This is a genomic window from Ruegeria sp. CDSA020, assembly GCF_059612345.1.
In genome coordinates this window covers 280934-338091 of the sequence record NZ_JBXWQK010000001.1, presented here as the reverse complement: position 1 = coordinate 338091, position 57158 = coordinate 280934, and the positions used below count along the sequence as shown (strand labels likewise).

Annotated in this window: 55 protein-coding genes and 2 pseudogenes (2 of these 57 running past the window's edge); 31 read left to right on the top strand and 26 right to left on the bottom strand. The window is 56.7% G+C overall.

The window, feature by feature from the left end:
• Positions 1-434, bottom strand: the beginning of a protein-coding gene (locus AC2FJW_RS01740; protein ID WP_496700846.1) for a LysR family transcriptional regulator. The gene continues 445 nt to the left of window position 1, outside the view; the window shows 434 of its 879 coding nt (coding positions 1-434); the start codon lies at positions 432-434; its stop codon lies off the left edge, out of view.
• Between the two features lie 211 nt (positions 435-645).
• Between AC2FJW_RS01740 and AC2FJW_RS01735 the strand changes: the two genes are divergently transcribed.
• Both AC2FJW_RS01735 and AC2FJW_RS01730 read left to right on the top strand, forming a co-directional pair.
• Positions 646-894, top strand: a complete 249-nt coding sequence (locus AC2FJW_RS01735) for a hypothetical protein (protein WP_496749053.1) — start codon at positions 646-648, stop codon at positions 892-894.
• A gap of 43 nt (positions 895-937) precedes the next feature.
• Positions 938-1942 (top strand): GlxA family transcriptional regulator, encoded by a 1005-nt coding sequence (locus AC2FJW_RS01730; RefSeq protein WP_496693249.1) that lies wholly within the window; start codon positions 938-940, stop codon positions 1940-1942.
• A gap of 7 nt (positions 1943-1949) precedes the next feature.
• Here the strand turns inward: AC2FJW_RS01730 and AC2FJW_RS01725 are convergent, their stop codons facing one another.
• The 6 genes and pseudogenes from AC2FJW_RS01725 to AC2FJW_RS01700 all read right to left on the bottom strand — a co-directional run.
• Positions 1950-2510 carry a sarcosine oxidase subunit gamma gene (locus tag AC2FJW_RS01725; protein WP_496749052.1) on the bottom strand — a complete coding sequence of 187 codons (561 nt, stop codon included), beginning with the start codon at positions 2508-2510 and terminating at the stop codon, positions 1950-1952.
• Positions 2503-5448 carry a sarcosine oxidase subunit alpha family protein gene (locus AC2FJW_RS01720; RefSeq protein ID WP_496749051.1) on the bottom strand — a complete coding sequence of 982 codons (2946 nt, stop codon included), beginning with the start codon at positions 5446-5448 and terminating at the stop codon, positions 2503-2505. The genes AC2FJW_RS01725 and AC2FJW_RS01720 overlap by 8 nt, the downstream gene beginning before the upstream one ends.
• Positions 5445-5732, bottom strand: a complete 288-nt coding sequence (locus AC2FJW_RS01715; RefSeq protein WP_496690657.1) for a sarcosine oxidase subunit delta — start codon at positions 5730-5732, stop codon at positions 5445-5447. The genes AC2FJW_RS01720 and AC2FJW_RS01715 overlap by 4 nt, the downstream gene beginning before the upstream one ends.
• 14 nt (positions 5733-5746) lie before the next feature.
• Entirely contained in the window at positions 5747-6997 is a 1251-nt protein-coding gene (locus AC2FJW_RS01710; RefSeq protein WP_496749050.1) for a sarcosine oxidase subunit beta family protein, read from the bottom strand.
• Positions 6998-7082: 85 nt separating this feature from the next.
• Complete coding sequence (locus AC2FJW_RS01705) at positions 7083-7670, bottom strand: LysR substrate-binding domain-containing protein (RefSeq protein WP_496749175.1); 588 nt, start codon at positions 7668-7670, stop codon at positions 7083-7085.
• Positions 7671-7790: 120 nt separating this feature from the next.
• A pseudogene (locus AC2FJW_RS01700) lies at positions 7791-7931 on the bottom strand (LysR family transcriptional regulator); the annotation flags it as partial.
• A gap of 108 nt (positions 7932-8039) precedes the next feature.
• On the opposite strand from AC2FJW_RS01700, the gene AC2FJW_RS01695 reads away from it, so the two are divergent.
• From AC2FJW_RS01695 to AC2FJW_RS01670, 6 genes are read left to right on the top strand one after another with little or no spacing between them, the layout of a single operon-like run.
• Positions 8040-8639: an amino acid synthesis family protein gene (locus tag AC2FJW_RS01695; protein WP_496749049.1), complete on the top strand. Its 600-nt coding sequence runs from the start codon at positions 8040-8042 to the stop codon at positions 8637-8639.
• On the top strand, positions 8611-9390 hold the full coding sequence (locus AC2FJW_RS01690; protein WP_496749048.1) for an alpha/beta fold hydrolase: 780 nt from the start codon (positions 8611-8613) through the stop codon (positions 9388-9390). Before AC2FJW_RS01695 ends, AC2FJW_RS01690 begins: the two co-directional genes overlap by 29 nt.
• Entirely contained in the window at positions 9387-10295 is a 909-nt protein-coding gene (locus AC2FJW_RS01685; RefSeq protein ID WP_496749047.1) for a flavin reductase family protein, read from the top strand. Before AC2FJW_RS01690 ends, AC2FJW_RS01685 begins: the two co-directional genes overlap by 4 nt.
• A gap of 12 nt (positions 10296-10307) precedes the next feature.
• The gene (locus AC2FJW_RS01680) at positions 10308-11342 is read left to right on the top strand and encodes an LLM class flavin-dependent oxidoreductase (RefSeq protein WP_496709349.1); all 1035 of its coding nucleotides are present in this window, start codon (positions 10308-10310) and stop codon (positions 11340-11342) included.
• An 8-nt stretch (positions 11343-11350) separates the two neighbouring features.
• Positions 11351-12829, top strand: a complete 1479-nt coding sequence (locus AC2FJW_RS01675) for an aldehyde dehydrogenase (RefSeq protein WP_496749046.1) — start codon at positions 11351-11353, stop codon at positions 12827-12829.
• A gap of 32 nt (positions 12830-12861) precedes the next feature.
• Positions 12862-13728, top strand: coding sequence for an urea carboxylase-associated family protein (locus tag AC2FJW_RS01670; protein ID WP_496749045.1), 867 nt, complete (start codon positions 12862-12864; stop codon positions 13726-13728).
• Here AC2FJW_RS01670 and argE read toward each other — a convergent pair.
• From argE to AC2FJW_RS01655, 3 genes and pseudogenes are all read right to left on the bottom strand, one after another.
• The gene (argE, locus tag AC2FJW_RS01665) at positions 13725-14882 is read right to left on the bottom strand and encodes an acetylornithine deacetylase (RefSeq protein ID WP_496749044.1); all 1158 of its coding nucleotides are present in this window, start codon (positions 14880-14882) and stop codon (positions 13725-13727) included. The genes AC2FJW_RS01670 and argE overlap by 4 nt on opposite strands.
• A pseudogene (locus tag AC2FJW_RS01660) lies at positions 14879-15112 on the bottom strand (M24 family metallopeptidase); the annotation flags it as partial. The gene argE and the pseudogene AC2FJW_RS01660, both read right to left, overlap by 4 nt.
• An 82-nt stretch (positions 15113-15194) precedes the next feature.
• Positions 15195-15395, bottom strand: coding sequence for an aminopeptidase P family N-terminal domain-containing protein (locus AC2FJW_RS01655; protein ID WP_496749043.1), 201 nt, complete (start codon positions 15393-15395; stop codon positions 15195-15197).
• A gap of 86 nt (positions 15396-15481) precedes the next feature.
• Between AC2FJW_RS01655 and AC2FJW_RS01650 the strand changes: the two genes are divergently transcribed.
• The 6 genes from AC2FJW_RS01650 to AC2FJW_RS01625 all read left to right on the top strand — a co-directional run bounded on the left by AC2FJW_RS01650 (position 15482) and on the right by AC2FJW_RS01625 (position 23326).
• Positions 15482-16525 (top strand): pyridoxal-phosphate dependent enzyme, encoded by a 1044-nt coding sequence (locus AC2FJW_RS01650; protein WP_496749042.1) that lies wholly within the window; start codon positions 15482-15484, stop codon positions 16523-16525.
• A gap of 576 nt (positions 16526-17101) precedes the next feature.
• A complete protein-coding gene (locus AC2FJW_RS01645; RefSeq protein ID WP_496749041.1) occupies positions 17102-18193 on the top strand; it encodes an ABC transporter ATP-binding protein in 1092 nt (363 codons plus the stop codon).
• A gap of 100 nt (positions 18194-18293) precedes the next feature.
• Entirely contained in the window at positions 18294-19382 is a 1089-nt protein-coding gene (locus AC2FJW_RS01640; protein WP_142634172.1) for an extracellular solute-binding protein, read from the top strand.
• A 70-nt stretch (positions 19383-19452) separates the two neighbouring features.
• Positions 19453-20727 carry an ABC transporter permease gene (locus AC2FJW_RS01635; RefSeq protein ID WP_271946783.1) on the top strand — a complete coding sequence of 425 codons (1275 nt, stop codon included), beginning with the start codon at positions 19453-19455 and terminating at the stop codon, positions 20725-20727.
• 5 nt (positions 20728-20732) lie between these two features.
• Positions 20733-21944 carry an ABC transporter permease gene (locus tag AC2FJW_RS01630; RefSeq protein WP_281972192.1) on the top strand — a complete coding sequence of 404 codons (1212 nt, stop codon included), beginning with the start codon at positions 20733-20735 and terminating at the stop codon, positions 21942-21944.
• A gap of 161 nt (positions 21945-22105) precedes the next feature.
• A complete protein-coding gene (locus AC2FJW_RS01625) occupies positions 22106-23326 on the top strand; it encodes an aminopeptidase P family protein (RefSeq protein WP_496749040.1) in 1221 nt (406 codons plus the stop codon).
• A 21-nt stretch (positions 23327-23347) separates the two neighbouring features.
• On the opposite strand, the gene speB is transcribed toward AC2FJW_RS01625, so the two are convergent.
• On the bottom strand, positions 23348-24322 hold the full coding sequence (gene speB, locus AC2FJW_RS01620) for an agmatinase (RefSeq protein ID WP_496749039.1): 975 nt from the start codon (positions 24320-24322) through the stop codon (positions 23348-23350).
• 132 nt (positions 24323-24454) lie between these two features.
• On the opposite strand from speB, the gene AC2FJW_RS01615 reads away from it, so the two are divergent.
• From AC2FJW_RS01615 to AC2FJW_RS01605, 3 genes are all read left to right on the top strand, one after another.
• A complete protein-coding gene (locus tag AC2FJW_RS01615) occupies positions 24455-25297 on the top strand; it encodes a glycosyltransferase family 25 protein (protein ID WP_496749038.1) in 843 nt (280 codons plus the stop codon).
• A gap of 103 nt (positions 25298-25400) precedes the next feature.
• Positions 25401-25793 (top strand): group I truncated hemoglobin, encoded by a 393-nt coding sequence (locus tag AC2FJW_RS01610; protein WP_496677803.1) that lies wholly within the window; start codon positions 25401-25403, stop codon positions 25791-25793.
• The gene (locus AC2FJW_RS01605) at positions 25790-26848 is read left to right on the top strand and encodes an adenylate/guanylate cyclase domain-containing protein (protein ID WP_496695256.1); all 1059 of its coding nucleotides are present in this window, start codon (positions 25790-25792) and stop codon (positions 26846-26848) included. Before AC2FJW_RS01610 ends, AC2FJW_RS01605 begins: the two co-directional genes overlap by 4 nt.
• Before the next feature lie 5 nt (positions 26849-26853).
• Here AC2FJW_RS01605 and AC2FJW_RS01600 read toward each other — a convergent pair whose 3' ends face one another.
• The 8 genes from AC2FJW_RS01600 to guaA form a co-directional block, all read right to left on the bottom strand.
• On the bottom strand, positions 26854-27468 hold the full coding sequence (locus AC2FJW_RS01600) for a TetR/AcrR family transcriptional regulator (RefSeq protein ID WP_496749037.1): 615 nt from the start codon (positions 27466-27468) through the stop codon (positions 26854-26856).
• 104 nt (positions 27469-27572) lie between these two features.
• On the bottom strand, positions 27573-28442 hold the full coding sequence (ppk2, locus tag AC2FJW_RS01595; RefSeq protein WP_496749036.1) for a polyphosphate kinase 2: 870 nt from the start codon (positions 28440-28442) through the stop codon (positions 27573-27575).
• Between the two features lie 49 nt (positions 28443-28491).
• The gene (locus tag AC2FJW_RS01590; protein ID WP_496749174.1) at positions 28492-29451 is read right to left on the bottom strand and encodes an alpha/beta fold hydrolase; all 960 of its coding nucleotides are present in this window, start codon (positions 29449-29451) and stop codon (positions 28492-28494) included.
• Positions 29435-30352 carry a homoserine O-acetyltransferase MetA gene (gene metA / locus AC2FJW_RS01585; RefSeq protein ID WP_496749035.1) on the bottom strand — a complete coding sequence of 306 codons (918 nt, stop codon included), beginning with the start codon at positions 30350-30352 and terminating at the stop codon, positions 29435-29437. The genes AC2FJW_RS01590 and metA overlap by 17 nt, the downstream gene beginning before the upstream one ends.
• 39 nt (positions 30353-30391) lie before the next feature.
• Positions 30392-31264, bottom strand: coding sequence for an ATPase (locus AC2FJW_RS01580; RefSeq protein WP_496749034.1), 873 nt, complete (start codon positions 31262-31264; stop codon positions 30392-30394).
• Between the two features lie 233 nt (positions 31265-31497).
• The gene (locus tag AC2FJW_RS01575) at positions 31498-32622 is read right to left on the bottom strand and encodes an OmpP1/FadL family transporter (RefSeq protein WP_142634147.1); all 1125 of its coding nucleotides are present in this window, start codon (positions 32620-32622) and stop codon (positions 31498-31500) included.
• Between the two features lie 125 nt (positions 32623-32747).
• Positions 32748-33647, bottom strand: a complete 900-nt coding sequence (locus AC2FJW_RS01570; protein WP_496749033.1) for a DMT family transporter — start codon at positions 33645-33647, stop codon at positions 32748-32750.
• A 96-nt stretch (positions 33648-33743) separates the two neighbouring features.
• Positions 33744-35303, bottom strand: a complete 1560-nt coding sequence (gene guaA, locus AC2FJW_RS01565; RefSeq protein WP_496695267.1) for a glutamine-hydrolyzing GMP synthase — start codon at positions 35301-35303, stop codon at positions 33744-33746.
• A 276-nt stretch (positions 35304-35579) separates the two neighbouring features.
• Between guaA and AC2FJW_RS01560 the strand changes: the two genes are divergently transcribed.
• Positions 35580-37124, top strand: coding sequence for a trimethylamine methyltransferase family protein (locus tag AC2FJW_RS01560; protein ID WP_496749032.1), 1545 nt, complete (start codon positions 35580-35582; stop codon positions 37122-37124).
• On the opposite strand, the gene AC2FJW_RS01555 is transcribed toward AC2FJW_RS01560, so the two are convergent.
• Positions 37117-37425, bottom strand: coding sequence for a DUF6477 family protein (locus AC2FJW_RS01555; RefSeq protein ID WP_142634139.1), 309 nt, complete (start codon positions 37423-37425; stop codon positions 37117-37119). The genes AC2FJW_RS01560 and AC2FJW_RS01555 overlap by 8 nt on opposite strands.
• Positions 37426-37666: 241 nt before the next feature.
• Between AC2FJW_RS01555 and AC2FJW_RS01550 the strand changes: the two genes are divergently transcribed.
• Positions 37667-38770: a DUF6456 domain-containing protein gene (locus AC2FJW_RS01550; protein WP_496749031.1), complete on the top strand. Its 1104-nt coding sequence runs from the start codon at positions 37667-37669 to the stop codon at positions 38768-38770.
• 52 nt (positions 38771-38822) lie between these two features.
• Entirely contained in the window at positions 38823-39743 is a 921-nt protein-coding gene (locus AC2FJW_RS01545; RefSeq protein ID WP_496695274.1) for a hydrogen peroxide-inducible genes activator, read from the top strand.
• Positions 39744-39789: 46 nt separating this feature from the next.
• On the opposite strand, the gene AC2FJW_RS01540 is transcribed toward AC2FJW_RS01545, so the two are convergent.
• Positions 39790-40338 (bottom strand): peroxiredoxin, encoded by a 549-nt coding sequence (locus AC2FJW_RS01540; RefSeq protein WP_496687851.1) that lies wholly within the window; start codon positions 40336-40338, stop codon positions 39790-39792.
• A gap of 265 nt (positions 40339-40603) precedes the next feature.
• Between AC2FJW_RS01540 and lipA the strand changes: the two genes are divergently transcribed.
• A complete protein-coding gene (gene lipA / locus AC2FJW_RS01535) occupies positions 40604-41554 on the top strand; it encodes a lipoyl synthase (RefSeq protein ID WP_496696084.1) in 951 nt (316 codons plus the stop codon).
• Positions 41551-42696, top strand: coding sequence for an amidohydrolase (locus AC2FJW_RS01530; RefSeq protein ID WP_496749030.1), 1146 nt, complete (start codon positions 41551-41553; stop codon positions 42694-42696). Before lipA ends, AC2FJW_RS01530 begins: the two co-directional genes overlap by 4 nt.
• A 51-nt stretch (positions 42697-42747) precedes the next feature.
• Here the strand turns inward: AC2FJW_RS01530 and AC2FJW_RS01525 are convergent, their stop codons facing one another.
• Both AC2FJW_RS01525 and hpt read right to left on the bottom strand, forming a co-directional pair.
• Positions 42748-43752 (bottom strand): alpha/beta hydrolase, encoded by a 1005-nt coding sequence (locus tag AC2FJW_RS01525; protein WP_496749029.1) that lies wholly within the window; start codon positions 43750-43752, stop codon positions 42748-42750.
• A 191-nt stretch (positions 43753-43943) separates the two neighbouring features.
• On the bottom strand, positions 43944-44483 hold the full coding sequence (hpt, locus tag AC2FJW_RS01520; protein WP_496695281.1) for a hypoxanthine phosphoribosyltransferase: 540 nt from the start codon (positions 44481-44483) through the stop codon (positions 43944-43946).
• A 72-nt stretch (positions 44484-44555) separates the two neighbouring features.
• On the opposite strand from hpt, the gene AC2FJW_RS01515 reads away from it, so the two are divergent.
• Both AC2FJW_RS01515 and AC2FJW_RS01510 read left to right on the top strand, forming a co-directional pair.
• Positions 44556-45002 carry a type II toxin-antitoxin system RatA family toxin gene (locus tag AC2FJW_RS01515; protein ID WP_496749028.1) on the top strand — a complete coding sequence of 149 codons (447 nt, stop codon included), beginning with the start codon at positions 44556-44558 and terminating at the stop codon, positions 45000-45002.
• 38 nt (positions 45003-45040) lie between these two features.
• Positions 45041-46336, top strand: coding sequence for an MmgE/PrpD family protein (locus AC2FJW_RS01510; protein ID WP_496749027.1), 1296 nt, complete (start codon positions 45041-45043; stop codon positions 46334-46336).
• Here AC2FJW_RS01510 and pyrC read toward each other — a convergent pair.
• Positions 46333-47370 carry a dihydroorotase gene (gene pyrC, locus AC2FJW_RS01505; protein ID WP_496749026.1) on the bottom strand — a complete coding sequence of 346 codons (1038 nt, stop codon included), beginning with the start codon at positions 47368-47370 and terminating at the stop codon, positions 46333-46335. The two genes, AC2FJW_RS01510 and pyrC, sit on opposite strands and share 4 nt — an antisense overlap.
• 161 nt (positions 47371-47531) lie before the next feature.
• Here pyrC and AC2FJW_RS01500 point away from each other — a divergent pair, with 161 nt between their 5' ends.
• Positions 47532-48440, top strand: coding sequence for an AAA family ATPase (locus AC2FJW_RS01500; protein ID WP_271946832.1), 909 nt, complete (start codon positions 47532-47534; stop codon positions 48438-48440).
• Entirely contained in the window at positions 48440-49696 is a 1257-nt protein-coding gene (locus AC2FJW_RS01495; protein WP_496749025.1) for a vWA domain-containing protein, read from the top strand. Before AC2FJW_RS01500 ends, AC2FJW_RS01495 begins: the two co-directional genes overlap by 1 nt.
• 3 nt (positions 49697-49699) lie before the next feature.
• Here AC2FJW_RS01495 and AC2FJW_RS01490 read toward each other — a convergent pair whose 3' ends face one another.
• Positions 49700-50200: a hypothetical protein gene (locus tag AC2FJW_RS01490; RefSeq protein WP_496749024.1), complete on the bottom strand. Its 501-nt coding sequence runs from the start codon at positions 50198-50200 to the stop codon at positions 49700-49702.
• 225 nt (positions 50201-50425) lie between these two features.
• Here AC2FJW_RS01490 and AC2FJW_RS01485 point away from each other — a divergent pair, with 225 nt between their 5' ends.
• The 5 genes from AC2FJW_RS01485 to AC2FJW_RS01465 all read left to right on the top strand — a co-directional run bounded on the left by AC2FJW_RS01485 (position 50426) and on the right by AC2FJW_RS01465 (position 56326).
• Positions 50426-51394, top strand: coding sequence for an XdhC family protein (locus AC2FJW_RS01485; protein ID WP_496749023.1), 969 nt, complete (start codon positions 50426-50428; stop codon positions 51392-51394).
• A complete protein-coding gene (locus AC2FJW_RS01480; RefSeq protein WP_496749022.1) occupies positions 51391-52392 on the top strand; it encodes a molybdopterin-binding protein in 1002 nt (333 codons plus the stop codon). Before AC2FJW_RS01485 ends, AC2FJW_RS01480 begins: the two co-directional genes overlap by 4 nt.
• Before the next feature lie 147 nt (positions 52393-52539).
• Positions 52540-53025 carry a (2Fe-2S)-binding protein gene (locus AC2FJW_RS01475; protein WP_142634109.1) on the top strand — a complete coding sequence of 162 codons (486 nt, stop codon included), beginning with the start codon at positions 52540-52542 and terminating at the stop codon, positions 53023-53025.
• Between the two features lie 54 nt (positions 53026-53079).
• On the top strand, positions 53080-55440 hold the full coding sequence (locus tag AC2FJW_RS01470; RefSeq protein ID WP_496749021.1) for a xanthine dehydrogenase family protein molybdopterin-binding subunit: 2361 nt from the start codon (positions 53080-53082) through the stop codon (positions 55438-55440).
• A gap of 94 nt (positions 55441-55534) precedes the next feature.
• A complete protein-coding gene (locus tag AC2FJW_RS01465) occupies positions 55535-56326 on the top strand; it encodes an FAD binding domain-containing protein (protein WP_496749020.1) in 792 nt (263 codons plus the stop codon).
• Positions 56327-56378: 52 nt separating this feature from the next.
• Here the strand turns inward: AC2FJW_RS01465 and AC2FJW_RS01460 are convergent, their stop codons facing one another.
• Positions 56379-57158 carry the 3' portion of a MurR/RpiR family transcriptional regulator gene (locus tag AC2FJW_RS01460; RefSeq protein WP_496749019.1) on the bottom strand. 120 nt of this gene lie beyond the right edge of the window, so 780 of the gene's 900 nt are visible here — the last part of the coding sequence; the start codon falls outside the window, past its right edge; its stop codon occupies positions 56379-56381.

Here is a 57158-nt window from a genome sequence, read left to right as displayed (position 1 = left end):
AAGTCTAATTCACCGGCCTTCAACCAATCCTGAACATTCAGGCTTTGACCAGTGCGGGTTCGTACGCGAACATCGGGGTACAGCCGCGTGAAACGTCCAAGAATTTGGGCGATCCCGCTGGTTGTCGCATCCTCGGTCATGCCAAGCCGCAAGTGGCCGGTGAGCGGCCTGTTACCAAGTGAGGCCACCGCTTCGTCATGCAGAGTGGTAATTCGACGGGCGTATTCACAAAGACGCAGCCCGTCTTCTGTGAACAGGGGGGCACCTTTGCGACGAGTCAGCAGTTTGCAATTCAGTGCGCGCTCTAAACGGCCGATCTTATGGCTGACTGCCGATTGCGAAAGCGCCAGATGTCGGGCCGCACGGGTTACACCACCATAGGTCGCGATTGCGAGCAGCGCGCGCAAGGCGTCTATTTCCAAACGTTCGTTCATGATTTCCCATGACAGATTTTGATCATTGAATGATAATCATTCATTTGCGGCAAAGGCAAATGTCAGATTAGGTATCGCGAACACAATGTACGCGGAGCTTCGAAATGAACAATCTATACCCGGAGGATATCACAGACTTCGAACATCAATCGGCATGCAAATCTGGTCCGCTGACGCTGTCTTCTTCTTTCGGCAAAGGAAAGTGTAACTGATGACGAAAGACAGAACAGCTAACCGCCGCCTGACAACACTGTTTGAGATCACCGGATCGGTTCTGGCCATGGCTTATGCCTTGCTGATTGCTTCGAATATTGGCGCTGAGATTCTTGGATTCTCTCTACTGTTGGTGTCGTCTGCACTGTTTGCCGCATGGGCATTGATTGATCGGCGCTGGACGTTTTTGCTGTTGCAGGCGTTCTATGCGACCTCTGCCATTATTGGACTGATCCGTTGGGCATAAACTTGGTGTAGGGTTGCCGCCAGGAACTTGTTAGGACGGATCTATGACGGATCAGGACAGAATCGATATCGGCTTTCTGCTGTTTGATGGCTTTCCGATGGCTTGTTTGACATCGGTGATCGAACCCCTGCGGGCGGCCAATGAAATCGCAGGTCATCAAGCGTTTAGATGGTCGCTGGTTTCTGAACGTGGTCAAAAGGTTCAGTCAAGCGCAGGGGTTGGGTTCGAAGCAGATCGCGCGTTGGCGGACTGCAGGAATATCGACATTCTATTCCTGCTCAGCAGCCCGTCTTCGGTCTTTGACAACGCTGTTAGCGGCAATGCCTTGCTGCGTGGTCTTGGGAGGCACGGAACAGTTCTGGGCGGGATCAGCGGTGGCGTATTCCCTCTTGTGCGATCCGGTGCAATGGCAGGTCAGCCGGTCTCGGTCCACTGGTGCTATGAGGCGGCATTTGAGGCCGAGTTTCCCGATATGGACGCCCGGAGCGAAGTGATCGTGCGCACCGTGACGCGCTATACCGCCGCCGGTGCAGCAGCAGGGTTCGACCTGGCACTGCATTTGGTTCACGATCGCTTGGGCGGTGACATTGCGCATGAGGTTGCGTGCTGGTTTCAACATCCGATGATGCGCGGTGCGGCAGTGCGTCAGCAGGTGCCCAATGCGACAGCGCCGAAAACGGGAGACCGCCTTCCACCGCTTGTTTCACGCAGCGTTGAAATGTTTGCCGCCAATTTAGGTCAAGCGATCTCGATTGCTGAAGTTGCGAAACAAATGGGCGTCACGCCTCGTCAGATCGAGCGGGCATTCAAACAGGCAACCGGACACAGCCCCAGCCATTATTACCGCGCAATGCGGATGAAGGCGGCGCGTCAGATGGTGGTTTATACCAAAGACCCCATTTCCCAGATCGCGGCCGCTGTCGGCTATGGATCTGTCGCGCCCTTGGTGACGCATTACCGGTCGGCTTTTGGCCTGAGCCCCAGCGAGGACAGGCGCCGCATCAACCGTTTCCGGGTTGAGGATAACGCCCCTTTGCCCTCGGTCTAGGCGCTGGCTAAAGCGCCGATCGCATCGCCGTCAGGATCGCATGGTGCAGAGATTTGGCGGACGAGCGCGGACCATACAGGCTGTAGTGATCCGAACTACGACACAGCACGAAACAGCCAATATGGTGGATCGAGCTGCGCGCCGCCGTTCCCTTAGTCAATATGCGCAGATCCAACTGGCACAAAAGCTCCAGCACTGCTTGAATGTTCGCACCAGCCAGGTCGAAACGCACCCAGGCATCGGTCTGTTCCGTGACTGAGGCCGCAGACCCAACCGCAGATTTCACCTGCGTAGCAAGGTCCTCGTGCGTGTCATGCGGTGCTTCAACCATCCATTGCTCTGGCCCCGCCCAAAAGGCGGTGATTGCGGTTCCTTCAAACCTCTGGACCTTTGGTGCCTCAGCGCAAATCAGTTTCTTCAATGCGGCTTTGGCCGCTGTTTCCTGACCGAGCCGCGCCGCGACTGATGCCAACGCCACGCCCGGTATCTCGGAACAGGTGACAGGCCCAACCGTGTCTACCCGAGGGTCAGCCGCGCCGAGGGCGGTTATCGCAACCAGATTATCCACGCAGACGTTCTCCTTCCGGGTCAACGAAATGGGCCGAGACAATTTCCACCTCGACCGTCAGGTCCGTCAGCGGCGAGACAAGGCGCATTTTCTCGCCCAGCCTGTCGCCGCCGTTTTTCAACAATCCCAGCCCGATGCTACTGTTCAGAATGGGCGAGTAGACGGCTGAGGTGACATAGCCCTGATCATGGGCCGCATCGACCGGGCCATCGTTCTTCATCAGGTGGCCACCAGCTGTCACTTTGTTTTCGGGTTCCAACGGCTTGATCCCGACCAGCATCAGAGCGTCCGGTTGATTCAGTGCCTCGCGTTCCGACAGGGTTGATCCGATACTGTCCTTCTTTTTGGACACCATGCGGCCCATTCCCAGGTTCAGGGCGGTTGTGGTGCCGTTCAACTCGCTGCCAGCAGCGTGCCCCTTTTCAACCCGCATCACGCCCAGTGCCTCGGTGCCATATGGGACAACGTCGAACTCTTCGCCCTCGGCCATCAGCTTGCGCATCAATGCGTCGCCATAGCGAGAGGGAACCGCGATTTCGAATGCCAGCTCGCCTGAAAAGGAAATCCGGAACAGCCGCGCCCGAAGACCGCCGCACACGGTGATGGTTCCACAGGCCATAAAGGGAAAGGCCTCATTCGAGATGTCGAATTCCGGGTCGATGATTTTTCGCAGCAGCTTACGGGAATTGGGCCCGGCAACTGCATATTGCGCCCATCCTTCTGTGGTGGATATCAGCTGCACATCCATGTCCGGGCACAGGCACTGGCGCACGAATTCCATGTGGCGATAGACGACTACGGCATTTGCGGTCGTGGTAGTGACGACGAAATGATCCTCGGCCAGCCTTGCCGCTGTGCCATCATCCATCGCCATGCCATCTTCGCGCAGCATCAGGCCATACCGGGTTTTGCCGACCGCAAGCTTGGCGAAACCATTGGCATAGACCCGGTTCAGGAACGCTGCCGCATCGGTACCCTGCACGTCGATTTTGCCCAATGTCGTGCAGTCGCACACCCCGACCGAGGCACGCGTCTGACGCACTTCACGGTCCACGCTCTCGCGCCAATGGGTCTCGCCGGGCAGGGGGAACCACTGCGCGCGCAGCCAGTTGCCAACCTCGACAAACACCGCGCCGCGTTCTTCGGCCCAGTGATGTGAGGGCGTCAGGCGGGTAGGGTGGAACTCTTTGCCCTTCATCCGGCCTGCGAAAGTAGCAATCGGGACGGGGGTATAGGGCGGGCGGAAGATGGTGGTACCGGTCTCGGGGATCGACTTACCGGCCAGCTCGGCCATGATCGCCAGCCCGCCGATATTCGAGGTCTTGCCCTGGTCCGTGGCCATGCCCAGCGTGGTATAGCGTTTCAGATGCTCGACCGAACGGAAGCCCTCCTGATAGCTGAGACGGACATCCTTGACCGTCACATCGTTCTGTTGGTCAAGCCAGGCGCGTTTGCAGCCCTGGACGTACCAGAATGGTGTCTGCGCGATGGGCGCGTCCTCGGCCTCGGGCAGATCGGGTTTGGCACTGGTAAGGTCCAAAGCGGCGATTGCGGCCTCGGCGCCAGAGCGCAGCGCGCCGTGGGTCGACATATCGCCGTTTGCCGCGCCGGCAACGGACATGCCCACCGGCAGGTCCGCGCCGGGAACAAAGGCGGCCAGCGTCTCATCCCAGGTGGGGCGGCCCCGCTGATGACAGGTCATGTGGACATTCGGGTTCCACCCACCAGAAACGCCCAAGGCACCACATTCCAATGTCCGGGTTGAGCCATCGGGCAGGGCGACTTCGACAAAACTCAGCCCCAGACGGCCCTTGGTATTTGTGACCTGAGCGCCCTGTAGAACTTCGTATTCGTGGCTGATTGGCGCGTCCTTGCGTACATCGATCACCGCGGTGATTTTCACACCTTTGGCGTGCAGATCAGCTGCGGTGCGGTGACCGTCATCGTTGTTGGTAAAGACCGCGACGCGCTGCGATACCGCTGCTCCAAACCGGTTGGCATAGGTCCGCAGGGCGCTGGCTGTCATGATGCCGGGGCGATCATTGTTCTCGAATGCGATTGGCCGCTCGGTCGCGCCTGCGCACAGCAGCGCCTTTTGGGTATAGATACGCCACAGGATTTGCCGGGGTTTGCCTGCGGGCAGACTGGGCAGGTGATCGCCCGTACGCTCGACCGCGCCATAAATTCCGTGGTCAAACGCGCCGATGACCGTGGTGCGCGGCATCAGGCGCACATTGGGAAGCGCGGACAGCTCGGCCACAGCCTGCGCCGCCCAGTCAGACGCCGCAGCATCGTCAATGATGAGTGTTTCGCTGTTCAGGCGACCGCCAAGGGCGAAATCCTCATCCGCCAGAATGACGTCCGAGCCCGCACGACCAGCGGTCAAAGCGGCCATAAGCCCGGCTGGTCCGGCACCGATGATCAGCAGATCGCAATGGCGAAAGCCCTTGTCGTATTCGTCCGGGTCCTCTTGCATCGAAAGCGATCCAAGCCCGGCTGCGCGACGGATTGTAGGCTCGTACAGCTTTTCCCAGAAGGCTGCAGGCCACATGAAAGTCTTGTAGTAGAAACCCGCAGACAGGAAGTTGGAAAACATGTCATTCACGGCCAGCGCGTCGAATTTCAGGCTGGGCCAGCGGTTCTGTGATCGCGCCTCAAGCCCCTCGAACATCTCGATGGTTGTTGCGCGGGTATTGGGCTCTTTGCGGGCACCCGAGCGTAGTTCGACCAGGCCGTTCGGCTCTTCGGATCCTGCGGTCAGCAATCCGCGCGGACGGTGGTATTTGAAAGACCGCCCGATCAGACGCACATCATTGGCCAGCAGGGCAGATGCCAAAGTGTCGCCGGGATGGGCGGTATAGCTGCGCCCGTCAAAGCGGAAGTTCAGCGTTGTATTGCGGTCGATCTGTCCGCCATTCAGCCGGTTCACCTGCGTCATTTGGAGCGCCCCCGTTCGCGGGCCACATCGCGGGCCAGTTCCACCTTTGAAATCTCGTGGGTCAGCGTGTTGCGCGTGACTACCAGCCAGGATCGGTCACCTGTTTCGTGGTACCAAAGTTCACGGTGCTCGCCTGCCGGGTTGTCACGCAGATAGGCATAGTCGTGAAAGACCTCGGCGGCATTTTCCGCCTGCCAATCGGGGCGGTCAATCAGCGCGGCGTCGCCCAGATAGGTGAATTCCGATGCGTCGCGAGGCCCAAGAAGGGGGTGGTTGATTATCATGTCTGCTGTCCCCTTTAATGCAGGTTGGGCTGATTGCCCGCGCCTTTTTCGTCGATCATCCGGCCGGTGCGGAACCGGTCCAACCGATAGGCCGTTGCGACAGGGTGCGGTTCGTCCTTCGCAAGCAGATGTGCAAAGCAATAGCCCGAAGCCGGAGTTGCCTTGAACCCGCCATAGCACCAGCCCCCGTTGAAATAGAGGCCCTCGACCGGCGTTTGGTCAATGATCGGAGAGCCATCCATCGACATGTCCATCACGCCACCCCACATCCGCAGCAACCGGGCGCGTCCGATCATCGGCATCAATGCCATGCCACCTTCGCAAACATCCTCGACCACGGGCAAGTTGCCGCGTTGGGCATAGGTGTTATAGCCGTCAAGATCGCCACCAAACACCAGCCCGCCCTTGTCGGACTGACTGACATAAAAATGCCCCGCGCCATAGGTGATGACACTGGGCAGGACAGGCTTTAGCCCCTCAGATACAAAGGCTTGTAGAACGTGGCTTTCGATAGGCAGGCGCAGTCCGGCCATCCCCATAACGCGCCCCGAACTGCCCGCAACTGCGCATCCGACTTTGGAGGCGCCGATAAAGCCCTTAGTCGTTTCGACCCCAAGACATTTGCCATCTTCGATCCGCAGCCCGGTAACTTCACAGTTCTGGATAATATCGACGCCATGCAGGTCGGCTGACCGGGCATAGCCCCAGGCCACTGCATCATGGCGCACGGTGCCGCCGCGCCGTTGAACAAGGCCGCCCTTGATCGGAAAGCGAGCGTCGTCGAAATTCAGATAAGGGTGTTCGCGCCGCACCTGATCTGCGTCCAGCAATTCGGCATCGGCCCCGTTCAGGATCATCGCATTGCCACGTCGCGTATAGGCGTCACGCTGTCCGTCTGTATGGAACAGATTGACGATACCGCGCTGACTGACCATTGCGTTATAGTTCAGGTCCTGCTCGAGCCCTTCCCACAGCTTCAGCGAGAACTCATAGAACGGCTCATTCCCATCCAGCAGGTAGTTCGAGCGAATGATCGTGGTGTTTCGGCCCACATTTCCGCCACCGATCCAGCCTTTCTCGATTACGGCAACATTTCGTTGGCCGTAGATTTTGGAAAGGTAATGCGCGGTTGCCAGACCATGCCCGCCGCCGCCGATTACGATGATGTCGTAATGGGCCTTAGGTTCAGGTTCACGCCAAACCGGTTTCCACCCTTTGTGGCCGGTTAGCGCCTCTTTGAAAACTCGAAAGCCGGAATATCTCATGAATCGGACCTTTTCTTCCAAACTTCATTATTTTCGGGCGCGGCGATATCCCCATATGCGACATGGGTGTGTCTGAATCAGACCCTCAGGCACAAGAAATAAGGCCGGAAAACCAATCGGTGAAATCCGATACCTCGGCTGAGTTGCGAAGGACGGATAAAAAATAGCCCTCACTGGCGGGTGCGGAATCTTTGCTGGCAAGGCGGACTTTGCCTGATTTCAGGGCGTGCTCTGCGATGATAGAGTTCACCAGCGCAACACCGCTGCCTGAAACAGAAAGTTGCAGGGCGAGGCCATAGGAATCCACAAAATATGATGGCTTGCGCAGTTTCTGGCCGGTGATTTCACCCCATGACGCCCAACTGTCCGATGTGCCAACGGATTCGATCAGAGGCAGATCAAGCCAATTGCCGCTTAGATTCGGCGACACCACCGGGACAAGGCGATTGGGATTCAACGGTTTCGCATTTTTCCCGACTTGTTTTTCTGAACCAAAGCGTACCTCAATATCGGCGCGCGATGCTGCATATTCGTCGGGCCAGATAGTGCTGACAAATCGGAGTGAGGTTTCGGGGTGCTGGGCCTGAAATTCGGGTAATGCCGGCGAGATGACCCATTCGATGATGCTGATAGAGGCTGCCACCGTGATATGGCGAGCTTTTTCTTCGGCCAAATAGGGTGAGGCTGCGGAGTGCAACATATCCAAGGCTGCCTCGACCTGTGGCAGCAGCTTCCGCCCTTCATCCGTCAAAGAAAGACCGCGCGCGTGGCGGTGGAACAGAACGACGCCCAGACGGGTTTCCAAGGATTTGATTTGTTGGCTGACTGCGGATTGCGTCAACCCGATCTCATCTGCCGCCGCGGTCGAACTGAGCCGCCGCGCGGCCGCTTCGAATGACCGAAACCACGTTAGAGGAGGGAGTGTTTTTGCCATCGGTAACTGACCTATTATTGTTATTAATACCTAAGGCTCAAGTTCTTTCGTTTGTCAAAAGATGTTTCTAACGGTGATATTTCCTCAGGCAGATTTGGGGAGACGGCAGTGCAGCCAAATATCAGAAAAATAGTGACTTTCGACGAAGAGGTTCTGGTTGAAGGATTTCGGGCAGCGGAACGCCCGTGGCGCATGTTTGCCGTAGCGGCGGTTGTGTCGAACCCCTGGGCTGGCCGGTATGTCGAGGATCTGAGACCGGAAATTCTGGCCTATGGGCCTGTGCTGGGGCAAATGTTGACTGACCGGATGGTCACGCTTGCAGGCGGTGGCGAGGTGGTCGAAGCCTATGGCAAAGCGGCGGTTGTTGGGCTGGATGGCGAGGTCGAACATGCCTCGGGCCTGATCCACACGCTGCATTTCGGGAATTACTATCGTCAAGCGGTTGGGGCCAAGTCCTATCTGTCCTTCACCAATACCCGCGGTCCGGCGAACACTCCGATCATGGTGCCCATGATGGACAAGAATGATGCCGGGCGTAGATCGCATTATTTGACGCTGCAGTTTGCAATCCCCGACGCACCGCGCGCGGATGAAATTGTGGTCGTGCTGGGTGGTGCAACCTCGGGCCGTCCCCATCATCGGATCGGCGACCGTTATCAGGATCTCAAGGATTTGGGCCATGACGTGGACAACCCGGCCTCGGTCTGAACTCAGCACCCTGGCGGTGATTGATCAGGGCAAAGGGCCATTGGTCATTCTGCTGCATGGGGTTGGCCTGCGGGCCGAGGCGTGGGGCGCGCAGATCGACGCTCTGGTCGCGGCGGGGTATCGTGTCTTGTGCCCGGATATGTCAGGACATGGTCAGTCGAGCTTTGATCATCCGACTGGCTTGGAGGCATACGTGCACCGCACGGCGTCCGTGCTAACAGAGCCCGCTGTCTTGATCGGCCATTCAATGGGCGCCCTGATAGCGCTCCGACTGGCGACGGATGTGCCAGATAGCGTTCTTGGCGTTGCGGCATTGAATGCGATCCATCGGCGTCCGGCTGCCGCGCGCAAGGCCGTCGTCGCACGTGCCTCGGCCTTGGACGTATCGGGGCCAAATGATCCCACTGTCACGTTGCAACGTTGGTTTGGCGAAGCCTCGTCCGCCGAGCGACTGGCCTGCATGCGCTGGCTGACTGAGGTTGATCCGGCGGCCTACAAATCCGCGTATACCGCTTTTGCCGAAACGGACGGTCCTTCCGATGATGAACTGGCCCGTATCGCTTGTCCCGCCTTGTTCATGACCGGCGCGGATGAGCCGAATTCGACGCCTGAAATGTCTCGGGACATGGCGCGTTTGGTTCCCTCGGGACAAGCGGCAATCATCGCAGGTGCCGCCCATATGTTGCCGATGACTCATCCCGTCGAGGTAAACGCGCAGCTGTTGGAATTTGTGGGGGGGTGCCAGCCATGACAAGTATGGACCCCCGAGCTTTGCGTGACGCCTTTGGCAGCTTTATGACCGGGGTGACAGTGGTGACGGCACGGGATCCGCAGGGCGCGCCAGTTGGGTTCACCGCAAACTCGTTTTCGTCCGTATCGCTTGACCCGCCATTGCTGCTGGTGTGTCCGGGGAAGTTTCTGTCCAGCCACGATATTTTCGCCAACTGCAACCAGTTTGCGGTGAATATACTCGCAGATGGGCAGCAAGAGATATCGAATACCTTCGCCGGGTATAAAGGGGATCGGTTTGCAAAGGTCGCGCACAGCAACGGTCTTTTCGATCTGCCCCTGATCGACGGGGCGCTGGCGCAGTTTTGCTGTAAGACCCATCAGGTCCTTCCGGCCGGCGATCATACCGTATTGATCGGAGAGGTGGCTGAGTTTTCGCACTCGGTCGGGCAGGGGCTTGGATATGTTGGCGGGTCGTATTTCAGCCTTGGGCTTGAGCGGGAAGTGGACGCCATGGTGCCCACGATCTGCGGCGCGATCATCCGCAATGGCGACAGCGTTTTGCTTGAGCAGAACAGCGGCGCCTATCGTCCCATTCAGATCGCCGGGGTTGAACGCGGCGGGCAGCGAAACCGGCTGAGCCAGGGCCTGTCCGAACGCGGGCTGACGGTGCAGGTCGAACAGGTCTATTCGTCCTTCGATGATGCCGAAACCAAGCAACATTATACCTATTTTCTGGCCAGCTGCCCCCGGCCAACGCCGCTTGAGGGCGCCGAATGGATCAAAACGGATGATCTTCCGACCCTGAAATACGTGTCCGGCGGTGTCCGCCACATGATGACCCGCTATGCGATTGAAGCCAAAGAGGGGGATTTCGCTCTCTACCTCGGTGACGCCTCGCAGGGTGACATTCACAGTTTACGATAAAGGAGCAGGTCTATGGAATTCTCCCTGTTTGCCCATATGGAACGTTTGTCGCCAGATCAGCCGCATGACGTTCTGTATGACGAATTCGTCAGCCTTGTGAAAATGGCGGACGAGGGCGGGATGCGCGCCGTCTGGACGGGTGAGCATCACGGGATGGAGTTCACCATCGCGCCCAACCCCTTTATCTCGCTAGTCGATCTGGCTCATCACACCCGGAATGTACGGCTGGGGACGGGTACGGTAGTCGCCCCGTTCTGGCATCCGATCAAATTGGCCGGAGAGGCCGCCGCGGCAGATCAGATTACCAAAGGCCGGATCGAACTGGGGATCGCACGCGGCGCATATTCGTACGAGTATGAGCGCCTGATGCCGGGGATGGATGCCTGGGAGGCGGGCCAGCGGATGCGCGAAACCACCCCTCTGCTTCCGCAAATCTGGCAGGGCGATTGCGCGCATGAGGGTGAGTTTTATTCCTTTCCGGCGACCACATCTGCGCCGAAACCGTTTCAGAAAAACGGTCCGCCGATCTGGATCGCGGCGCGGGACCCCAATAGTCATGAATTCGGTGTCCACAACGGGTTTAACATCCAGGTCACCCCCCTGTGGCAGGGCATGGAAGAGATTGAAACGCTGATGGACCGCTTCAATGCAGCCTGCGACAGCAATACCGGACCGCGCCCCAAAATCATGCTGTTGCATCATACATATGTTGGCAAGGACACAGACGATGTTGCGCAAGGCGTTCAGGAATTGCGCCGGTATTACAACTATTTCGGTGCCTGGTTCATGAACAAACGCCCGGTCGAGCAAGGGTTGATCCAACGGATCACCCCGGACGAGATGGATGCCAACCAGATGTACACAAGTGATAAGCTGGCGCGCGACCTGACGGTTGGTACAGCGCAGCAGGTTATCGACCGGATCAAACGTTATGAAGATTTGGGCTATGATGAGTTTTCGTTCTGGGTCGACAGCGGGATGACGAACGAGCGAAAACGTGCCTCTTTGGCGCGGTTCATCGACGATGTCATGCCAGCCTTTCAGTGAGGAACACTATGGGAAATCTACCGCATTTTCAGCTTTTCATTGATGGCGCCTGGTCTGAGGGGGCGACGTCTCAGGTTATGACATCTGCAAATCCCGCAACTGGGCAGGGGTGGGCTACGTTTTCCTGTGCGGCACCTGAGGATGTCGACAGGGCAGTCGCCGCCGCCAAACGTGCGCTTGATGATCCGCAATGGCGCGACATGACGGCCACCGCGCGCGGCAAGCTTCTTTATCGCCTGGCCGACCTAGTTGCCGAAAACGCTGCACGGCTTGGAGAATTTGAGACAACAGACAGCGGTAAACTGCTGGCAGAAACCTCGGCGCAAACTGGGTATGTCGCGGATTACTACCGCTATTTCGCAGGGCTTGCGGATAAGGTTGAAGGGACGGTTCTGCCCATCGACAAGCCGGATATGCATGTGTTTACCACGCGCGAACCCATTGGTGTTGTCGCGGCTATTGTGCCCTGGAATGCACAAATGTTCCTGACGGCGACCAAGTTGGGCCCGGCGCTTGCGTCTGGGTGTACCGTCGTGCTGAAGGCATCCGAAATCGCGCCGGCCCCGATGCTGGAGTTCGCGCGTTTGATTGAACAGGCAGGATTCCCCGCGGGCGTTGTCTCGGTCATCACCGGGGATGCGGAAAACTGTGCAATTCCACTGACCCGCCATCCCGATCTGGATCGCATCGCCTTTACCGGTGGCCCCGAGACAGCGCGCCATGTGGTCAGGAATTCCGCCGAAAACTTCGCCGTCACTTCGCTGGAGCTTGGTGGCAAATCGCCGATACTTGTTTTTGAAGACGCGGATCTGGATGGGGCCGCAAATGGCCTGATCGCCGGAAACTTTGGCGCGTCAGGGCAAAGTTGCGTTGCGGGCACGCGCGGGCTGGTGCAGCGATCCGTTCTGCAAGATCTGATCGGCCGCATCAAAGAAAAGGCGGGTGCAATCGTTTTGGGTGACCCGCTGGAGGCCGGTACCCATGTCGGACCGCTATGTACCATGGCGCAAGTGAACAAGATCGAAGAGACCCTGGCCAAGTCAGCGGAGCAGGGGGCCGTGGTCCATTTCGGCGGGCAACCTGCGGATCGGCCCGGCAATTACATGAACCCAACACTGGTCGAGTGCATATCGCCCGAGACCGAGACGTTGAAAGTTGAGATGTTTGGCCCGGTTATGTCTCTGCTGCCCTTCGATACCGAAGAAGAGGCCATCGCATTAGCCAACAGCACGGTCTTTGGGTTGGGGTCTGGCGTGTTCACGCAGAACCTGGCGCGGGCGCATCGGGTGTCCAAGCGGATCAAGTCGGGGATTTGCTGGGTGAACACCTATCGCGCGATCTCTCCCATCGCGCCGTTTGGCGGGTTTAACCAATCGGGGTATGGGCGTGAGGCCGGGGTTGAGTCGATCCTCGATTACACCCGGACTAAGACCACCTGGATCAGCACCTCGCAAGAGCCGATGGCGAACCCGTTTGTGATGCGCTAGGTCTGTTGTCAGACAGATATCGGAGCGCGGTCATGAAGTTGAAACATCCGAATTTTGAACCTCCGGCAGACGCAAATGACCGGAGGTCGATCCCTCCGGTCATTTGCTATCTGCCCGAAACGATACCGCACCCTGATCTGGCTGCGTTGAGTGACCTAAGGCAGCATGCGGTGAAAACCGCCGAAGCCATCGCCGCCCCGCGCGATGCGGCCTGTATCGAAGTACCTGCCGGGGCCTTCGTACGGGTGTTATCGGTCGATGGCCCGCAGGTCGGTGATCTGAACATGTGGAACAAGCTCGACCTGACCGAGCGGTTCTATTCCGGCAAGACCCGCGCGCTGCATGGCACGCATCTGTCGACCGGGGACCGGATGTGGTCAAGTTTCCCGAATATGCGGCCCATGGCGACCATCGTCACGGATACTCTGGATTGGTATGGGTTCGATGCTTTCGGCGGATCGGTGCATGACGTGATCGGGACGCGCTGTGACCCCTATACCGGGCGATTGCTGTCTGGCGATGACTATCATTATTGCTGCCATTCTAACCTAACGCGCGCATTGGCCAGCCATTGTGGCCTGCCTCTGCACGAGGCCGAAATGCATGTCCACGACGTGTTGAACGTCTTTATGTGCACCGGATTTACGCAAGAAACGGGCCAGTACTTTATGAAGGCAAGCCCGGTGCGTCCGGGTGATTACCTAGAGTTCTACGCCGAGATTGACCTGATCGTGGGTCTTTCAGCGTGTCCCGGGGGCGATTGCTCGTCCGAGCATTCCTCGGACGCAGCCGCCTGTTACCCATTGGTGATGGAGGTCTATGACCCCGGAGAAGAATCCCGAAATGCGCATGTACAGCCCCAGCGATCTGCTTATGACCGCACCCATGGGGCAGGCTAAGCGGTCAGGCGTTTCCCAAGCCGGTCCAGCATCCGGCAACATAGGTCCAGCTGTTCGATCTCGACGAACTCATCAGCTTTATGGGCCTGCGTGATCGAGCCCGGACCGCAGACAATCGCGTGGGTGCCAAGTCGCTGAAATAGGCCAGCCTCGGTGGCGAATGACACGACACCGGTGCCATTTGCGCCGGTCAGCTCGGCCACCAGTTTGCGGGCGGCGTTTTCTTCCATCGGCTCAAGGCCTGCAACCTCGGCGGTGATGTCCTGCGTGATGCTGGCCTCGCTGTGGACGGCTTGCATTTCGGGCAGCAGGCTATGGGTCACATAGTCAGACAGGGTCTGCTTGACGAAATCCGCATCGCTGGCCTGAACCGGGCGCATTTCCCAACCGACATCGGCTTTGCTGGCAATGACGTTATGGGCGACGCCGCCATTGAAGAAGCCGACGTTTATGGTGGTCCAGGGCGGTTCAAACGGGCTGTTTGTCGGGGCCCGGGATTTCAATATCTGGCGCAGTTCAAGAAGCTTCCCAACATAGCGCGCTGCATATTCCGCCGCATTCACCCCATCATCAGGGGCCGAGCTGTGTCCTTCGAGCCCGACAAATCGTGTCGTGTATTCATAGCACCCCTTATGCCCTTCGATCAGGCACATTTCGGTGGGCTCTCCGATTATTGCGATATCTGGCACAATTCCTCGTTCGGAAAGATCGTTCACCATGTTCTGCGCGCCCAAACATCCGGTTTCTTCATCATAGGTGAAGGCAAAGTGCAGCGGTTGGGTCAGTTTTCTGGCATCCAGCGTTTCGGCAAGTGCAAGTGCGGCGGCGATGAAGCCCTTCATGTCACAGGTGCCACGTCCGTAAAGTCTGCCATCTTTCTCGGTCATCAAAAACGGGTCTGATGTCCAGTTCTGATCCGCGACGGGAACCACGTCCGTGTGGCCGGATAACAGGATGCCGCCGGGAATGTCTGGGCCTATGGAAGCAAATACATTGGCCTTGGTGCCAGTATCATCCTGGGTTTCGATGCAGCGTGCACCCAAGGCCTGCAACCTGTCCCTTAGATAGCTGATGATCTGAAGATTGCTGTCTGCAGATACCGTTTCAAACGCGATCAGATCGGCGAGGATATCTTGGGTTCTTTGCAGGGTCATGGCTTTACAAACAGCTTTCTTGGGCGGTTACAGTAACATTCGGCAGGACCGGTATCGGTTATCAGGATCGACTCGGTGATCTCTAACCCCCAGTCATTCAACCAGAGGCCAGGCATAAAGTGAAACGTCTTGCCAGGTTCCAGGATTGTCTCATCCTCGGGACGCAGAGATATCGTGCGCTCACCCCAGTCCGGGAGATAGCTCAGACCCACTGGATAGCCGCAGCACGCGCGGCTTTCAATGTGGACGTATCTGACAATCAGGCATCCACACTGTATGTCGTTCCCCATTAGTATCCTGATTGCGTCCCCACTAGATCGGGTCTGCGTCATGAAAGACCAAAACGCCCTGATGGACGTAGAACGACCACCCCTCGTATCCGGTTAGCCACGTCATGTTCGAAGGGGCTTCGAAGAACAGCGCGTCCAGCCCGGCCTTGGCCATGGCTTTTCGTGTTTTGGACAGCTGGCGGTTAAATTCCCCCCGTGTGAATGCCGGATTCACATAGCTCATCGGATCCTCGTGTCGTGATTAGAGACGTGTTGACAGAACTTTACGAATCCGATCACGTCAATGGACAACTCAGGAAGGAAATACTGTTGAAACTCAGTTCAAACCCACACCGCGGCAAGGAAAAATTGATTCCTGATGCTCCATTTCCTTCGATAAACGCGGCTCGCGTAGCTGATTTGTTAACAGTATGCCCTGCAGCAGCAGAAACCAATCTGGTTGAAGCCAAGGATTTGGCCAATGTCGCCGATCTATGGGTCAAAGATGAGCGTGGGCGCATGAACCTCGGGTCATTCAAGGCTTTGGGGGCTGCCTATGTCATCGCCCGTCACGCTGCTGATCTGGCGCAGACACCGGATGAGTTTACTTTACGCGGGATAACCTATGTCACCGCTAGCGCGGGTAACCACGGGATGAGTGTAGCAGCAGGTGCACGGATATTTGGGGCTGATGCAGTGGTCTATATCGCCGAAACCGTACCTGAAAGTTTCGCGGAACGCCTTCGTGCGCAAAAAGCCAGGGTCGTTCGTCAAGGCACGGATTATGCCGCCAGTATGGAGGCTGCTGGCAAAGCGGCGCAGGCTAACGGTTGGACATTGCTATCTGACAGTTCGTGGGACGGGTATTACGAGCTGCCGCACACCCTGATGGAGGGGTATCTGCAGATGGCTGCAGAAGCGGTGCGCCAATGCCCAAATGCGCCCACGCATATCATTTTGCAGGCCGGGGTAGGTGGGCTGGCAGGGGCGGTTGCAGCTTATGCGCGCCATGCCTGGGGGGATGGACCCAAGATCATTGTCGTGGAACCCGAAGCGGCCCCTGCGTTGCAAGCCAGTATCGAAGCAGGTACCTGCGTCTTTGCGGATGGGCCTGACAGCATCATGGGGCGGCTGGACTGTAAAGAACCCTCGCTGATCGCGCTGAATGGTCTGGCGCGGGATGCAGACTGTTTTCTGACGCTCTCGGATGACGACGTGGTGCGGTATTTACCGGCCATGGCAGAGGCTGGGTTGGCGACAACTGCTTCGGGCGGGGCGGGCGTCGCAGCAGCGATGAATGCAGATGTCTGCGAGGCCCTGAACATTGGGAGCGATGCCCAAGTTCTGTGCATTTTATCCGAAGTGCCGGATTGAAGAAGGTCAAGAAACATCTGAATCCTGCCCCGGAATAAGCGCAGGAAGCCGCAAGTTAAGAGGGTGCAACTGCCCCCAAAGGCAGAATCCGATTGCGCCTGAAAACGGGAGGTGCGCAAATCCGAACCTCCGCCCTATCAAAATGAGATTTATTGCCCCCCAAAGCGCGGTTTTTAGATTGGATTGCGCCAGATAATTTTGGCGTTTTCCAATCGGTCGAGGAATTTCGACATGCGAATCTCTCAGCACCTCAGTATCGATGCCGAGGTCTGGGTTGCGAGATGTGGTGGTTTAGGTTGTAATTATAACCTATTAAAAATATTATATTAATGTTGTGGGTGAGGAAGTTGAATAGAGGCGAATGAAGCAAGTTAATTACGCTATTCAAGGCCTTGCGTTGCGGGCGAGATATCGAAATATCAGTTGAGCAGAAGTGAATTTCAGGATTCTTTGTCGCCTAGCTGTCACATTTATGGTTGCGTGGTTGGTCCCCCATGTCCTTAAATAGGGTGGACTGGTCTTTGAGATCCGGATGAACCGGGCAAGCAAAGACCGCACAGGGGAGCCAAGTTGGTAATGTCAAATGACGCAGCGTTCGTCGAATTTCAGCGTGTTCAAAAATCTTATGACGGCGAGATACTCGTCGTAAAAGATCTTAACCTCTCAATGCCAAAGGGTGAGTTTCTGACAATGCTGGGCCCCTCTGGGTCTGGCAAGACAACTTGCCTAATGATGTTGGCCGGATTTGAAACCGCTACTCATGGCGAAATCATGTTGGACGGACGCCCGATCAACAACATTCCACCACATAAGCGCGGGATTGGCATGGTGTTTCAAAACTATGCATTGTTCCCGCATATGACTGTGGCTGAAAACCTTTCGTTCCCGCTTGAAGTGCGCAACATCGGCAAAAGCGATCGGGAAGAAAAAGTGAAGCGTGCGCTGGATATGGTCCAGATGGGCGCCTTTGGCAGCCGCCGTCCGGCGCAACTGTCCGGCGGTCAGCAACAGCGGATCGCCTTGGCCCGTGCCTTGGTGTTCGAGCCCGAGCTGGTCTTGATGGACGAGCCACTGGGCGCGCTGGACAAGCAACTGCGTGAACATATGCAGTTCGAGATTACCCGTCTGGCGCATGAGCTGGGGATTACGACAGTTTACGTGACCCACGACCAGACAGAGGCGCTGACGATGTCGGATCGCGTGGCCGTGTTCGACGACGGACGCATCCAGCAGCTTGCGCCGCCGGATCTGCTGTATGAAGAGCCCGAAAACAGCTTTGTTGCCCAATTCATTGGCGAAAACAACACGTTGGAAGGCGTTGTTAAATCAATCAGCGGCGACTCCTGCGTGGTTGCTCTGGATGATGGGTCAGAAATCGACGCCAAACCGGTCAATGTCACTGCAGCCGGTGAACGGACCAAGGTTTCAATCCGTCCCGAGCGGGTCGAATTCAACAAAGATCGCCTGCATGCTGATGCGCATACGCTCAAGGCGACTGTCAAAGAATTCATCTATATGGGTGATGTCTTCCGGTTCCGCCTGTCCGTGGCGGGTAATGAAGACTTTATCATCAAGACCCGAAACGCCCCTGACGCGATTCGGTTGTCGCCCGGCCAGGAAGTTGAAATCGGTTGGTTGGCCCATGATTGCCGGGCACTTGACGCCTGATGCAGAACGTCCCCTGGTGGATCGCTGGGGGTAAATGGCGGCCGGGTTGCCCCGTGATCCGGTCTGTTCAGAAATTTACGGGTATAACAGGGAGTTAACAATGAAAGTTAAGACCACTTTGATGGCAAGCGCCATTGTTGCCGTGGCCGGAGGCGCCATGGCCGAGGAGATGACGATTGTCTCGTGGGGCGGCGCCTATTCCAAGTCACAGCTGAAGGCGTATCACGAGCCCTATTCTGAAAAGAGCGGCATCACTATCCTTAACGATGACAGCTCGGCCGAAGCGGTTGCCAAGCTGCGCGCGATGAACGAAGCGGGCAACATCACCTGGGACGTAGTGGATGTTGTTGCTGCGGACGCAATTCGTCTGTGTGACGAAGGTCTGGCGATGGAGATCGACCCCGACACCATGCTGGCCCCGGCGCCCGACGGCACTTCGGCTGCCGATGATTTCGGTGACCTGCTGGTCAGCGAATGCTTTATTCCGCAGATCGTGTATTCGACCACATTTGGCTATCGTACGGACCTGGTTGGTGACACACCTCCGACAGATGTCTGTGCCGTATTTGATCTGGAGGCCTATCCGGGCAAGCGTTCACTGGAAAAGCGCGCCATCAACAACATGGAATGGGCGCTGATCTGTGATGGCGTCGCCAAAGATGACGTTTATGACGTTCTGGCGACCCCTGAAGGTCAGGATCAGGCGTTGGCGAAACTGGGAACCATCAAGGACAACGTCGTCTGGTGGTCCGCGGGTGCCGACACGCCGCAGCTTCTGGCCGATGGCGAGATCATCATGGGCTCGACCTATAACGGCCGTCTGTTCAGCGTGATCGAAGAGCAGAAGCAGCCCGTTGCCATGCTGTGGGACGCGCAGATCTTTGACCTGGATGGCTGGATCATCCCCGCCGGTCTGAGCGAAGAGCGTCAGCAGCGTGCGCTGGACTACATCATGTTCGCAACGGACACGCAGCGTCTGGCGGATCAGGCCAAGTACATCTCGTACGGTCCGGCCCGTGCCTCGTCGGCTCCGCTGGTTGGTCAGCATGCCGAGCTTGGCATCGACATGGCGCCGCACATGCCGACCGATCCGGAAAACGCCAAGAACACGTTCCTGTATAACTACGAGTTCTGGGCGGATTACCGCGATGACATCGAAGCGAAATTCCAGGCTTGGCTTGCGAAATAATCGTTTGATTTCATGAAACAGTCGGGGGCGGTGCGCCGCCCCCAGACCCAAGCAGAGTCAAGGGGCACAGATGACTGACGCAAGCCAAAATGCGGGGCCGATGCTGGCAGCGGACGGAACGCCGCTTAAGCAATCGCTGGCACGTTCACTGCGGCGGCAGAAGTTACGAGCATTGATGCTCGTCGCTCCGCTTCTGCTATTTGTCATGTTTTCCTTTATCGTGCCGATTGCTTCAATGCTGTTCCGCTCGGTTGAAAACAGCATGGTTTCAGAGACCCTCCCGCTTACGGTGGAAGCCCTGCAAAGCTGGGACGCCCAAAGCGGTGAGCTTCCGGACGAAGCAGTATACGACGCATTCGTTCGCGACATGGTCGTTGCCGTTGATAGCAAAACCCACACCCGCCTTGGCTCGCGTCTGAACTACGAGGAGACTGGCATGTCTTCTTTGTTCCGCCGCTCTGGCCGGAAAATGGGCAAGCTTGACCCTGAAACCGATGGACCCTTTAAGGAACAGATCATCGAGATTCACGAGGGCTGGGGTGATCCTAAGACGTGGGCCGTGATCAAGACCCATTCGCCAACGGTTACCAATGGTTATTTCCTGAACGCGGTCGATATGCGCCGCACGCCCGAAGGCGCGCAGTCGCAGCCTGAAGACAAGCAGATTCTGATCAAGCTGTTTGGCCGCACATTGTTCATGTCGCTGGTGATTACAGTGTCCTGTATCCTGCTGGCCTATCCGGTTAGCTACCTGCTGGCGACCCTACCGATGCGGGTGTCGAACCTGCTGATGATCCTTGTCCTCTTGCCTTTCTGGACCTCACTTCTGGTGCGGACCTCGGCGTGGAAAGTGATGTTGCAACAGCAGGGCGTGATTAATGAAACATTGGTCTGGCTTGGACTTGTGGCCGATGATGCACGACTGGTGATCATCAATAACCAGATCGGCACGATCATTGCGATGACGCATATCCTGCTGCCGTTCATGATCCTGCCGATGTATTCAGTGATGCAGACGATCCCGGTGACTTACACGCGCGCGGCGAAATCAATGGGCGCGACCAACTGGACGACGTTCTGGCGCATCTACTTCCCACAATCCATTCCGGGTATCGGAGCGGGCTCGATCCTCGTATTCATTCTGTCGATCGGATACTACATCACGCCTGAAATCGTTGGCGGCACAAAGGGTGTCTTCATCTCGAACCGGATCGCCTATCACATCTCGTCCTCGCTGAACTGGGGACTGGCTGCGGCCTTGGGTACGATCCTGCTGGGTGTCGTCATGCTGCTCTACTGGGTCTACGACAAGATCGTGGGCATTGATAACGTGAAGTTGGGATAATCGACATGGCTGCACTTACACCGATATCCCGCAAACCGCTCTCCATGGTTCTGCCCAGTGTCGCCTTGGCGGGTGCCTTCGCCGGTGTCTTTGTCGGCGCGGGCAACGGCTCGATCCTTTTGGGCATTCTGGGTGGCGCAGCTCTGATCGCCGCGCTGGCCTGGGTCTACATCAACGTTCTGAAGAACGAAAAACTGGCGCGCTGGATCAATATCCTGGGTTTCGGCATCATCGGTTTCCTGTTGTCAGGTCCGATGGGTGGCATTCTGGGCCTGTTGGGCGGTTGGTTTTTTATCTTCTTTATCTATTGGCTCTATGAAGGCCGGTATCGCCGTAAACTGCTCAGCTATCTGACGCCAAAACAGGTATTCTATCACTATCTGTTCCGGGTTATCTGCGGTGCGATCTTCGTGTTCCTGATCACCCCGATCCTTGTGGTTCTGCCGCTGTCGTTCAACGCGCAGGACTTCTTTACCTTCACCCCTGAGATGCTGAGTCTGGACCCCGAAGGGTATTCGCTAAAGCATTACCGCGATTTCTTCACCAACAATGAATGGCAGCGCAGCTTCAAGAACTCGCTGATCATCGCGCCGATTGCGACGATCATCTCGGTCTCGCTGGGCACGTTGGCGGCCATCGGCCTCAGCCAGAGCCACGTACCCGGCCGCCGCGTCATCATGGGCGTCCTGATCTCGCCGATGATCGTGCCGTTGATCATCTCGGCCACCGGCATGTTCTTCTTCTACAGCGATATCGGTCGCTTCATGGAAGGCACGCTGGGCATGAACAAGAACTTCGTGGGCTATGTGAAAGTTGTCCTTGCCCACGCCGTTCTGGGCATCCCCTTCGTCATCATCACCGTGACTGCGACGCTGGTGGGCTTTGATCGCTCTCTGACGCGGGCGGCGGCGAATATGGGCGCGGGCCCGGTGCGGACGTTCTTCAAGATCCAGATGCCCTTGATCCTGCCGGGCGTGATCTCGGGCGGCCTCTTCGCCTTTATCACCTCGTTCGATGAGGTGGTTGTGGTGTTGTTCGTTGGCTCTGCCAGCCAGAAGACACTGCCATGGCAGATGTTCACCGGCCTGCGCGAACAGATCAGCCCGACCATTCTGGCAGTAGCGACCATCCTTGTGGTGATCTCGATTGCGCTGTTGACCACGGTAGAACTGCTGCGGCGGCGGTCTGAACGCCTGCGGGGGCTCAGTCCCGCTTGACGCGACTCACAAGGTGATTTAGCGATTTCACCATGCACCCCGGTCACGATGGCGTCGTGACATCTAGGCGGGTGCATGGCTCTCGGTTCCCGAGGCCGCTTGTCCTGAACGCCGGGACTTGTGGCCGGGCTTTGCCTGTCCGGCATCGAGGAGAGACCAAGATGAATGATCTAAACAATCGCCCCGAATTCTTTACCTGCCACAACGGTGACAAGGCGCCTTTGCCCTTTAGTAAGGCGGAATATGCACGCCGTCTGGCCAGCTTGCGCGCCACGATGGCCGCCCGCGATATTCCAGCAGTTCTGCTGACTTCCATGCAAAACATCGCCTATTACTCGGGCTTCTTGTATTGCTCGTTCGGGCGTCCTTACGGTTGCGTTGTCACTCAGGACAAATGCACCACTGTGTCGGCCAATATCGACGCCGGCCAGCCTTGGCGTCGCTCGGTTGAAGACAATGTGATCTATACCGACTGGAAGCGGAACAATTACTGGCGCGCGGTGGCTGATCTGATTGAATCAGCCGGTCGGGTCGGGATCGAAGGCGATCACATGACACTGGCAATGCGCGACACCGCACTGGATATGCTGGGCGGGCCGGAATTGGTGGATATTGCACCTGACACGATGGCCGCACGTATGGTCAAGTCAGCTGAAGAGATCGAGCTGATCAAAGGCGGCGCACACACTGCAGATGTGGGCGGCGCAGCCATTCACGCGGCGATCCGCGAAGGCGCGACCGAGATCGATATCGCCATGGCAGGCCGTGACGCGATGGAGGCCGAGATTGCTCGTGCCTATCCAGAGGCCGAGTACCGTGACACCTGGGTCTGGTTTCAATCCGGCCTGAACACTGATGGCGCACATAACCCGGTCACCAAGCGGGCGCTGCAAAAGGGCGATATCCTGTCGCTGAACACATTCCCGATGATCTCGGGCTATTACACTGCGCTGGAACGCACCTTGTTTCTGGGCGAACCCGACGCCGATAGCCTGCGCATCTGGAAGGCAAACGTCGCCGCGCATGAGTTGGGGCTGAGCCTGATCAAACCGGGCGCGACCTGCTCGGGGATCACGGCTGAGATCAATCGGTTCTTTGCTGATGAGGGCCTGCTGCAGTACCGCTCATTCGGCTATGGGCACTCATTCGGCATCCTCAGCCACTATTACGGTCGTGAGGCGGGTCTTGAACTGCGCGAGGATATCGACACGGTGCTGGAGCCGGGCATGGTCGTGTCCATCGAGCCGATGCTGTGGATTCCCGAAGGACAGCCCGGTGCCGGTGGCTATCGTGAGCATGACATTCTAGTGGTCGAAGAGGCCGGAGCTGAAAACATCACCGGCTTCCCCTATGGGCCTGAACACAACACGATCAGCGCCTGATCACATGGGCGGGAAGGGCGTTCAGCCCTTCTTGCCCCGTTCGTGAAAGATAAACCCGATGAAGTTCAGCAGCACCTGCGCCGCCAGAATCTGCGTGCTTTCGGTTGGGTCGTAACTTGGGGCGACTTCAACAAGGTCGATCCCGACCACGTCACCCCGTTTCGCCAGCCCCTGAAGAATTTCCAGCACATCGTAATACAAAAAACCGCCATGGCTGGGCGTACCCGTGCCAGGTGCGATTGAGGGGCAAAACGCGTCGATATCAATCGTAACGTAATACCGCGCGCCCTCGGGGATGCGCTCCAATACACCCTCGGTGCCCAACTTGCGCACCTGTCGTACGGACAAGATGTCCGAGCCGCGAGCGCGGGCATCCTCATACCCTTCCTTGGCGGTTGATGACACGTTTCGGATCCCCAACTGGGTCATGCCGGCGACATAAGGCTTTTCAATCGCCCGCCGCATCGGATTGCCGTGGCCAGCAGTGACGCCATGACGCTCGTCAACGAAATCCAGATGCGCGTCGATCTGGACCACATGGATCGGACCGTTCTGCGCGCAATCTGTGGCAAAGGCGTTGATGCAGGGGATATTCACCGAATGATCGCCGCCGATGGTGACGGGCAGGGCGCCTGCAGACAGAATGCGTTCGACGCCGTATTGAATATTGGCGTGGCTCTCATCTGTCTTGGTGTGGATAATATCGGCATCCCCAATATCGACCATCCGCACTGATCCATCCAGATAAGTGGCGTCATCCTCATGGTCATAAGCTCCGGCATGGCCAAAGCTGAACAGGGTTGAGGCCTCGCGTACAGCACGGGGCCCAAAGCGCGCGCCGGACCTCCATTGGGTGCCAAAGTCGAAAGGCGCCCCCATGACTGCGACATCCGCGTCGATATTGTCCCAATCCTCGACATACGGCGCTTTGCCGAAGGTCGAAATGCCGACGAAAGGCAGATTAAGCCGCCCACCGCTATACCCATGTGATGACATGGCGAGTTTCCCGTTTCTTGCTGTTCAACGGCAGCTTAGACAGGAATTCAAAGCTGCGATAGGTGGGGGCTGTGGGCTTGATTATCCGATTGTGCGAAGTGTATCTGGTGCAGGCATTATAAAGGAACAGCCGTGGGCCATCATGAACTGCCACCGGGAACGGGTGTCTACTATATCAATCTGGATCGGGTACCCGAGCGGCGCAACTTTATGGAGGCACAGTTCGCCCATACCGGGCTGATCGGGGCCGCGCGTTTCAGTGCGACCGACGCGCAACAAGAAGGCGCACTGGATGGTCACGGCTATGTTGCCGGTTCTGGCAGCCGCTGGGGTCTGAAACAAAGTGAAGTCGCTTGTTTCGAAAGCCATCGCGCCGTTTGGAAGCGTGCCGTTCAGCAAGACCTGAAGGCTGTTGCGATCTTTGAAGACGATGTCGAAATGTCGACCCAAGCTGGCGGTGTGATTGCCAGATTGCTCGAAGCAGGGTCAGGGTTCGACTTCCTAAAGCTGGACTATTCCCCCCGGTCGCTGAGGTTTGGCCCGGAACAGCAGATATCCGGCGTACCGGTTCGCCCGATGCTGGAAATGGCACCCAGCGCGGCCGCATATATCCTGTCGCAGGCGGCCTGCCGTAAATTGCTGAAGTGGTCCGAGAAATACTCGGATCACCTGGATGATTTCGTATCTATCCCCCGCCCGGATTGGCAAATGTATCAGTGTTTTCCAGCTGTCGGTGTTCAAATGATCTGGTCGAAACAGCAAGCTCAGGCTGAAGATTCCGTGAAAGTCAGTGAACGTTCACAAAACAGAAAGACCAATAGCGGTCTGGATAAGGGACCCCTGTGGTTTCGCATTCGTCGCGAATTGCAGGCCGCGAAACGCAAGTTGTATTGGCGCCAGAGAGGCGAAGCCCGATTGCTTGAAAGCGGGGGGTATGTCGGATTTATCCCCTGTGCCGAAGACCTGAGGGTTTAGTTTAGATCATGGGCTGATCACGGCTTTCCAACCAAGCAAAAATAGTAATTCTCGATAAGCGTTAACAAAACTGTCAAATTGATATAATCTTCCAGTGTTGTTGGTGTTTTTCCGGTTTGGGGTTGGTGTGGGTCAGACAATCTATGAGCATTATGGCGGTTTCAAAACGATCAGCCGGATCGTTATGACCTTTTACGAAATGGCACTGGAGTCTGATCAGATCGGTGACCATTTCGAAGATATCGACATGCCAAGGCTGATTGATCACCAGACCAAGTTCGTATCGTCTCTGATCGGTGGCCCGACATCTTTTAGTGATGATCGAATTGAAGCGGTTCACAGAAATCTGAACATCTCGCACGCAGATTTCGACGAAATGGCAGATCTGTTTGGTGAAGCGCTGGCCTTACATGGAATGGAAGATCGGCACGTAAAGATTGCCTTGGGAGCGATCGAATCCAAACGTGCAATTATTGTTACGCGCGATGCGGCATGAGCATTCTTGCGATCAATGAACAACTGCTGCGCGCGATCGGTGTTGGTGTCGCAGTGGTTCGGGCTTCGGATCTTACATTCGTATTCTGCAACGGCCCTTTTCAGGAATGGTTTGGCCCTCCGGCTGATGGACAGACATTGTTGGATATTTTTCCTGACCTTGATGCGCGTGAACTTGAAGACGTAAAGCAATCGGGGCTCAGATACTCGGTCGAATTGCAGATCAAGCCGAAACGCAGGACATTGGTTTTCGCAACGGCAGTTTCTCTGGCAAACGGTCTTTCGGAACAGGTTCTGGTCATCGAGTTTCAGAACATCACCAAAATCCGCGAACTTGAAAGCATGATTGACAGCTACTCGACTATGGTCGAACGCAACACGCGCGAGTTGGAACGTGAGAAGGAGCGGGTTGAAAGGCTGTTGCTGAACCTGATGCCGCGCGCTGTTTATGAAGAATTCAAGACATTCGGTGTGGTCACGCCGCAGCTTTACGATCAGGTGTCAGTTGTGATGCTGGACTTTGTGGGGTTCACGGATTTTGCCGCCAAGACGGACCCGACGGTTACCCTAAGCGAGTTGAATGACATCTTTACGGCCTTTGACCGGATCGTTGAACAGTTCGGATGTGAGCGGATCAAGACCATTGGCGATGCTTATCTTGCGGTGTCAGGCATGCCGGATGCTACGCCAGATCATGCGACTGCTGCTGCCCATTGTGCGGTCAGGTTCCTTCGCTATCTTGAGCGGAGAAATGAAAGCCATCCGCACAAGTGGCAGGCACGTGTGGGGCTGGGTATGGGGCCGGCGGTGGGATCAGTGGTTGGTATTCAGAAATATGTCTATGATGTTTTCGGACCCGCCGTGAACATCGCTTCCCGGCTACAAGTCTTTGCAAACCCAATGAATATTGTTGCGCCTGAAGAAATGAAATACGCCCTGATTGACGAGTTTCAAGTCTCTGATATCGGGCGTGTGGACATCAAGGGTATGGGTGAGATGGATCTGATTAATGTCACATCCGGTCTCAGCATTCCGCAACGGAAACCGGTGTTCTGACGGCCTTATTCGTCCGGAGGCACCAGCCCTAATCCCCGCAGATAAATACCAATCCCCGTTTCCAAAAGATCTTCGGGCGGGAAGGGTGCGGTGGCGCCGGTGTTACGGGCAAACAATTCGACTACACCGTGACTCAGCGCCCAGATGTGTGCGCTGAACATTGAAGCCGGCGGACGTTTTTCCGGCGGAATATGTTGCGACAGATCGGCTGCAGCTTTTTCCAGAACATCTCTGGCCCGGTTTGCAGCCAGGGCAAGTTCTGGGGTGCGGTTGACGGAAATCCCACTTTCGAACATCGCGATATAGTGACCAGGATTCTTGCGAGCAAAGGCCAGATAGGCGCGCCCGGTTGCTTCGAATGCAGCCAGCGCTGAAGGCTGGCCTTTGTCATAAGCGAATTGAATTAGATCGGCGAACATCTCGAACCCTTGACGCGCCGCCTCGGCGATCAGGTCCTCGCGCCCGTGATAGTGGCGATAAACAGCTGCAGGCGTGACGCCTGCAGCTTTTGCAGCCTCTGACAGGGTGAACCCGGTCGGACCCTTTTCCTCGATCAGGGTCAGAGCTGCGTCGATCAGAGCCTGTTTCAGGTTGCCGTGGTGATACCCGCGTTTTGTCATCCCTGATTCAGACGCCTTTTTTGTTCAATTCTTGAGGAACTAAGACATAAACCGGTAGCACGTATTCGTCCAATCTTTGTGATGATTTTGGCCGGCAAGAAAGATCAGGCATCCCAGATATCTGGCCCGCCACATATCTTGGTGTCGATATCGCCAATCGCATTTTTGTCCTTTTCATCATAGTCCAGCGCATGAAGCACGGTTTGGATTGCTGCCAGCCTTGCCCGTTTCTTGTCGTCGGAACGAACTATGGTCCAGGGGCAGGCTTCGCTGTGACTGCGTGTAAGGGTCTCTGAAATCGAAGCAGAGTATTCATCCCATTTGTCCAAACCAGCGATATCGATTGGGCTTAGCTTCCAGTGTTTCAATGGGTCCGTTTCGCGCGCAAGAAACCGGTTCAACTGCTCGGCCCGCCCGACGTTCAACCAGAACTTGAACAAGCGGATACCATCGTCACACAGGCCGGTCTCTAACGGCAGAACCTGGCGGAAGAAGCGTTCACGCTGTTCTGTGTTGCAGAACCCAAACACATTTTCCACCACGCCGCGGTTATACCAGCTGCGGTCAAAGAACACGATTTCTCCGGCTGCGGGCAGATGTGGGATATAGCGCTGAAAATACCATTGGCTGCGCTCTTGATCCGATGGCTTGCTGAGCGCAACGTTCCGGGCCCCACGCGGGTTCAGGTTCTCACGGAACCGCTTGATCGTCCCGCCTTTTCCAGCGGCATCACGGCCTTCGAAGATAACAGCGACACGCTGGCCGGTTTCCTTCACCCAAAGCTGCATTTTCACAAGCTCGATTTGCAGGGACTGCATTTGTTTCTCATACGCCTTACGCTTCATGCGTTCGTCATAGGGGTATGTAGGGTTCAGAATGTCATCCTTATCGGCCTCTTTGATCTCGTTCCGGACTTCTTCTGGTGCACGTTTTTTGTAATATTCCTCGATGGTGCCTTTGCCAGTTCGTGTCATGAGTCACCTCGCGATAAAATCCATATCTTACTATGGATTAGCCTCGGAATTAACGCAAACCCGCACGCTGAGCAGCCCGGATGATTGCGGCCGCTACTTCGGGTGCGGCAACGATCTGTGGCATATGGCCAATTCCCGGCAATTCGATCAGTTCAGCGCCGGGGATTTGGTCGATCAGGGGTTCCGCATGCCATTCCAACCCGACCGTTGTGTCGGCGGTGCCATGCACAACCTCGGTCGGGACCGAAATATCCTTATAGCGCGGCTGCAGCGCACGAACTTCGTCCAACAGATTGGCGCGTTGCATTGCGTTGGCATGCATCGAAGCCGGGCGCATGGTCAGCCCGGGGCCGAAATGTTCGGCATAGCCTTCGGGTGCAGTTTGGGGGGAAAAGACACCGTCTAGGGCCTGCTCGACATACCAATCGGGGACAAAGGCGTTGATCAACGGCAGCACAAGCGCGTTTCCGGGCTTGGTCGCGGCCATTCGGTTGAAACCATCCAGCGGCGTTTCCCAAGGGATCGCGGCGGGGGCAATCAACACCAGCGCCGAGATGTGTTCGGGCTGTGTAACCGCCCAGGCCAGCGACACCGACCCGCCATAGCTTTGCCCTGCAACAATGGGTTTGTCCGCGCCCAGCTTGACAGCTGCACGGCGTAGGATTTCGGATTGTTCTTCAAGGGTTTCGCCGTCCGGATTGAAGCTGTCGGAATACCCCAATCCGGGCCGGTCAAAAACAATGACACGGAAATCTTCTGCCAGAATTGGTGCGAGGGCAAAAGTCATGTCCCGAGTGTTGCCACTGGACCCGTGGATCAGCACGACATCGGGCCCGTGCCCCATGACTACGGCATGAACGCTGACTCCATCGACGTCGATCAGCTGACCCTCGGGTGGGAAACTGGCCTCGGCTACAGCTTCGTTCCGTGACACGCGCCAAGTTGTTACGGTGGCCAGGCCAGCAATCAGCAGGGCAAGAGCTATGATGGTTTTAAGAACCAATTTGATCCATATCGAACGGTGTTGTCTGATAGATTTCGTTAATCCAGTTGCCATAGAGCAGGTGCGCATGGCTGCGCCATCTGTTCTGAGGCCGGCGCGAGGGGTCGTCGTCTGGATAGTAGTTCATCGGCACGTTTATCGGTGTGCCGTTGTCGATATCGCGATCATATTCCTGCTTGAGCGTATCACTGTCATATTCAAAGTGGTTGAAGATATAGATCGCGCGATGGTCCTTATCTTCGACTAAGCAGGGGCCTGCCTCATCACTACCCAGCAAGGTGGTCAGGCCCGTAGCGTTGTCGATTTCGGCCTGCTTCATTTCGGTCCACCGGCTGACCGGGATGACGCAATCATCGGAAAACCCGCGCAGAAACGGTGAGGAGGGAGCCAGATTGCGGTGCCGGAAACATCCGAAAGCCTTGGCGTCCAAAATATGCTTACGCACCCCATGGAAATGGTTGATCATCGCCATTCCGCCCCAGCACACGCCAAAGGTCGAATGGACATTTGTCTGGGTCCAGTCAAATACTTCGCTGATCTCTTCCCAATAGGTGACATCCTCGAATTCAAGATGTTCGATCGGGGCGCCGGTGATGATCAGGCCGTCAAATTTTTGGTCCCTTACCTCCTGAAACGGGCGGTAGAACTCGGCCATATGCTCGGCTGCGGTGTTCTTGGTCCGATGTTCGGTCATACGGATCAGCGACAGGTCGATCTGCAGAGGGGTTGCACCGATGAGTCGCGCGAACTGGTTTTCGGTCTGAATCTTCTTGGGCATGAGATTCAGCAACCCAATCCGTAGGGGGCGAATATCCTGACGCATTGCCTGATCCTCGGACATGACCATGACGCCCTCATTGGTGAGAACGTCATATGCGGGCAGGTCAGAGGGAATCTTGATCGGCATCGGATGCAAGCCTTTGGTTTGAGTGTGTAAGTGCCGTAGTTAATCGCGCTTTGGCCGGGTCTCAAGTGCACGTTCGATCAACTCATCGAAATCACCGTCGTCGCGAATACTGTGCATGTCGCTGGCAGCGATCGTCAGACCCCAGTTGTCGGCCATCGCCCTGTATCTCGGTTGCCGGTGCGCAAGAGCTTTGGCATAGGTCCAACGAATGAATGCGTTGGGATCGACCTGTTCGGCGGAACAGCCCTGTTGGGTCAGATATTCGTCCCAGACACGTGTCAGGAATTCGGGCTGATAAGACATGGGCTTGGGCGCACGGTCAAAGCGCCTGACCAGCTCGGACGTGTGGTCGTCATCACCTTTGATCCAAATCATCAGCGTTTGGCGCGACAGCTCAGTCAGGACCTGATCCCGCGGATCATTGGGGTCAACCCATTCGCATATCGAACCGCCAGTATCGCAAATGAAATGCGGGTATTGGTACAATCTCTGCGCCCGATCCACGAAATACTCGGTATCCAGCAGAGCGTGAATTTCTGCCAAACGGAATTGTTCCTGACGGCGTTTATACTCTGTCAGCTCCATGCCGCCCTGTGCCGGGTTGCCCGGTTTTCCCAGATAGGCGGCGACAGGGGTCAAGTTCTCGAACGAGATATTTGATCCGATGTAAATGGAATCAGACAACAGCAGGTCACGCAGGAAAGGGACCTTCATGGCCTCGGCTTTGGCGTTGTCGATGATATACTCGCCCATGTATCGCGTGCCGATCCGGTAATCGACCGAATAGTGGAACCAGTCCCCGGAATCGCGCAGAACGTTGGACACATAGGTCTTTCCCAGGCCTGACATGCCAAAAAACAGCACCTTTTTGCGCGCGGCTTCCCGCCAGTCTTTTGCCGAGTTGTAGATCATTGTCCACTATCCCTTTTCCGACCTTGCTAAAACGGGCGGGGGGCGGCGTCAATCGCGCGTGCAGCGGTTGTTTAGAACCAACAGTCTTGGGCACAGGTTTCGTTATGCCAGAATGGGAGTAGATATCTGTTCCTTGCCACGCAGGACCGCATCATCTCAATTCGTGATCATGCGGATCTATGCAAAAAAGGCTCCGCCGGAGGGCGGAGCCTTGTGAACAGTTTTGCCGCTGATCAGTTCAGAGAGTAGGTCAACTGAAGGCCGACGCTCCAGGCAGAGTTGCCGCTGAATTCACCACCCGTGGTGGTTGTCGCATCGCCAATGTCCGTATAACGGACACCGCCCGAGATCTGAGCATTTTCCACGGTGTAAGTACCGCCTACGCCAATGCTCCAGAAACCGTCAGTCGGCCCCAAGTTTGATACTTCGGTACCATTCGACTTTTCGTAAGATGTGGATATCGCGCCAGAAAAAGCCTCTGAGAACTGATATCCCATTCCAAGAGTATAGGTGAATGTGTCGTCGTCAAAGTCGACGAGGTTGTCCCCAACGATCCCGACATAGGCGGCAGGTGCCACTACTGTCTGAGGCCAGTCAACCCAGCGGATCGATCCGAACACCAGCGTTTTTGGGGCAACCCCGGTCTGGAAATCCAGGTTGATGGATTGCGGTGTCTCGACCCTGGTCGTGTCATCGATTGTTTGCAACCCGGCGGGGACGGGCGGCACTACGTTGAACGACTCGGTCGACGACAGATCGTGAGTGATCTTGGAGTTGTAGACCAGCGAAACCCGAGCTGCGATTTCAGGTTTTTCCCAGGCAACCCCGACGAGATAACCAAAGTCAGTATCGGCATCCGCATCAAATTCGTATCCGGCTGCTGCCGGTACAACGACTTTTGCGCTAGCACGTTGCGCGCGAATACCGCCAATGGCGCTGAAGCCACCGTCAAGCTTGTAGCGCAACAATGCGGTGAGGGAGTCGACATCAGCGCTGGCCCTCAGAATCCCGCTGCGTCCTCCAAACGCTGCAGTTGGATTCTGCGACAGGGGATAGTCGGCGGAATACCCAATATCCGCACCGAATGGTTCATCATAGATCAGCGCAAAGTCCAGTTTGTCAGTAAATGAACGTTTGTAAGCCAGGCCCGGTGAGAAGAAAGCATTCGACACATCACCTGATTCTACGCCATTTTGTTCACCGCTTACGTCGGGTGACGCATATCCAAGACGAAGTTGGACCACGGATCCCTCTTCGAAAATGATATTGATTCCCTGTCCACTACGGTCCAGACCACCGGCTTGAATGCTTGTTGCGCCCACGCACAAAGCACACGCCTGTAGAAGCGTCTTCTTCATCCATTCCTCCCAATTATATCGCTAAGTTGCGCGAATTTGTGGTGTCTGCGCACAACCGAGTTATTCTTACAGGTGGATTTCACTCTCTCAACAATAGCTGGTCAACGGGTGACTGAACGTTACCCTTAGTGAGTGTTGCGAGAATCTGTTGCTAAACTGTTACGGTTTTCCGACTGAACGTTGAGGAAGATACCCACAAAAATGACAGCAGCCCCCACGAGCGTCCACTGATCGAGAGCCTCATGATAGAAAAGCATACCGACAATCGCGATTGTAGGAAGGCGCGCAAAATCGAATGGGATCACAACCGTAGCCGGTGCGATTGAGAGTGCATTCGTAATGCAGAAATGCGCTAATAGGCCCGCAAGCCCTACAAGCAAAAGCCAAGGCGCGGTTGCCATCGTTGGTAACGCAAGTTCTCCGTCGATCGCAGAGGCTCCCAACCCAAGACCGGCCTGTATAACGGTCAGCCAGAACATGATGCACCCGATGCTTGCAGAACGCGTGAGTTTTTTGGTGGAAATTGTAGTCAAAGCGAAGAACACCGCCGACATCGCGGCGGCGACAATTCCTGCGCTTAACGGAACAGCCCCCGGTCGTGCGACTATAAGGATACCAGCAAAACCGATAAGTGCTGAAAGGACCCGCACGACTGTCAACCGCTCGGCCAGCAGCATCGGGGACAGCAGGATCACCCAGATCGGTTGCGTAAACTCAAGTGCAAAGACCTGTGCCAGTGGTGCCACGGAAACAGCGTAGAACCAGAGATTCTGACCGGTGAAATGCAGGGTATTTCTTACCCCGTGAAGGCCAATCCGTTCGGTCGATACCTGATGCCACTTTCCCGTAACCGTCAGGACAAGGCTGACCACGCACATGCCGACCAGGCTGCGATAAAACATGATTTCAAAGGTGTCATGGGTGACGCTCAGCTCACGTCCGGCCACGGCCATAGACGTAAAGGATGCGATCGCCCCGATCATCCACAGCGCGGCTTTGCCGATTTGGGGTTTGCTGCTTTCCATTGAGTTGCTCGCGCATTAGGAGTTCTACAATGTTGATTGGTAACCAAATATTTGTGTCGCAGAAACAAAAAAGCCGGGCACTGGCCCGGCTTGTTTTCATTCCCACTCGATTGTGCCCGGAGGCTTCGACGTGATGTCATAGGTGCATCGGTTGATGCCTTTGACCTCATTGATGATCCGGGTGGCGGTTTCGCCCAGGAATTCATGACTGAACGGGTAATAGTCGGCGGTCATTCCGTCGACTGAGGTAACTGCCCGCAGGGCGCAGGCATAGTCGTACGTGCGGCCATCGCCCATGACGCCGACGGTTCGAACCGGTAGGATCGCCACGAAGGCCTGCCAGATATCATCATAAAGCCCGTGTCTGCGAATCTGGTCGATATAGATCGCATCGGCTTCGCGCAGGATATCTAGTTTTTCGCGGGTGATTTCACCGGGGCAACGGATTGCCAGACCAGGGCCGGGGAAGGGGTGGCGGCCGATAAAGCTTTGGGGCAGGCCCAGCTCGCGTCCCAATGCGCGCACTTCGTCCTTGAACAGTTCGCGCAGCGGTTCAACCAGTTTCAGGCCCATTTTCTCTGGCAGACCACCAACATTGTGGTGGCTTTTGATCGTGACCGAAGGCCCGCCCGAGAACGAAACGGATTCAATCACATCAGGGTAGAGGGTACCTTGGGCCAGGAATTCGGCCCCGTCGATCGTGTCGGCATGTTTCTGGAACACGTCGATGAATAGCTTGCCAATTATCTTGCGCTTGGTTTCCGGGTCGCTTTGCCCCTCAAGCTCACCTAGGAACAGATCGCTTTCATCCGCGTGGATCAGCCGAATATTATAGTTGTCGCGGAACATGCCGACGACTTCGTCAGCCTCGTTCTTGCGCAACAGGCCGTGATCAACGAACACACAGGTCAGCTGGTCGCCAATCGCCTCGTGGATCAGGATCGCCGCGACCGAACTATCGACACCTCCGGACAGACCGCAGATCACTTGTTTATCGCCCACTTGTTCGCGGATCGTCGCGATCATCTGCTCACGATAGGCACCCATGGTCCAATCGCCGCTGAACCCGGCGAGCTTTACAAAATTCTCATAAAGCTTGGCGCCCTTTGGTGTGTGGTGCACCTCGGGATGGAACTGAACTGCATAAAAATGGCGGGACGTGTCTGCGGTGATCGCAAACGGTGCGTTGGGCGAGGTGCCATAAACCTGAAACCCCGGCGCGATTTCACTGACATGGTCGCCGTGACTCATCCAGACCTGTTCATCGCCGTCGGTGAACCAGCCATCAAGAATATCCAGTTGGCCTTTGGGGGTCACAAAGGCGCGGCCGAACTCTGCGGTGCCATGGCCGCTTTCGACCTTGCCGCCCAACTGATGCATCATCACTTGCTGGCCATAGCAGATACCAAGGATGGGAACGCCAATGTCAAAGATTTCCTGCGGGACCCGCGGAGACCCTTCTCGTGTCACGCTATCGGGGCCGCCCGAGAAAATAACGGCCTTTGGGGCCATTTTCCGAACAAAGTCCGTGGTAACATTCTGATAAGGATGGATTTCACAATAAACATTCAGCTCACGCAGGCGGCGCGCAATCAGTTGCGTTACCTGGCTGCCGAAGTCGATGATCAGAAGGCGGTCATGGGTGTCTTGGGTCATGGGTCTGCTACTAGGTTGCGAAGATGATAAGCGCAAGGGATTTCAAGTGGTATAGACACGCCAGTTAGTCGCGGTTAGGGCACGCTAGTCTGGTGGTCGGTCTCGAAACGAATGACGAAGACCCGCGCGACTTTAAAAACATGTGCTGGGTTATTTGTGGCGGTTGTCCCCGACATTTTGTCGCTTTTTCCCCTATAGCGCCGTTATCCACGACTGCCATTGCGGCGGGTTCCTGTAACACACATGTAAATTCAACAACTGATACGGGATTTTCTCATGACAGAGGCAAACACCCGGCGCAGGGCGAGAGGTGGCGGTGGCGCTGCCCGCCGGGCCGAACGTACAGCGGTTCGTATCGAGACCGCAAAGTACATCGAACGCAATATTCCGAATTTCGAGGTTCTCAACGAAGAAGCGTTGCAGATCATCGAAACAAATGCGGAAACGCTTCTGGCCGAAGTCGGCGTCAATTTTGTCGACAACCCTGCGGCGCTGGAACGTTGGAAAGACGCGGGCGCCGATGTGGATGGCGAACGGGTGCGCATCCCACGCGGCCTTGCGCGCGAGTTGATCAAAACTGCGCCAAGCGAGTTCACGCAGCACGCAAGAAACCCTGAAAAGTCCGTGGTCATCGGCGGTCGCAATCTGGTTCTGGCGCCGGTCTATGGCCCTCCGTTCGTGCGTGATGCGCAGGGTGGCCGTCGCTATGCGACCATGGAAGATTTCAACAAGTTCGTGAAACTGGCTTACATGTCAAAGTGGCTGCACCACTCGGGCGGTACTGTGTGCGAACCCACAGACGTTCCGGTGAACAAGCGTCACCTGGACATGCTGATGGCGCATATGACCTTATCGGACAAGCCATTCATGGGCTCGGTCACCGATCCCAGCCGCGCTCAGGATTCGGTGGAAATGTGCGAGGTCCTGTTCGGCAAAGAGTTTGTTCAGGAAAACACGGTCATGACTTCGCTGACCAACATCAACTCGCCGATGACCTTCGACGATGTGATGATGGGGTCGCTGGAAGTCTACGCCAGGAATAATCAGGCCTGCATCATCTCGCCGTTCATCGTCGGTGGTGCGATGGCGCCGGTTTCGATAGCGGGGACATTGACACAGGTTCTAGCCGAAGTTTTGGCCGGTGTCGCGTACAGTCAGATCATCCGCCCAGGAGCGCCTGTTATCTTTGGTGCGTTCGTTTCGTCGATCGACATGAACTCAGGCGCGCCAACCTTTGGCACGCCCGAGGCGTCAATGGTCACCTATGGTGCGGGACAGCTGGCGCGGCGTCTGGGTCTGCCGTTCCGCTCAGCCGGGTCTTTCTGTGGCTCGAAACTGCCCGATGCGCAGGCCGCTTATGAGACCGCGAACTCGCTGAACATGGGGCTGATGGCGGGTGTGAACTTCATGCTGCATTCCTGCGGTTGGCTTGAAGGCGGCCTGGTTGCGGACTTTGAAAAGTTCGTCATGGACGCAGATCAGCTTGGCGTTCTGCACGGTCTGGCCAAGGGTGTGGCCTATGATGAGAACGCTCAGGCCATGGACGCAATCCGCGAGGTCGGCCCGGGTGGCCACTATCTGGGATGTGCCCATACGCAGGCAAACTTCAAAGAGGCGTTCTGGAAGTCCGACCTGCTGGACTACAAACCTTACGAAACCTGGGAAGACGAGGGCGCGCGCGATACGCGGCAGTTGGCCTCGTCTCGGGTCGAGCATTTGATTGCCAACTACAAGCAACCGGAACTCGACCCGGGAATTCACAGCGCTTTGACCGAATATGTTGAAAAGAAAAAGGCCTCTATGCCGGACGCTTTCAGCTGATAACTGAAAACTGTGAGGCGCGGCTGGCCTTGTACAGCTGCGCCTCACCCAATAGCGCGATCAGAAGGTCCAAATGACGGACCAGCGAATAGCCTGCATCTTCTGCCAGTCTCTGCGCGTTAACCTCTCGTTCAATATCCATCAAACGCATCAGCGCCGCACCCGACCCAGGTAGCGATCCGTACCCAAGTATGCGTTGCAGGTGGCGGTCCCGATCATAGTCCTGTGCGCCGTGTTTGGCTGCCCGCGCCAATAGGCGGGGGCGGCGGAGGGCGGAAATCATGGTCATCAGGTCCTGCATCATTGGGCTCCACTTGTCGGATTAATGTTGCCCAATTTGTTACACAACCTAAGCGGGTGTTGCCTTAATCGGGTTCTCCCCGAACTCTCGCTTCATGAGTGTTTATGAATTTGAATGAAATCTGGTCATCACCTCCGGCAGTTAACGAACGAGTAACGAAAGCGACTCTAGTTAGAATTGGTTAACAAAGTCACCGGGGGCGATAGAGAACAGATTGTTTCGTCGATGAGGGCACAGAACTATGGAAAACAACATGGCTTTCACCATTCCGGCTTGGGTACCTGAGGGGGCACAGCGATACCTGGCCCACACAGAAACCGGCCAGTCGATCCGCGATATTGCGCGATCTGCGGGGTGCCATGCTTCGACCATTCTTAGACAAATCCGCCGAATTGAGATGCGTCGTGACGATCCATTGGTGGATGCGGCTTTGCAGTCGTTGGCCGAAGAACATTTTTCGGTCAATGATGCTTCTGATCGCACGGTTTCAGCGTTCAGTCATAATTCACACGTCGAAAAAGAAGAATTCAACCACGAGGCCCTAAGGGTACTGCGCAGACTGTGTGAGACCGGTTCGGTCCTGGCTGTCGCTGAAGAAATGAACAAAGCAGTGGTGGTGCGCGATACCGGCGAAGCCGCTGCGACCAGGACTGCAGTGGTTGATTGCAGGATCGCACAGGCATTGGCGTTGAAGGACTGGATTTCCTGCGACAACCCAGGCCGGATATCGCGCTACCGGATTACCAGCGCGGGCCGCACGGCACTGAGCCAGTTAATGGCCGACTTCGAGAACCAGGCAAGGTCTCGCAACGAACATGGAATGGCAGACGCGCCTGCTTCGTTTCATGGGGCGCCCTCTCACGCGACGACAAATCGCGCCCATCCAGAACGTTCCAGAAGAATGCGCTATAGCGCCGCGGAAAGCCCGCTTATCGCGCTGGCCAGACGCCGGGACCGGGATGGAAAGCCGTTTTTAGATGAAGCACTTGTCGGGGCAGGAGAGCGCCTGCGCGAGGATTTTGAACTGGCTCAGATCGGACCTCAGGTTGCACAGAACTGGGACCATTTCTTGACTGCCGGTGGGCGCGGAAATTTTGGAAGCGACGACACTGGCAACCGGGGTTCTTCAGAAGCGCGCGACCGCGTAGAGCGTGCATTGTCTGATCTTGGACCGGGGCTGAGCGACGTGGCTTTGCGCTGCTGTTGCTATCTGGAGGGGTTGGAATTGGCGGAAAAGCGAATGGGGTGGTCAGCGCGGTCCGGCAAAATCGTTTTGCGTATCGCATTACAGCGCCTGAAACGTCACTACCAGGATCAGGAAGAGCGCAGCCGTATGATCGGATAACACTTTGATCGGTTTTGGTTGCGGTTTCAGGATGGAATGATAGCTAGGGGTTATGAACTTTACCCTTCGACAGCTCCTATACTTTAACGCCGTTGCGCAACAGCGCAACTTTGGGCGGGCGGCGCAGATGTGTAACGTTTCGCAACCGGCATTATCGGTTCAGATCAAGGCGTTAGAAGAAACCCTCGGTGGTGCTCTGTTCGAGCGTAAGGCCCGTGACATATTACTTACCCCTTTGGGGCGGGATGTGCTTGAATATGCGCGTCAGATACTTGGTGCCTCGGACAGGCTCGACCAATTTGCCAAGGATCACTCAAGCGGGCATCGGTCTTTGTCGATCGGAATAATCCCGACGATTGCGCCCTATGTTCTGCCAGGTGTTCTGGCCGGGTTAAGGGCGGCCGATGTTTCTTTGAGAGTGCAGATACGCGAAGCGCGGACAGAGCGCCTGTTGACGATGCTGCGCGCTGGTGAGATCGACGCAGGTGTGATCGCGCTGCCCTCCGGGGGAAGCGAATTGTTCGAACTTCCCTTGTTCGAGGATCGGTTCTTATTGGCCGGAAGTTCGGCACGGTTGCGCAATTTTTCCAGCGATACAGAGCGTTTGCGCCCTTTGGACCTTCAAAATGCACAGCTTATGCTACTGGATGATGGGCACTGTTTGACGGATCAGGCCTTGGAGGTTTGTGGTCAGGACCGCAGCAGCGGTCTGATTAACATGGGTGCCTCGTCTTTGGCGACATTATCCCGTTTGGTTGCCGAAGGGTTTGGATTGACGCTCATGCCAGAGCTTGCCGCCCGTTCCGAATCCGACGCGGTACCGGGTCTTGAGCTGATGCGATTTGCCTCGCCGCAGCCGGCAAGGACAGTGGGGCTAGTTCGTCGATCTTCTACCTCGCAGGAAGATTGGTTCGAAAGCCTGGCGGATACCATTCGCACCGTCGGCGAGAGCATTGTCACGCAAACGCGCTAGTCACAAAAAAGCCCGCCTGAAGCGGGCTTTTCTGTTGAGGACGAACTCAGGCCAGTTCCGGCTCTTTGACTTCGTTTAGATGTTTCATCAGGTTTTCCGGTGACGAAACGCCATAGGGATCCTCGGGGCAGTTATCCATCAGTCCAGGCTCTTCAAACCAGGCTTCTACGATGCCGTCATTGATGATGGCCGCATAGCGCCAGGACCGCATGCCAAAGCCTAGATTATCTTTGTCGACCAACATGCCCATTTTACGTGTGAACTCGCCCGAGCCATCAGGGATGACCTTGACGTTTTTCAAGCCTTGATCCTGTGCCCATTTGTTCATGACAAAGCTGTCATTCACGGACATGCAATAGATTTCGTCCACACCTGCGGCTTTGAAATCTGCGTGGCCGTTTTCAAAACCGGGCAACTGATAGGTCGAACATGTCGGGGTGAATGCGCCAGGCAGTGAGAACAGAATCACGCGTTTTCCTGCGAAATAGTCCGCCGTGGTCTTGTCTTCCCAGCGGAAGGGGTTTGGTCCTTCGACAGAGGCGTCTCGGACGCGGGTGTGAAAGGTCACTTCGGGCAGTTTGGTGCCAGATTTCATGATCGAACTCCTGTGAATCACGTACGGTTTTCGTGGACTTAAAAGGATTCCAAATCCGCTTCAATGGCGGATGTTCCAGGTGCGTCAGAATTTACCTGACAACGCGTAAGTTGCAGTTAATGATAGGAAATTATTTAGAATTTTGTCCCTGAGACGTCAAAGTCTTTCACCCTGATGCATAGCGGATATGCATGGGTGGTGTAATAGCAGAGGTCAGTTTATGTTATGGGTAAACCGAATTGACCCAAAGTCAGAAAGACAGGCCGTGCGCGATCTGAACATTCCCGAACAAAGACACCCAGAAAAGGCTCATCGGCCCGACAATTCGCAGCCGAAAAAGCCCAGTTGGATTCGCGTCAAAGCACCCGGTGGTCAGGGTTATGCCGACACGCGCAAGATCATGCGTGACAACAATCTGGTTACGGTCTGCGAAGAAGCCGGATGCCCCAATGTCGGTGAATGTTGGAGCCAGGGCCACGCGACCATGATGATCATGGGCGAGATTTGTACCCGCGGCTGTACCTTTTGCAACATCGCCACCGGTCGCCCGGATTCGCTGGATGCGTTTGAACCTGGTCGCGTTGCTCATGCGGTTGAAAAGCTGGGGTTGAACCATGTGGTCATCACCTCTGTCGACCGCGATGACCTTGCAGATGGCGGGGCAGAGCATTTTGCGCAGACCATTCGCGCCGTGCGTCACCGGTCTCCGGGTACGACGATTGAAATACTGACGCCTGACTTTCTGAAATGCGAGCCGTCCGTTCTAGAAGTTGTCGTTGAGGCAAAGCCAGACGTCTTTAACCATAATCTTGAAACGGTGCCTGGCCTCTATCCCGAAGTGCGCCCGGGCGCGCGGTATTTCCACTCTTTGCGTCTATTGCAGCGCGTGAAAGAGCTGGACCCGTCGGTCTTTACCAAATCCGGGATCATGGTCGGTTTGGGTGAGGATGGTCAGCAGGTCCGGCAGGTCATGGATGATATGCGCGCCGCTGAAATTGATTTCCTGACCATCGGTCAGTATCTGCAGCCCACGCCCAAACACCACGGAGTCGATCGGTTTGTGACGCCCGAAGAATTTGCAGCCTATGAAAAGGCGGCATTTGGCAAAGGGTTCCTGATGGTATCGGCCACACCTTTGACCCGGTCGTCTTATCACGCCGGAGACGATTTCGCCCGGCTGCGCGAAGCCCGAAACAACAAGCTGGGGCTTGCATGACGCCAGCGCGTCTAGCTGAGCTGGTCAAACTGCGCCAAGCGCTGCATCGGATCCCAGAAATTTCAGGGGCCGAGGAACAGACCGCCGCATTGGTTGAAAATCAACTGCGGTTTTGTAAACCCGATCAGTTGCTAACCGGTTTGGGTGGCCACGGGGTAGCCGCCGTTTTCGACGGTGTGTCCAAAGGGTGCACGGTTTTGATCCGGTGCGAATTGGACGGATTGCCGATCCCCGAAATCTCGAACCAGCCTTATCGGTCCATTCACGAAGGCCAGGGCCATCTGTGCGGACATGACGGGCATATGACGATGGTGATTGCCTTGGCCGAATGGCTTTCGGTCAACCGTCCCGCCCAAGGTCGGGTGGTGCTGTTGTTTCAGCCTGCGGAGGAAACCGGCAAAGGTGCTATGCAGGTGATTGCAGACCCGCAGTTCAGTTCAATCGTGCCTGACTACGCATTTTCGCTGCACAATCTGCCGGGGTTGCCAATAGGTCAGGTCGCTCTGTGTTCTGGGGCGGCAAATTGCGCCTCGCGCGGGATGCGTATCCGATTGTTCGGCAAAACCTCTCATGCTGCCGCGCCTCAGGATGGGGTTTCGCCCGCCCGAGCGATCTCGCGCCTACTGCCCGCTCTGACGGCGCTTTCAGAAGGTGATGATCTGGGGCCTGAGTTTGCCTTGGTCACCCTGACACATGCGCGACTGGGTGAGGCCAGTTTCGGCATCGCACCGGGGCAGGGAGAGTTATGGGCCACTTTGCGTACAGTTACTGACGCGCGCATGGCGCAGCTTTTAGTCGATGCCCGCGCGCTGGTTGAACAGGTTGCCACCAGCGAAGGGTTAACCTGCAAAATCGAATATGATGACATATTCGACGCCTGTACCAATCATTCTGAGGCAGTTTCTATCTTGCAAGCAGCGGGGCGTTCATCCGGGCATCCGATGCAGATGTGTGACACCCCGCAGCGCTGGTCCGAGGATTTCGGCCAGTTCGGCAAGCTCGCAAAAACGGCGATGTTCTGGCTAGGATCAGGGGCTGATCAGCCCCAATTACACAACCCCGATTACGACTTCCCTGACCAGGCTCTACCTGTTGGGGTCAGTGTTTTCACCGCCGTGATTGACGCGCTGCTGAACTCATAGACCATATTCAACCCTTTGCCGGTGATGGTGGTTCACTGGTTTGCATGACAGTCAGATGTTTTCGCGCAGGATCTGCACCACTTCATTATGTGCGGCCCGTGCAGCGGGGATGTGTTTGGCAAAGTGAATAAAGGGGTGGGTCAGGTTCTTTTTCAGCCGGACGTCCGTCCTGACGCCCGCTTCTTTCAGTTTTTCGCCATAGGCGAGACCTTCGTCGCGCAGGGGGTCAAAACCGGCGACCATCAGCGCTGCGGGGCAGACTCCTTCGACGTCCCCAAGCAAAGGCGAGGCCAGGGGATCCAGAGCGTCTGCTTCGGTGCGAAGGTAATGTTCTGTATACCATTCCATCTCGGGCTTTTCGAGGAGGAACCCAAGGTCGAACAGCTCATAGGAGCGCGTCTGTTTGCTCATATCGACCCAAGGCACCCAAAGCATCTGGAACCTGGGCGGATGTTCGGCGGTCTTGCGCTGCTGAGCGACAACAGCCGCAATATTGCCCCCGGCACTGTCGCCTCCGATCGAAATCCGGTCGGGGTCGAATCCCAATTCGGCGGCTTCTGAAACGACCCCGTCATAGGCGGCCAGACAGTCAATGATTCCGACAGGGAACTGATGCTCGGGCGAAAGGCGATAGTCGACGGCCAGTACGACGCAGTTGACCTCGAATGCAATCCGGTTGCAGACCTCACGATGCGTCGTGAGCGATCCCATCGCATATCCGCCGCCGTGGTAGAAAACGAATACAGGCGCTTTCTCGGGCAGTCCATTGGGCCGATGGGTTTCACAATTTATGGGCCCGTTTGGGCCACTAAAGACATGTTTGGTGATAGGCACATCCGGGCTGAGTGGAAAGGCCAGCCAATGGGCCTTGGTGTCGTAATCCAAGCGCTTTTGTTGGATCGGAGGGATAACGCCGGGCGGGTCAGAGAAATTCTTGACGATGTAGCTGATCAAGGGGTCCAGGGTCTGACCATCTTTCTGGATCGGAGGGCCGCCCAGCACGCGAAGGACAGGCGCGGGCAGGCGACAAATGGCGCGCGAGGCAGTCCTGAGCATTGCGTTTTTCAATTCGAGCCCTCTTTTCTGATGCCATCCGAACATTGGATTAGGTTTTGAAAAGGCGCAGTTTTCCGGCTTTCAGTCAACCAAAAGAAACAGAGAAACCTGGCACCACTGACTGGTTGCCCTTGAACGGGTCCTGTGCTGCATCTGTGAATTTCTGGGAATCGGCGACTGGCAACCCGCGGTTATTCGGTGAACCTGACCTTGCCAATGAAAGGCAGGTTGCGGTTGCGCTGTGCATAGTCGATGCCATAGCCGACGACAAACTCATCAGGAATTTCAAACCCGATCCAGTCCGAACGGAAATCGACTTCGCGCCGGCTGGGCTTGTCCAGTAGTGCGATCGAGCGAAGTTTTCCTGGATCGCGGCTTTGCAGCAGATGAGTAACGTGGTTCAGCGTGTGCCCGGTGTCGACGATATCCTCGACTACCAGAACGTCGCGACCCTCAATAGCGCCGCGCAGGTCTTTTAGAATGCGGACTTCCCGGCTGCTTTCCATCGCATCCCCGTAGGATGACGCCTCAAGGAAATCCACTTCAATGGGCAAGTCCAATTCGCGCACCAGATCGGCGATAAAGACAAAGCTACCACGCAGCAGGCCGACAACAACCAGCTTGTCGGTTCCGTCGAATTCGGCAGTGATTTCGCGGCAAAGTTCTTCGATCCTGGCGGCAATGGCCTTTGCCGAGATCATTTCATCAATCACATATCCGCGCTGGCTCATCGCTGCCCCCTTGATCTTTGGCGCGCAACATACGACATGACGCGCCATTGTCACCTGCAAAAACCGGACGCCATGCCTATACATTCGGAAACGCGACACCTGCCTTACACTGCGCAACAGATGTACGATCTAGTTGCCGATGTAGCAAAGTATCCCGAGTTTTTGCCCTGGTGTGCGGCTGCACGTATCCGACGCTCATATGCAGCAGGAGAGGCACAGGTGATGGAAGCGGACCTGATCATTTCGTTCAAAGTGTTCCGCGAACGCTTTGGCAGCCGGGTTACCCTGTTTGCCGAACAACGCCGGATCGACACGGAATATCTGGATGGGCCCTTCAAATACATGAAGTCGGACTGGCATTTCGAGGACGCGGCAGAAGGCGGGTGCAACGTTTCGTTCCATGTTGATTTCGAATTCAAGAATGCCATTCTTCAGGGTATCATCGGAGTGGTCTTCAATGAGGCGATGCACAGGATCGTGACGGCGTTCGAGGGCCGGGCAGAGGAATTGTACAGCTAAGTCTTTACCCGAAAGCGGCGCTTGCTAGACTGCGCCACATGACTGATTTTACCACAGCATTGGCCGATTTTGCCTCGGGGCCTGTTGCGACCTCGTCAGAGGCCCGTCTCGTAACCTCTCTGTCCGCGCTGGATTGGGTAGCTGTTGGCCGCGTCGGTGTTAGCGAACCCGTATCTCAGACCGTGCGCGCACTGGTTCTGGATGAAGGGGGCAACCCGCAGGCCCATCTGTTTGGCGGGGGGCTGGCTCCCGTCAGGGCAGCAGGTTTGGTTAACGGAACCATTTCCCACGCTTTGGATTATGATGACACGCATTTTGCGCATATCGGGCACCCTTCGGTCGCGGTTATGCCTGCGGCCTTTGCCCTTTGTGATTGGGACGACCGAATTCTTGTCGATGTCCTTGAGGCCGCTCTTGTCGGGATGGAGGTTTCGATCCGCGTAGGGCTTTGGCTGGGGCGTGCGCATTACCAGGGCGGGTTCCATCAGACCGCGACGTCAGGTGCCTTTGGTGCGGCGGTCGCCGCTGGCCGGGTGCTGCGGTTCGATACGGAAAAGATGCGCCGGGTTCTTGGTCTGGCTGCCACCCGCGCCGCAGGGCTGAAAGCTCATTTCGGCACGATGGGAAAGCCCTATAATGCCGGGCTAGCTGCCGCTGCAGGGGTTGAGGCTGCGCTGTTGGTGTCCAAGGGGTTTGATCCCAACTCGGATGCGCTTGAGGGGCCCTATGGTTTTGGTGCAACCCATATGGGTCAGTCCGAAAAGGCCGCTGCTCTGGATGGAATAGGAGAAACGTGGCTGTTCAAAGATGTAAGCCATAAGTTTCATGCCTGCTGTCATGGGTTGCACGCCGCATTAGAGGCCGCACGTGACCTGGATATTGCAGAGCCCGAAGTAGCCGAGATCAGGATCAAGACTCACCCACGTTGGATGACAGTGTGTAATCAAACCTCTCCGACCACCGGGTTGGGGGCCAAGTTTTCCTACCGGACGGTAATTGCTATGCAAGCGCTGGGATATGAGACAGCCTTGCCAGACAGTTTTTCGGATAAGGTATGTGCGGATAGGCGCCTGCAATCGCTGCGGGACCGGATTTCAGTCGAAGCCGATGAGACGCTGTCTGAAACTCAAGCGGATCTGTCTTTGCTGCGCCGCGATGGGGCACGTAAACAGGCCAGCCACGATTTGCTTGGCCCTATAACATTGGCCGACCGGGAAGACCGGGTCAGAAGCAAGGCGGCCAAGCTGATCGGTGCCGAGGACGCAGACGCAATCTGGTCGATGCTGCGTACCGGTGGCCGCACCCGTGATCTGGCGAAAATGCTGGCGCGTTAGACGACGCGCCAGTGCAAGGGGAACCCGGGTTCGAATACTGTTACCGGGCCATCGTCAGTTTCGATCTTGTCGGGATATTCAACGGGGTCGCCCTTGGTCAGGGTGATGGTTACTTTATTCACCGGCAGGCCATAAAACGCAGGTCCGTTCAATGATGTGAACCCTTCCAGCTTGTCCAGCGCACCGGCTTTGTCAAACATCTCGGCCACAAGGGACATTGTGTTTGTAGCGGTGAAACATCCCGCGCAACCACAGGCCATTTCCTTGTTCGCGTCTGTGTGCGGCGCGCTGTCGGTGCCAAGGAAGTAGCAAGACATCCCAGAAGTTGCGGCGCTCATCAAAGCCTGGCGATGGGTCTCGCGCTTGGCCACGGGCAGGCAGTAGTAATGCGGTTTGATCCCGCCCACCAGGATGTGATTGCGGTTGATGATCAGGTGATGCGCCGTGATCGTTGCGGCCAGATCATCGCCGCCGGTTTGCGCATAACTTGCACCCTGAGCGGTCGTGATATGCTCCATCACCACCCGCAAGCCCGGGGTCGCCTGACGCAGCGGATCAAGGATTGTGTCGATGAAAACCTCTTCGCGGTCGAAAATGTCGACCTCGGCATCCGTCACCTCGCCATGGACACACATCGGCAGACCGATCTCAGCCATTCTCTCAAGCACCGGGCGGACCTTGTCGAAATCACGCACGCCCGAGGCGGAATTGGTGGTTGCGCCTGCGGGATACAGCTTTACGGCCTTGATCAGCCCACTTGCATGGGCTGCGGCGACATCCTCGGCGTCGGTGTCTTCGGTCAGGTACAAGGTCATCAGCGGCTCGAACGGCATGCCTTCGGGCAGGGCGGCCAGAATGCGGTCGCGATATGCGGCGGCCTGATCGCCGCGCACAACTGGCGGAACGAGGTTTGGCATAATGATCGCTCGGGCAAAATGGCGTGCGGTTTCGGGCAGAACGGCCTGCAACATGGCGCCATCGCGCAAATGCAGATGCCAGTCATCGGGGCGGCGAATGGTCAGCGTATCAGTCATGCGCACCCGCTAGCACAGCCTCGGCCAAAGACCAACCAAACCGTGAGGATCTGGTGCAAAAACTTCACCTATTTGCGGCGATGGCGTCTGGGTGGCGGGGCCGGGGCCTTGACGCCCCTGCGCTTGCATGACCTGTTAAGCAACGAAAGAAAGAGGGTTCCATGACGCAGCAAGATTCCATTGATACCGTGCAGCAGATGCTGGGCTCACAGGGTTACGTATGCGGTCGAGCCTTGGCGACAGTGGTGTTTTTGTCATTGAAACTGGGCCGTCCACTGTTTCTTGAGGGTGAGGCTGGTGTCGGAAAAACCGAAATCGCTAAAGCACTGGCCGCTGGTCTGAACCGCCGTCTGATCCGCCTGCAATGTTATGAGGGGTTGGACGCATCCTCGGCGGTTTACGAATGGAATTTCCCGGCGCAAATGGTGGCGATCCGAACTGCCGAAGCCTCGGGCGGCGCTGACCGGGGTTCGTTGCAGACCGAATTGTTTTCTGACGACTACCTGATCGAGCGTCCGTTGCTGCAGGCCATGCGCCCGGATGAAAACGGGGCACCCGTCCTGTTGATTGACGAACTTGACCGCACGGATGAACCGTTCGAGGCCTTCCTGCTGGAAGCGCTCAGCGATTTTCAGGTCACCATCCCCGAATTGGGAACTGTCAAAGCGCCGGAGCCACCGATTGTCATCGTTACATCGAACCGAACGCGAGAAGTGCATGACGCCCTGAAACGCCGTTGCCTGTACCATTGGGTCGATTACCCGGATTTTGACCGTGAAATTGAAATTCTGAACGCCCGCGCCCCCGAGGTCGCCGAGGCGCTAAGCCGAGAGGTCGTCGCCTTTGTCCAACACCTGCGCACAGAGGATCTGTTCAAGAAACCAGGAGTGGCCGAGACCATCGACTGGGCCAAATGCCTGCTGGCGCTGGACGTCATCAACCTTAGCCCCGAAGTGATCGGCGACACGCTGGGGGCGATCCTGAAATATCAGGACGATATCCAGCAACTGCAAGGGTCCGAGGCGAAACGTATTCTGGATGAAGCCAAGGCGTCGCTGGAACCTGCCTGATGGCTGAACAGCTCCCTCTCGACATCCCCGACAACCCAAAACTGGCGCAGAACATCACTCATTTCGCGCGGGCTTTGCGCAAGGCCGGGTTGCCCATCGGCACCGGGCGGGTCGTGGATGCGATCCGGGCGGTTCAGGTTGCGGGCTTCTCGGAGAAGCGCGACTTTTACTGGACGTTGCACGCTTGTTTCGTGACCCGACCCGAGCATCGGGCGGTCTTTGCACAGATCTTTCGCATGTATTGGCGCGATCCGCGGTACATGGAGCATATGATGTCGATGATGTTGCCAGCGATCCGCGGCGTCCAGGAAGAGCGCAAGGCCGAAGCTGCAGAGAAACGCGCGGCCGAGGCTCTGCTGGACGGCGTTGAACGGGACTTGCCTGACAGCTCTGACATCGAGGAAGAAACTGAGCTGGAGATAGATGCGTCGCGGACCGCGTCCTCGGAAGAACGGTTGCGCAATCTAGACTTTGAGCAAATGAGCACCGAAGAAATTGCCTTGGCCAAGCGCATTCTGGCACAGCTGAAATTGCCGGTAAAACCAATCGAGTCGCGCCGAGGCCAAGCCAGCCACCTTGGGCATCGGATCGACCGCGCCCGCACGCTGCGCGCATTCATGCGGCAGGGTGGTGAACTGCGGGACATCGCGTATTTGAAGCCGAAACAACGGTGGCCGAACCTTGTCGTTCTCTGCGATATCTCAGGATCTATGAGCCAGTACTCTCGTATCATCCTGCATTTCCTGCATGCGGTTTCAAACGTCAAGGGCGCAGGGTGGGCCAAGGTTCATGCGTTTACCTTCGGCACGAGGTTGACGAATATCACCCGGCACCTGCGCCAACGCGATGTGGATGCTGCCCTGTCGGCGGCAGGGGCCGAGGCGCAAGATTGGGAGGGTGGCACGCGGATCGGGGAATGCCTGCACGCTTTTAACCGTGACTGGTCGCGTCGGGTTCTGGGGCAGGGTGCGGTGGTGTTGTTGATTACGGATGGTCTGGATCGGGGCGAACCCGAGGTGCTTGGAAAAGAAATCCAGCGCCTGCATCTGTCAGCCCGCCGTTTGATCTGGCTGAACCCTTTGTTGCGTTGGGATGGCTTTGCGCCAAAAGCGCAGGGGGTGGCGGCGATGCTTCCCCATGTTGACAGCTTTCGGGCCGGTCATTCCATTGCGTCGCTGGAAGATCTGGCCAAAGTCATCTCAAAACCGGATGACATGGGTGAGAAAGCGCGGTTGATGGCCGCGCTTTCGAAGTAGGTCTCAACCAAGCTGTTCTTCGTTGCACTTACGCGCCATTTCCATCGCTTTGTACGTACCGGTCAGATCAACGGTGAAGGCGAATTCCTTTTCGGGGAACACAACCATAACTTTCTGTTTGGCAAGGTCTTCGGCAAACTTGGGGTCATCCGACAGCACATAGCCACCCGAATAGCCTTTGGTGATGTTGCCCTTCATGCCGGTGGCTTCTCCAAGATACAGGTTTCTGCCCAGCAGGATCGCCACAGCCTCGGTTTCGCCACGCTTGATGTTGGTTTCAGCTTTGGTGAATACGCCAACATATCCCACGCCGCGGTCTTCGGTCAGGCCCATCTGAACCACGTTTTCCGCGTCATCGACAGCTTCGATCAGGCAGGATTTCTTGTCTTCGTCGATGAAGATTTTCCATCCGTCCACTTCGCCATAGCGCAGGAAGGTATCTGCGCTGGCCACTGTCGCCGCTAGCATTCCCAATACTGATCCGAGTGTAATAATGTGTTTCAAGTCTCTGTCTCCTTTTGAAAATAATCTGCGTCACAGCTGCGCATGATCCGCGTTTAGGTCAGAATCGGGAGGGCTGGCAATCAATGCTTGGGATGTTCGGCTGAAACCCGCGGGGCTTTGCATAGCATTTGGAATTTCTTTCAAGGCCCATGAGTTAACCTGATGGTTTACTTTTCATCCTGCCAAACCTGCCTATGTTGGTGCGGGAAACGCCAGGAGGGCGATATGGACAGATTCGACAACAGCCCCGAGACTGCTCTGGATTGGTATGAAACGGGAAAGCCAGTTGCGCTGGCTACGGTTGTTCAGACTTGGGGCAGTGCCCCCAGACGTGTTGGCGCTCAGCTTGTGATAGCAGGTGATGGCCGCTTTGAGGGGTCAGTATCGGGTGGTTGTGTCGAAGGTGCGGTTGTTGTCGAGGCGTTGGAAGCGATCGAAGAGGGTGAAGCGCGCCTACTTGAATTCGGGGTCAGTGACGAAGATGCTTTTGCGGTGGGGCTGGCCTGTGGCGGAACAATTCGGGTACTGGTCGAACCTATTGGATCGGTCCTTCCTGAAAGCATATTGCGCGATCTGGTCGCTGCACGCGCGCAGCGCGAGCCTGTGGCTTATGAAGTGAATATCGAATCCGGTCATCGTGCGTTGCAGCGCGATCGTTATCCCGAACGCATGCGCATGGACCGGTCCGGTTTCGAAGAGGATGCGAAGACATTTGTTTCGGTCCACAATCCGCCCTTGCGGTTGATAGTGGTCGGGGCCGTTCATATTGCTCAGGCCCTGGTCCCGATGGCGCGAATTGCGGGGTACGACCCTGCGATTGTGGATCCGCGAGATGCGTTTGCAACCGCCGCAAGATTCCCTCAGGAAACCGTGCTGACGGATTGGCCGGATGAGGCCGTTGCAAAGCTTGGAATGGATGCGCGAACGGCTGTTGTCTTGCTGACCCATGATCCAAAACTGGATGATCCCGCGTTAGAGGCCGCCCTGAGAGCCGGTGTGTTCTATATTGGGGCGCTGGGGTCTAGTCGAACGCATGCGAAACGCGTCACCCGGATGAAAGAAGCCGGATTTACTGAAGGGCAGATTTCACAGGTTCACGGTCCCGTAGGCTTGGATATCGGCGCCGCCGATCCCGCGGAAATTGCGGTTTCCATATTGGCCGAAATGACTGCGGTGTTGCGGGGCAAAGCATGAAGTTTGGCGCGGTCCCTCTTCGCGATGCCGCCGGTGCAATTCTGGCGCATTCAGTGAAAGCCCAAGACACAAAGCTGCGTAAGGGCCTTTTGCTCACGCAAACTCATCTGGATGAAATGGCCGCCGCCGGGTTGACCTCGGTCACTGTTGCGCAGCTGGAACCCGGTGATTGTCACGAAAACGACGCTGCCCGGATGTTGGCAGAGGCTTTGGCCCCGGACCCGACAACCGTGGGATTGCGCGTCACCGAGCCGTTCACAGGGCGCGTTAACCTCTTGGCGAGAGGCCCCGGAGTCGCTGTTCTGGACGTACAGGCGCTGGAAGCGTTCAACTTGGTTAACCCAATGATTACCGTGGCCACAGTTCCCCAATATCAACAGATGGGATCAGGCGGGATGGTGGCGACGATCAAAGTCATTTCTTATGCCGTTCCCGGCGAAGATGTGGTGCGTGCCTCGGCGCTGGCACAAGGGGCGGTGCGCCTGTCTGGCCCGGTGTTTCGCAGTGCTGGCCTGATCGTCACAGACATCCCCGGAGGTGTTTCGAACGACAAGGGTATTGCCGCAATCCGAGGGCGTGTCGAAGCCCTGGGTATGGGTTTGGATGACATTCGGGTGGTGCCACATGAGATTCAGGCGCTGTCTGCTGCATTGACGGGCGTCAAAGGGGATATTGTCCTGATTTTGACGGGCTCAGCAACTTCGGATGCGCATGATGTTGCGCCGCAGGCTGTTCGTGTTGCAGGCGGTCAGGTGGATCGGTTTGGAATGCCAGTAGATCCGGGCAACCTGTTGTTCACCGGTCTGCTGGACGCCAGACCTGTAATCGGTTTGCCGGGGTGTGCGCGCTCTCCTGCACTGAACGGTGCGGATTGGGTTTTGTCGCGCGTGGCTTGCGGGATTGAAACGACAGCGGCGCATATTGCAGGCATGGGGGTCGGTGGATTGCTCAAGGAAATCCCGACCCGGCCACAGCCACGCGCATCTATCAAGCGGTAAGGCGTTTGACATCAATTTAAGACCCAGATCGGGCCGCTTTGTTCGGCATTGTGATCTGTCCTAAACGGCGCCCTGCGAAATTTTTGTTCTCAAACAATAAGTCCCGTGTTTAACTCGACAGAGAAAAATATGACATGGGAGGAACTTATGACACAGGTCACCATGACCGTGAACGGGAGGTCTGTTAGCGGTGAGGTCGAGGGTCGGACGTTGTTGTCTGGATTTTTACGTGATCATCTGTCGCTGACCGGAACGCATGTTGGATGTGACACGGCGCAATGTGGGGCGTGTGTTGTTCATGTGAATGGCGCGGCGGTGAAGTCGTGCAACATGCTTGCGCTGGAAGCGGACGGGTCCGAGGTCGCCACGATTGAGGGCCAGGCCGCTGAGGATGGGTCTTTGAACGTGATTCAGCAGGCGTTTCAGGATCATCACGGGTTGCAATGCGGGTTTTGTACGCCGGGCATGGTGATGAGCGCCGCCGCCTTGCTGAAAGAGAACCCGCGCCCGAGCGAAGCCGAGATTCGAAAGTATCTGGAAGGCAACCTGTGCCGCTGCACAGGCTATCACAACATTGTCAAAGCGATCATGGCCGCATCGGGCCAGGACGTAAGCGGCATCGCTGCCGAGTAATACCGACGTAAAGAATTTTCGACGAAAATTCTTTTTCAGGGAGGAGAACAAGCAATGCCCAAAGACAGTGGCATCGGAGCCAGTTCCAAACGGCGCGAGGACGTGCGCTTTTTAACCGGAGCAGGCAATTACACCGACGATATCAACGTGCATGGCCAGGCCTATGTGCATTTTCTGCGGTCCGACATCGCGCATGGCCGGATCAACAGTATCGACACTTTGTCTGCCGAGGCCATGCCGGGCGTGGTCAAAGTGTTTACCGGCAAGGATTTCGAAGGCGTGGGCGGCATGCCCTGTGGCTGGGAAGTGACCGACAAGCACGGCGCACCGATGCAGGAACCTCCGCATCCCATTTTGGCACAGGGCAAAGTGCGCCATGTGGGCGATCCGATTGCTGCTGTGGTCGCCGACAGCCTGGAACAGGCCCGCGACGCGGCTGAGGCGATCGAGCTTGATATCGAGGAGCTGCCCGCCGTGATCGACATGAAGGCCGCCGCGCAAGAAGGCGCGACGCTGGTCCATGACGATCTGAAAAACAACATCTGCTATGATTGGCAGCTGGGCGAAACCGATGATGCCAAGGTCAATGAGGTCTTTGCCAATGCGGCCCATGTCACCACGCTGGATCTGGTGAACAACCGTCTGGTTGCCAATCCGATGGAGCCGCGTGTGGCGGTGGGCGAGTACAGCCGCGGCACCGAAGAATACACACTTTATACCACGTCGCAGAACCCGCATGTGATCCGCCTGTTGATGTGTGCCTTTGTTCTGGGCCTGCCCGAACACAAGGTTCGCGTGGTCGCGCCGGATGTGGGTGGCGGCTTTGGCACCAAGATCTTCCACTATGCCGAAGAGGCGTTCTGCACCTTCGCCGCCAAGGCTTGTAACCGCCCGGTCAAATGGACCTCGAGCCGGTCCGAGGCGTTCATGTCTGACGCGCATGGGCGCGACCATGTCGGACAGATCGAACTGGCGCTGGATGCGGACAATAACTTTATCGGTCTGCGCACCAACACCTATGCAAATATGGGTGCGTATCTGTCGACCTTCTCCAGCTCGGTTCCGACATGGCTGCACGGGACGCTGATGGCGGGCAACTACAAGACGCCGGTCATTCAGGTCAACGTCAAGGCGATGTTCACCAATACGGTCCCGGTGGATGCCTATCGCGGCGCGGGCCGTCCTGAGGCGACGTTCCAGTTGGAGCGGGTCGTGGACAAGGCAGCGCGTGAATTGGGTGTCGATCCGATCGCCCTTCGACGGCAGAACTTCATCACCCAGTTCCCCTATGACACACCGGTGGCGCTGACCTATGACACAGGCGATTATAATGGGACGATGGACAAGCTTGAGGCCGCTGCTGATCTGGCAGGCTTTGCCGCGCGTCGCGCTGAAAGCGAGGCCAAGGGCAAGCTGCGGGGTCTGGGCGTCAACTGCTATATCGAGGCTTGCGGCATCGCGCCCTCGAACATCGTTGGTATGCTGGGGGCCCGTGCGGGTCTGTATGATGCGGCGACTGTGCGGGTGAATGCCACCGGCTCGATCAGCGTCATGGTAGGTGCCCATAGCCACGGGCAGGGGCATGAAACGGCCTTCCCGCAGGTTGTGGCGGACATGATCGGTATCGACGAGTCGATGATCGAGATCGTGCATGGCGACACGTCGAAGATTCCGTTTGGCATGGGCACTTATGGCTCGCGGTCTTTGGCGGTCTGTGGATCGGCGATGGTAAAGGCAACTGAGAAAGTGATCGACAAGGCCAAGAAGATCGCGGCGCATCTGTTGGAGGCGTCCGAGGCTGATATCGAGCTGAAGGACGGTCAGTTCAGCGTGGCAGGGACCGACAAGTCGGTGGCCTGGGGTGATGTCACCCTGACGGCCTATGTGCCGCATAACTTTCCGCTGGAGGTCGAGCCCGGGCTGGAGGAGACCGCCTTTTATGACCCAGCCAACTTTACCTTCCCGGCTGGCGCCTATGCCTGTGAGGTCGAGGTTGACCCAGAAACCGGTCGGGTCACCATCGAAGCCTTCACCGCCGCTGATGACTTTGGCAATATCGTCAACCCGATGATCGTGGATGGTCAGGTGCATGGCGGCATCGGTCAGGGCATCGGTCAGGCATTGCTTGAAAACTGTGCCTATGACGAAAACGGTCAGCTGCTGAGCGCATCCTTCATGGACTATGCCATGCCGCGTGCCGATGATGTGCCGTTCTATGCGGTGGACCACTCGAGCCAGACGCCATGTACGCATAACCCGTTGGGTGTGAAGGGCTGTGGTGAGGCCGGGGCAATCGGTTCACCACCTGCGGTGGTCAACGCGGTGCTGGATGCGTTGAATTCAGGCGGCAAAGCCATCGATCATATCGATATGCCGGTGAGTCCATCGCGTGTCTGGACCGCGATGCACGGGTGAGAGGTTGGGGTGCGAGGGGTCAACCCCTCGCGCTCCCCGAGATATTTATAGCCAGATGAAGGGCGGATCAGCGCCTTTCGGAAAGGAAGACGAAATGTACAATTTCGAATTTGAGAAACCCTCGACCATAGCCGACGCGGTTGCCGCTTTAGGGGCTGAGGATGCGCAGGCGTTGGGAGGTGGGCAAACCCTGATCCCGACGCTGAAACAACGATTGGCGGCGCCATCGGCACTCGTCTCGCTCAGCGGAATTCCCGAATTGCAGGGCGTCTGTGTTGGGGATGACGGGTCGGTTTCTATCGGTGGCGCAACGCCGCATGCAGTTGTTGCTCAAGAGGCAGCGGGATCATACCCGGCGCTGGCCGCATTAGCCGGTCAGATCGGTGATCCGGCGGTGCGCAACCGCGGCACGATTGGCGGCTCGGTTGCGAATAACGATCCGGCGGCCTGTTACCCGGCGGGTGTGCTCGGATCCGGGGCCACGATCGTGACCAACGCCCGTCAGATTGCGGCAGATGCGTTTTTTGATGGCATGTTCTCGACCGCACTGGATGAGGGTGAGATCATCACATCCATCCGCTTTCCGGTGCCACAGGCCGCGAGCTATCAGAAGTTCTTGCAGCCAGCCTCGCGCTTTGCGTTGGTGGGCGTCTATCTGGCCCGGTTCGCCGATGGTGTGCGTGTGGCGGTCACAGGCGCCAGCGAGGATGGGGTGTTCCGCTGGTCCGAAGCAGAACAGGCGCTGAATACTGAATTCCGACCGGACGCGTTGATGGGGCTGAACATCAACCCGGCCAACATGATCGGCGATCTTCATGGCAGCAAAGCGTATCGCGCGCATCTGGTCAGTGTGATGACCAAGCGGGCTGTGCTGGCCTGCATGTAATTAAATCGGCTTTTAGTCGCAAAGCCCCGGGGTGTGTCCCTCGGGGCTTTTTCTATTTTCGGCGAATTTTCGGAAGCTTGTTTGGCTGCCAATAGGCCCCGGTATCTTCGCGCGCCTTTTGATAGGCCTCGACGCGGTGGGCTGCGGTTTCGCCGCCTGCGTCAAATAAATGGCCGATGAGGCATTCGAGCACGGCCATGACCCCAGTAAAGCTTGAGGTGTGATGTTGTGACCTTGTGCTGACGGTAAAGGCGACATCCGGCTCGACACCCGGCGCAATAACTTCGCTGTCCGAGATCAGGATGACCCGAAGCCCCTTTTCTTGGGCGAACCGTATTGATTTAATCGTTTCTGCCGAATAGGGGCTGACCGTGATTGCCAGCAGACAGTCCTTGTCATCCGCATCCAGCAGATCATCCGTGGCTGAGCCGATGTGGCGGGGGATCAGCTGAATACCCGGATGCGCCATGCGCCCGGTATAGGAAAAGTAATAGGCCAGCGCGTAACTGGCGCGGGTGGCGGTCACGAAGCAACGGCGGGACCTGAGGATATGGTCAACGGCTAGATGCGCTGTCTCGGGCCTCATCAATCGCAGGGACCTGACGACGACATTCTGTTCGTTGCGGGCAAGCCTAGCCTGAAGCTGACCATGGGCGCCGTTCGCTTGCATGTGGGTTTGCCAGGACGCGCCAAGGAATTCTTCGGTATCCGTCGCCAGGTTTTGCCGGAACGGTGCGCGAAAGGCCTGAAACCCGCCAAAACCCATATGCTGGGCCAGTCGGACAAGGACATTTGCGCTGACACCGATCTTGTCGGCAGTGACTCGTATCGG

What these genes read in the sequence shown, in the direction of transcription:
- AC2FJW_RS01675 (WP_496749046.1), top strand. Translation starts at nt 11,351, where the DNA reads ATGGGAAATCTACCGCATTTTCAGCTTTTCATTGATGGCGCCTGGTCT.
- AC2FJW_RS01510 (WP_496749027.1), top strand. Translation starts at nt 45,041, where the DNA reads ATGACTGATTTTACCACAGCATTGGCCGATTTTGCCTCGGGGCCTGTT.
- AC2FJW_RS01635 (WP_271946783.1), top strand. Translation starts at nt 19,453, where the DNA reads ATGACTGACGCAAGCCAAAATGCGGGGCCGATGCTGGCAGCGGACGGA.
- AC2FJW_RS01715 (WP_496690657.1), bottom strand. Translation starts at nt 5,732, where the DNA reads ATGATAATCAACCACCCCCTTCTTGGGCCTCGCGACGCATCGGAATTC.
- AC2FJW_RS01730 (WP_496693249.1), top strand. Translation starts at nt 938, where the DNA reads ATGACGGATCAGGACAGAATCGATATCGGCTTTCTGCTGTTTGATGGC.
- AC2FJW_RS01600 (WP_496749037.1), bottom strand. Translation starts at nt 27,468, where the DNA reads ATGACAAAACGCGGGTATCACCACGGCAACCTGAAACAGGCTCTGATC.
- AC2FJW_RS01680 (WP_496709349.1), top strand. Translation starts at nt 10,308, where the DNA reads ATGGAATTCTCCCTGTTTGCCCATATGGAACGTTTGTCGCCAGATCAG.
- guaA (WP_496695267.1), bottom strand. Translation starts at nt 35,303, where the DNA reads ATGACCCAAGACACCCATGACCGCCTTCTGATCATCGACTTCGGCAGC.
- AC2FJW_RS01655 (WP_496749043.1), bottom strand. Translation starts at nt 15,395, where the DNA reads ATGAGCTATGTGAATCCGGCATTCACACGGGGGGAATTTAACCGCCAG.
- argE (WP_496749044.1), bottom strand. Translation starts at nt 14,882, where the DNA reads ATGACCCTGCAAAGAACCCAAGATATCCTCGCCGATCTGATCGCGTTT.
- pyrC (WP_496749026.1), bottom strand. Translation starts at nt 47,370, where the DNA reads ATGACTGATACGCTGACCATTCGCCGCCCCGATGACTGGCATCTGCAT.
- metA (WP_496749035.1), bottom strand. Translation starts at nt 30,352, where the DNA reads ATGCCGATCAAGATTCCCTCTGACCTGCCCGCATATGACGTTCTCACC.
- ppk2 (WP_496749036.1), bottom strand. Translation starts at nt 28,442, where the DNA reads ATGACACGAACTGGCAAAGGCACCATCGAGGAATATTACAAAAAACGT.
- AC2FJW_RS01630 (WP_281972192.1), top strand. Translation starts at nt 20,733, where the DNA reads ATGGCTGCACTTACACCGATATCCCGCAAACCGCTCTCCATGGTTCTG.
- AC2FJW_RS01580 (WP_496749034.1), bottom strand. Translation starts at nt 31,264, where the DNA reads ATGATCTACAACTCGGCAAAAGACTGGCGGGAAGCCGCGCGCAAAAAG.
- AC2FJW_RS01735 (WP_496749053.1), top strand. Translation starts at nt 646, where the DNA reads ATGACGAAAGACAGAACAGCTAACCGCCGCCTGACAACACTGTTTGAG.
- AC2FJW_RS01575 (WP_142634147.1), bottom strand. Translation starts at nt 32,622, where the DNA reads ATGAAGAAGACGCTTCTACAGGCGTGTGCTTTGTGCGTGGGCGCAACA.
- AC2FJW_RS01475 (WP_142634109.1), top strand. Translation starts at nt 52,540, where the DNA reads ATGACACAGGTCACCATGACCGTGAACGGGAGGTCTGTTAGCGGTGAG.
- AC2FJW_RS01500 (WP_271946832.1), top strand. Translation starts at nt 47,532, where the DNA reads ATGACGCAGCAAGATTCCATTGATACCGTGCAGCAGATGCTGGGCTCA.
- AC2FJW_RS01515 (WP_496749028.1), top strand. Translation starts at nt 44,556, where the DNA reads ATGCCTATACATTCGGAAACGCGACACCTGCCTTACACTGCGCAACAG.
- AC2FJW_RS01555 (WP_142634139.1), bottom strand. Translation starts at nt 37,425, where the DNA reads ATGCAGGACCTGATGACCATGATTTCCGCCCTCCGCCGCCCCCGCCTA.
- AC2FJW_RS01640 (WP_142634172.1), top strand. Translation starts at nt 18,294, where the DNA reads ATGAAAGTTAAGACCACTTTGATGGCAAGCGCCATTGTTGCCGTGGCC.
- AC2FJW_RS01720 (WP_496749051.1), bottom strand. Translation starts at nt 5,448, where the DNA reads ATGACGCAGGTGAACCGGCTGAATGGCGGACAGATCGACCGCAATACA.
- AC2FJW_RS01560 (WP_496749032.1), top strand. Translation starts at nt 35,580, where the DNA reads ATGACAGAGGCAAACACCCGGCGCAGGGCGAGAGGTGGCGGTGGCGCT.
- AC2FJW_RS01485 (WP_496749023.1), top strand. Translation starts at nt 50,426, where the DNA reads ATGGACAGATTCGACAACAGCCCCGAGACTGCTCTGGATTGGTATGAA.
- speB (WP_496749039.1), bottom strand. Translation starts at nt 24,322, where the DNA reads ATGTCATCACATGGGTATAGCGGTGGGCGGCTTAATCTGCCTTTCGTC.
- AC2FJW_RS01670 (WP_496749045.1), top strand. Translation starts at nt 12,862, where the DNA reads ATGAAGTTGAAACATCCGAATTTTGAACCTCCGGCAGACGCAAATGAC.
- AC2FJW_RS01570 (WP_496749033.1), bottom strand. Translation starts at nt 33,647, where the DNA reads ATGGAAAGCAGCAAACCCCAAATCGGCAAAGCCGCGCTGTGGATGATC.
- AC2FJW_RS01605 (WP_496695256.1), top strand. Translation starts at nt 25,790, where the DNA reads ATGAGCATTCTTGCGATCAATGAACAACTGCTGCGCGCGATCGGTGTT.
- AC2FJW_RS01545 (WP_496695274.1), top strand. Translation starts at nt 38,823, where the DNA reads ATGAACTTTACCCTTCGACAGCTCCTATACTTTAACGCCGTTGCGCAA.
- AC2FJW_RS01495 (WP_496749025.1), top strand. Translation starts at nt 48,440, where the DNA reads ATGGCTGAACAGCTCCCTCTCGACATCCCCGACAACCCAAAACTGGCG.
- AC2FJW_RS01530 (WP_496749030.1), top strand. Translation starts at nt 41,551, where the DNA reads ATGACGCCAGCGCGTCTAGCTGAGCTGGTCAAACTGCGCCAAGCGCTG.
- AC2FJW_RS01685 (WP_496749047.1), top strand. Translation starts at nt 9,387, where the DNA reads ATGACAAGTATGGACCCCCGAGCTTTGCGTGACGCCTTTGGCAGCTTT.
- AC2FJW_RS01690 (WP_496749048.1), top strand. Translation starts at nt 8,611, where the DNA reads ATGACGTGGACAACCCGGCCTCGGTCTGAACTCAGCACCCTGGCGGTG.
- AC2FJW_RS01465 (WP_496749020.1), top strand. Translation starts at nt 55,535, where the DNA reads ATGTACAATTTCGAATTTGAGAAACCCTCGACCATAGCCGACGCGGTT.
- AC2FJW_RS01710 (WP_496749050.1), bottom strand. Translation starts at nt 6,997, where the DNA reads ATGAGATATTCCGGCTTTCGAGTTTTCAAAGAGGCGCTAACCGGCCAC.
- AC2FJW_RS01525 (WP_496749029.1), bottom strand. Translation starts at nt 43,752, where the DNA reads ATGCTCAGGACTGCCTCGCGCGCCATTTGTCGCCTGCCCGCGCCTGTC.
- AC2FJW_RS01625 (WP_496749040.1), top strand. Translation starts at nt 22,106, where the DNA reads ATGAATGATCTAAACAATCGCCCCGAATTCTTTACCTGCCACAACGGT.
- AC2FJW_RS01645 (WP_496749041.1), top strand. Translation starts at nt 17,102, where the DNA reads ATGTCAAATGACGCAGCGTTCGTCGAATTTCAGCGTGTTCAAAAATCT.
- hpt (WP_496695281.1), bottom strand. Translation starts at nt 44,483, where the DNA reads ATGAGCCAGCGCGGATATGTGATTGATGAAATGATCTCGGCAAAGGCC.
- AC2FJW_RS01540 (WP_496687851.1), bottom strand. Translation starts at nt 40,338, where the DNA reads ATGAAATCTGGCACCAAACTGCCCGAAGTGACCTTTCACACCCGCGTC.
- AC2FJW_RS01480 (WP_496749022.1), top strand. Translation starts at nt 51,391, where the DNA reads ATGAAGTTTGGCGCGGTCCCTCTTCGCGATGCCGCCGGTGCAATTCTG.
- AC2FJW_RS01550 (WP_496749031.1), top strand. Translation starts at nt 37,667, where the DNA reads ATGGAAAACAACATGGCTTTCACCATTCCGGCTTGGGTACCTGAGGGG.
- AC2FJW_RS01470 (WP_496749021.1), top strand. Translation starts at nt 53,080, where the DNA reads ATGCCCAAAGACAGTGGCATCGGAGCCAGTTCCAAACGGCGCGAGGAC.